This is a genomic window from Simplicispira psychrophila DSM 11588 (assembly GCF_000688255.1).
In the GTDB taxonomy this organism is placed as follows: Bacteria; Pseudomonadota; Gammaproteobacteria; order Burkholderiales; family Burkholderiaceae_C; genus Simplicispira; species Simplicispira psychrophila.
On record NZ_JHYS01000016.1, the window covers coordinates 1 to 56,494 of the forward strand.

Sequence of the window (56,494 nt, forward strand, 5' to 3'; positions counted from 1 at the left end):
CAAGGTGGCGGTATCGAACCTGGTGAACAGCCTCAAGGGCGTGTCTAGCCGCCTGCTGCGAAAAGAGCGCCCGGACATTGCCAACAGGTATTGGAAGAACATGCTGTGGTCGCCTTCCTACTTTGCCTCGTCCTGTGGTGGTGCTCCCCTTGATGTGATCCGCAGGTATATCGAGCAGCAGCAAACGCCCCACTGAATACCTATGCCCGCTTGCGCGGGCAGCGCTATCCTTGCCCGCCCAAATCAGGCGTCTCTGCCTCTAGGCTGCTGCGCAGCCGACTGACTTGGACGGGGCTTGCCGCGCATTTGGTCAGATCATTGCTCATCAGGTTCTCCCGGTGGGGGTTGACGCGAGATTGCGTCTTCCGGAGGAGCACCTTATGGCCCCGGCGTGGGGGCGGGGCGTCTATTTGTAAAACACCTCGACCCGCCCCTTGAGCGTCAGCAGCAACGGCTGGCCCTTGCGGTCGCGCGTTTTGCCGGCGGGCACTTTGATCCAACCTTCGCTGACGCAGTACTCCTCGACATCAAAACGCTCCTTGTCATTGAACAGGATGCCGATGTCGTGCTCGAACACGGCGGCAACGTGGTGCGGGCTGCGGGGGTCTACCGACAGGTGGTCTGGCAGGGCGGGACGGGTGGAGGTGTCGGTCATGGATCGCTTGTCGCTGAAGATGGAGAAGCCCCGATTTTCCCGGATTTGGCGCGGGCCTTGGCAAGAACCCAGGTGGCGCCGCTTCTGCGCTGAATATTTTGGGTATTTTTGGCTTCTAGCGCTTATGCAGCAAGCGCTACTAGCTATCAAAATAAAAGTATTCACGTCAACAGCGCCACCGCCGCCGAAAAGCTCAGGAACGCCAGCGCCGTAGACACCAGGATGATGTGGGCGATGCGGCCGTTGTGCGCGCCAAAACGCTCGGCCAGCAGCGACACATTGCTGGCGCTGGGCAAGGCCGCCAGCAGCACCAGCACGGTCAGTGCAAACGACGACAGCGGTACGCCCAGGGCGATGGCCCCCTGCCCCGCCAGCCACACCAGCAGCGGGTGCAGCAGCAACTTGGCCAGCGCAATCGGCACATAGTCGCGCATTAAAACTTGCTCATGCTGGTTCATTTGCGAACGTGCCAGCACTGCGCCAATGGTGAACAGCGCCACCGGCGAGGCGGCATCGGCCAGCATCGCCACGGTTTTATCGACCGGCCCGGGCAGCGTCCATTGCAGCGCCGAGGCCAGCGCCCCCAGCGCAATCGACCACGGCATCGGGTTGCTGACCATGCCGCGCAGCGCACGGCGCAGCGCCACCGCCACGCCGTGCGTGCCTGCGCTATCGAGCTGCGACAGCGCCACGCACAGCGAGGTGGTGATGACCATGTCCACCGCAATCGTCACGATCACCGGCCCCGCCGCCTGCGCGCCCAGCAGGGCCACCAGCAGCGGCACGCCCATAAAGCCGGTATTGGGAAACGCCGCCACCAGCGCACCAAACGCGGCATCGTTCCAGTGGATGCGCGGCCCGCGTGTCAGCCACACCGTGCCGGCCACCATCAGCAGCGCGCACAGCAGATACACACCAGCGACGGCCGGGTCCAGCAACTGCCCAATCGGCGTCTGCGCGCCAAAGCGGTACAGCAGGCAAGGCAAGGCAAAAAACAGCACGAACGCGTTCAGCCCCGGAATGGCGGGCAGCGGCAACAGCCGCGCGCGCGTGGCCAGATAGCCGCACAGCACCAGCGCGAAGAAGGGGAAAGTGATGAGGAGGACGGAGGGCACGGGGGGAGGTGGGTGGTGTACGCAGCAAAAGGCGCTAGCAAAACGCCAGCAAAAACAGCAAAAACAGCAAAAAAAAGCAAAAAGGACAGCCACCTTAGTGGCAGTTGCCCAAGCGTGGGGTTGACTACAATGCAGTCATTGCTATCAATTCTAAAAGGACGAATATGGCGACGCTCACGATTCGCAATTTTGATGATGACCTGAAAGCCACCCTGCGGATGCAAGCGGCGCGCCACGGGCAATCGATGGAAGAAGAGGTGCGCAGCATCTTGCGCCAAGCCTTGACGCAAGCGCCGGTTACGACGGGATTGGGGACACGTTTAGCGGATCGCTTTGCGGCGGTGAAGGCTGATTTTGCTGTCCCACCCCGGTCGTTGCCGCGCGCGCCGTTGGATTGGGCTGGTCAAGATGAGGCGAGTGAATCCGCATGATGCTGCTCGATACCAATGTCTTGTCCGAATTTATGCGGCCAGCGCCGTCGCCCACCGTCGGCGCGTGGCTGGATGCGCAAGATGCCCGCCGGGTCTGGGTCTGCGCCATCACCCGCGCCGAGATCGAGTTGGGTGTCGCTCTGATGCCCGATGGCCAGCGTAAAACTGGCTTGCAACAAGCGGCCCAAGCGATGTTTGCGCAAGAATTTGTCGGGCGTTGCCTGCCTTTTGACGGCGCAGCGGCCACTTGTTACGCCCGCATCGTGTCGCTGCGCACTAGGATCGGGCGTCCTATCAGCGTCGAGGATGCGCAAATTGCAGCGACTGCCGTAGCGCACGGCTTGGTGCTGGCCACCCGCAATGAGCGTGATTTTGAGCAAATAGACGGCTTGGTGGTGGTCAACCCTTGGCAGGGCCACTGACAACTACGTTTTTTAGGTCAAATCAGCCTCTAGCCCTTTATATACCTACGCTAATAGCTATCATTTTTGATAGATCTTGTTGGATGGAGTACCACCCAACCTACGGGTGCTTGGCGCTGCTTTCTTCTCTTTTTCTCTTCAGCTTTTTAGACTGCTTCCCCTATGTCCGCTGGCCTCAACCTCGCACAGCTCCAAGCTGTCCATTACACCGACGGCGCCTGTCTGGTGCTGGCCGGCGCCGGCTCGGGCAAGACGCGGGTGATTACGCACAAAATCGCCCACCTGATCGCGCAGGGCATGGAGCCCAAGGCCATTGCGGCCATCACCTTCACCAACAAGGCGGCGGCTGAAATGCGCGAGCGCGCCAAGCAGCTGATCGGGCGCCAGGCCAAAAATGTGCTGATCTGCACCTTTCACTCGCTCGGCGTGCGGCTGGTGCGCGAAGACGGCAAGCTGCTGGGGCTCAAACCGCAGTTCAGCATTTTGGACAGCGACGATGTCACCGGCATCATCAAAGACGCCGCCGGTGGCACCACCGACGCGGCGACGGCGCGCCAGTGGCAGTGGACCATCAGCCTGTGGAAAAACATGGGTCTGAATGCTGAGCAAGCGCTGGCGCAGGCGAAGGACGACCACGAGCGCAGCATCGCCGTGATCATGGCGCGCTACGAGGAGCGTTTGTCGGCTTACCAAAGCGTCGATTTTGACGACCTGATCAGTCTGCCGCTCAAACTCTTGCGCGACTTTCCCGAGGTGCGCGCCAAGTGGCAGGCGCTGCTGGGCCATGTGCTGGTCGATGAGTACCAAGACACCAACGCCACGCAATACGATTTGCTGAAACTGCTGGTCGGCGAGCGCGGCCATTTCACGGCGGTGGGCGACGATGACCAGTCGATTTACGGCTGGCGCGGCGCCACGCTGGACAATTTGAAGAAGCTGCCGGTGGATTTTCCGCAGCTCAAAGTCGTCAAGCTGGAGCAAAACTACCGCTCCACCAGCGCCATCTTGCGCGCTGCCAACAACGTGATTGGGCCGAATCCGAAACTGTTTCCGAAGACGCTGTTCAGCGAGCTGGGCGAGGGCGAGCCGGTGCGGGTGGTCGATGCCGACAGCGAGGAGCACGAGGCCGACCGCGCCGTGGCGCGTATCCAAAGCCTGCGCGCTGCTGCCAATCCGCCGCCCGAGTGGCGCAGTTTTGCCGTGCTGTACCGCGCCAACCACCAGGCTAAACCGTTCGAGAAGGCGCTGCGCCGCGCCAATATTCCGTACAAGGTGTCGGGCGGACAAAGCTTTTTTGACCGGGCAGAAATCAAGGATTTGTGCGCCTGGTTTCGGCTGTGGATCAACTCGGACGACGATCCGGCGTTTTTGCGCGCCGTCGGCACGCCCAAGCGCGGCATTGGCCACCAAAGCTTGGCGCAGCTGGGCACGTTTGCGACGCAGCACCACCTGAGTCTGTTTGCTGCGCTGTTCTCGCCGATGCTGCCGGCCGCTTTGCCCCGCCGCGCGCTGGACAGCCTGCACGAGTTTGGCCGTTATGTGAACGACTTGGAACACCGCGCCCGCCACACGCACGGTGCGGACGGTGCACGGCTGTTTTTGCTCGACTGGCTGAAAGAAATCGACTACGAAAAGTATTTGTACGACGGCGAGGACAGCGAAAAAGTCGCCGCTGCGCGCTGGACCAACGTGCTGGAGTTTTGCGACTGGATGAGCCAGCGCGCCGGCGGGCAGATCGACGACAGCGCGGGCAGTGTGGTCACCAAAGAGTCGAAAAGCCTGCTCGAAGTGGCGCAGACCATTGCGCTGCTCTCGACCATTTCTGAGCGCGAAAAAGACCAGGACATGGTGACACTCTCGACCCTGCACGCCTCCAAAGGGCTGGAGTGGCCGCATGTGATCCTGGCGGGGGTGACCGAGGGCATGTTGCCGTTCAAGATGGACGACGACGGCGGGCGCGCCAAGGACATCAGCGAAAGCACCCTGCAACGCTTGCAGGAAGAGCGCCGCCTGATGTATGTCGGTATCACCCGCGCCCAGCGCACGCTGGCCGTGAGTTGGACCAAAAAACGCAAAAAAGGCCGTGAAATGGTGGCCGCGCAACCCAGCCGTTTCATTGCCGAAATGGCCCTCGACAAAGCCACCGTGCGCGAAGATCCGCGCGAAAAACTCAAGGCTTTGCGCGCTGAATTTGCTGCCAAGGCGAACAGTTCAAAATAGCGCGCTTTTCCCTGAACGCCATGAAAACTTTACTTACTCTTTTTTTGATAGCTGGTAGCGCATGTCTGATAAGCGCTAGAGCCCAAAACAACCCCAATTCTGCCGCTATGACCCCCACGCCGACCACCGACAGTAACGCCTGCCCGCAAGCCGCCGACATGAACCACCGCCATCTGCAAGGCGTCTGGCATACCGACTTGCCCAGCCACGGCGGCGCCACGGTGCTGCGCCTGGGACAACATCCGGAACTGGCGGGCAGTGTGCGCGGCACGCTGGAGCGCGCCGGACGCACGGTGCAGGTCACCGGCGATGTGCACGAGGGCGTGCTGACACTGGAGGAGTCGATGGACGGTGAACATATCTCTGCCGCTTGGCTGGGTGATGTCGTTGAGGACCGTTGCGGCAAGGAAATAAGCGGTTTCTGGAGTACCGCCGACGCTGCCCCCGACGCCAGCATCCCCTTCGTCCTGCGCAAACAGGCGGTGTGGCAATGACGCGCGCTGCGCTGGCCTGCGCTACGGCCGTGCTGTGGAGTGCTTTTCCCGCGCTGGTGTCCGCACAGGAGCTCGCCCCGGCGGCTGCCAGTGCTACCCCAGCGGCGACCAGTACAGCGCTGTCCGACGGCGCTTGGCAATTCTGCACCGCGCTGGGCGCGGACAAAGAGGCCCGACTGGCGTGTTTTGACCAGTGGGCACACCAGCAGGCGGCGGGGCTGGCGCCGCAGCCGTCTGGCGCCCTTGTGACCACCCCACCCGCCTCGGCCAGTGCCTGGGCGCAGGCGGGTCAGCCTGTGCGCATGCCCATGCCGCCGCCGATGGACAACGCCCAGGCACCGCCGGTAATTGCAATCATCAGTCCCGAGGGCTGCCGCAACCCGCAGTACAGCGACCTGTCACGCTTTTGGGAGCTGGAGAACGGCACCGACTGCGGCACCTTCAGCTTTCGCGGCTACCGGCCAATTTCGGTGTCGGTGGTCAAGAGCAGCAGCGTCAACCGCCAGCCCGATTCGAGCATCGAAGGCCACACCGCTGCCACACCGATCGACTACCGCAGGATAGAAAACCGTATCCAGCTGTCGGTGCGCACCAAAATCGCCCAGGGTCTGCTGACCCAGGGCAGCAGCACGCGCAAGGACTCGCTGTGGTTTGGCTACAGCCAGCAGTCTTCGTGGCAATTGTTCAGCGGCGGCATCTCACGGCCGTTTCGCACCACCGACCACGAGCCCGAGGTGATCTACGTCTACCCAACGGATGCGGAGCTGCCCGGCGGCTGGCGCCTGCGCTACAGCGGCGTGGGGCTGGTGCACCAGTCCAACGGCCAGAGCCTGCCGCTGTCGCGCAGCTGGAACCGCGTCTACCTGATGGCCGGCATGGAACTGGACAAGCGCTGGCGCGTACAGGCACGCGTGTGGCAGCGCATTACTGAAAGCAGCGGCAGCGACGACAACCCGGATATCGGCTCCTATATCGGCCGGGGCGAACTGTCGGCGTTCTGGAACGCCGACCCGGACAACACTGTCGGCATGACCGTGCGCCACACACTCAAGAGCGGTGGACGGGGCTCGGCCAAGCTGGAGTGGCTGCAAACGCTGGGCAAAGGCTTTGCCGGCGGCAAGAGCAACCTGCGCCTGCACACCCAACTGTTCAGCGGTTATGGCGACAGCCTGATCGACTACAACCGCCAGCGCACCGTGCTGAGCGTGGGACTGAGCCTGGTTGATTTTTAAGGTTTATCGGGCCAACTGGCCACGGACGCACCTTTGGCCAAGGGCGCGTCCGTGCCAGTTTTGACACACATCACAGCCCGTTACCCCGGCGCCGACGCGCTGGGCCAAGATGGCGTAGCAGCCTTGCGTCGGCAGCATCGGCAATAAACGCCCGCTTCATGCCGCACTTTGCGGCCTTGGCGACGGCCTCTTGGCTGACAATGCTGTTACAGAGGAATAACCATGGACCTGCAATACCAGCTCAAGGCTGGCAGCTATTACTTGTACGACATGCGCGATACCCCCAGCGCAGTGACAGGCGAGCGCCGCTTCAAGCTTAAGACAGACATGGTGGCTATCGCCTTTGATGCGCACACTGGCAAAGTGCACCAGCATGGCAACCCTACCCGCATCCAGTCCTGGGCCACCATGACGCGCCGGCGCCTGCGCGCCGCCGGGGCACAAGAAGAGGCCAACGACATCGTGGTCGTCTCCGGCCCGCTGCCGGTCGAAGAACTGAACAAATGCCTGTGGATCAGCGGCTATGTGCGCCGCATGTTCCAGCGTCTGGCCACGCTGCCGCACGGCAAACTGCAGCAGCCGCGCACCAGCCCGGCCTATCGGCGCGCGGCCTGAACAGCGCTGCCAAACAGCGCGGTCTGCTCCCGTCAGGCGCCGCGAAAATTCTCCAACATATCCGCCCCACTGTCGCTTGCCAACGCCTCTTGCGCCTCCTGCTCCTGCGTTTGCTCCAAGGCATGGCGCACGATGGTCACCGGCACCGGGCTGTCATGGGCCACGGCTTGCGACACCGAACCCAGCAAGGCACTGCTGATAGCGCCCTGGCCGCGCTCACCCAAAATCGCCAAGTGGCAGCCCAGGCTTTCAATCATGTCCACCAGCGTATGCGCTGGATCGCCTACGCCCACTGCCACTTCGTACGCCACGCCGGCGGCATCCAGCAGCGCGCGTGCTGGTGCCATCAGAAATTCGCCTGCCGCATCGCTGGCCTGCGCAATCAACTGCGGGTCGCGTGACACCACCAACTCGTACAGCGAAGCCGGCTCTTGCACGTTGGCCAGCACCACGCTGGCGTTCAAACCGTTGCGCGCCAGCTCCACGGCATGGTGGACGGCATCCAGAGACAGGGCAGAACCATCGATGGCAATGAGAATTTTGAGCATGGCAGATCCTTTTTGGAGAGGTAACGGGCAGTGTAGCGGTGCCGCGCCGATGTGCCCATCTGTGACAATCACGGCCTATGTTGCAGTTTGACCTCCTCACCACCGACCCCACCAGCCACGCCCGCCGTGGCCAGCTCACCCTTAACCACGGCGCGGTGCAAACCCCCGTTTTCATGCCTGTCGGCACCTATGGCACCGTCAAAGGCGTGATGCCGCAAAGCCTGCACGATATGGGTGCGCAAATCATTTTGGGCAACACCTTCCACCTGTGGATGCGCCCCGGCCAGGGCGTGATGCAAAGCTTTGGCGGTCTGCACGCCTTTGAGCAGTGGCACCAACCCATCCTGACCGACTCCGGCGGCTTTCAGGTCTGGAGCTTGGGCGCGATGCGCAAAATCACCGAAGAAGGCGTGACCTTTGCCAGCCCGGTCAACGGCGACAAGCTGTTCATGTCGCCCGAAGTGAGTATGCAAATCCAGACCACGCTTAACAGCGACATCGCCATGCAGCTGGACGAATGCACGCCGTATGAGACCAAAGGCCACCTGACCACCGAAGCCGAAGCGCGCAAATCGATGGAGATGAGCCGGCGCTGGGCGCAGCGCAGCAAAGACGAATTTGCGCGGCTGGAAAACCCGAACGCGCTGTTTGGCATCGTGCAAGGCGGCATGTTTAAACACCTGCGTCAAGAGTCACTTGAAGCGCTGGTGGAGATGGACTTCCCCGGCTATGCCGTCGGCGGCGTCAGCGTCGGCGAGCCGAAAGACGAAATGCTGGACATCATGGCGCACACGCCGCACCAGCTGCCAGCCCACAAACCGCGCTATTTGATGGGCGTCGGTACGCCCGAAGACTTGGTGCAAGGCGTGGCCGATGGCGTCGATATGTTCGATTGCGTCATGCCAACCCGCAACGCCCGCAACGGCACGCTGTTCACGCGCTACGGCGACCTGAAAATTCGCAACGCCCGCCACAAAACCGACCACCAGCCGCTCGATACCACCTGTACCTGCCACGCCTGCGCCGGCAAAGACGGCGTGTCGTGGGACGACGGCGGACGCGGTGGTTTCAGCCGTGCGTACCTGCACCACCTCGACCGCTGCGGCGAAATGCTCGGCCCGATGCTGACCACCATCCACAACCTGCACTACTACCTCAACCTGATGCGCGAAGTGCGTGCATCGCTGGACGCCGGGCAATTCGCCCAGTTCCGGGCGCAGTTCAAGGCGAACCGGGCGCGCGGGGTGTAACCACAAGCGGGCGCGCCAACCACCATGCAAGCCCCCGTCCCGCGCCACATCCTGCCGGTGTTGGTGCTGGCGCAGTTTGCCGGCACCTCGCTGTGGTTTGCCATCAACGCTGTCATGCCCGACTTGCAGCGCGAGCTGGGCTGGAGTGCGGCGGCGGCGGGCACGCTGACTTCGGCGCTGCAACTGGGCTTCATCGTCGGCGCACTGGTGTTTGCTTTTCTCTCGATTGCCGACCGCTTTTCCACGCGCCGGGTGTTCTTGCTGTGTTCGCTGGCTGGCGCGCTGTGCACGGTCGGCGCCTGGGCCATGGTGCGTGATTACTCGGCGCTGCTGGCGTGGCGTTTTGCCACCGGATTTTTTCTGGCCGGCATCTACCCGGTCGGCATGAAGATGGCCGCGCAGTGGTACACGCGCGGGCTGGGCAGTGCGCTGGGGCTGCTGATTGGCGCGCTGGTGCTGGGCTCGGCCAGTGCCCATGCGCTGCGCGCCCTCGGTGACGCCCTGCCGTGGCCGACGCTGATGCTCGGCGTGGCGGCGTTGGCCGCAGCCGGTGGTTTACTGCTGTTTTTTGGCACCACCGACGCGCTAGGTACTGAGGCGCGGGTCACCACCTTGCAATGGCGCGCACTGGCCACGGTGGCGACGGATGCGCGCGTGCGCAGCTCCGTGCTGGGCTACTTTGGCCACATGTGGGAGCTGTACACCCTGTGGGTCTTGGTGCCGGTGATTTTGGCGACGCGGCTGCACGGGGCGGCGCTGTCATGGACGGCGTTTGCCGTCATCGGCTCCGGCGCCATCGGCTGCGCTGTGGGTGGCTGGGTGGCGCAGCGCTGGGGCAGCGCGCATGTGGCGGCGGTGCAACTGGCTGCCAGCGGCCTGTGCGGCTTGGCTGCACCGTGGCTGCTGGGCGCCAGCGCGCCGGTGTTTTTTGGCTGGCTGCTGTTGTGGGGCATTACTGTGGCAGGCGACTCGCCGCAGCTGTCCACCCTGACCGCACGCAACGCCCCGGCGCGGGCGGTGGGCAGCGTGTTGACATTGACCAACAGCCTGGGTTTTGCCCTGTCCATCGGCAGCATCCTGCTGTTTTTGCAGCTGGCGGAAACCCTGCCACTGGCCACCCTGCTGCCCTGGCTGGCGCTAGGCCCGGCGCTGGGGGTGTGGGCTTTGTGGCCGCTGTTGCGCGAGGAGCAGCCCGCAGCCCTCCCCCGAACACACCGCCGCCTGCCCTGGCCCTTGCGCGCGCTGGCTGCACTGGGGACCTGGTTGCTGGCACTGGTGCTGGTATTTGAGGAATGGGGCTGGGGGCCGCTACAGGCGCTGCTGGCACGTGTGGGCCGCTGGCCGGGGCTGCGCTGGGTGGAAGGACGGGTGTGCCAGTTGCCTCCCTGGGCGGCGCTGCTGCTATTTGCTGTACCCACCGCCCTGCTGCTGCCCATCAAGCTAATGGCGTTGTGGGCCGTAGGCCGTGGTCAAGTGGCGCTGGGCGTGGCAGTGATTGTGCTGGCCAAGGTCGTGGGCACCGCCGTGGTGGCGCGGCTGTTTACGCTGACACAGCCGGCCTTGCTGCAACTGCGCTGGTTTGCCTGGGGCCATGCGCACTGGCTGCGGCTAAAGACGCGCCTGCTGCTGCGCGTGCATACGTCGTGGCTGTGGCGCGTGGCGCGGGTTTGGCGGCGCGGGGTGCGGCGGCGTTGGCAGGCTTGGCGCACGCACTGAAAGCGCGTGCTGGCGGTGGTGCGGCAACCACGCTGAGCGCAGGCCGTAGCCCTGTTGCAGCTAAGGCAGGTACGAGGGAACGAGGGAAGCAGGTCAGGAGTCTGCTGGACGGTCTTCACTGGCAGAAGGCGCTGAAGGCGGCAACGGCGGTGTCGGGTCTTGGTCCTTGATCATGCCTGCGGCCTCACCCCCCAGCGCTCCGGCAATAGTGCCCACCGTTCCGCCCACCAGTACGCCAATCGGCCCCCCCACCACCGCGCCCGCGGCAGCGCCTGCCACCATGCCAGCTACGGCGCCACCGCCGACGAAAGCCGACTTCGCTTCACGCTCGGCCTCAGCCGGCAGCAGACCGACCTGGGCGCCGCCACTGGGGTCCTGGGAAGGGACGCCGTGGCCGGGGACTGCCTGCTCTACAAGATCGGCATCTACAGGGTCCACGCGCTCAACAAATTCCATCGGTTGAACGCCTGTCAGATCATCTTTCAACGTGCTCATGATTTTTTCCTTTACCGAGATACAAGATGCGAGGTGCAATGTCCGATAGACAAAGTGTCCCTCCCTAGGGGGTTGTAAGCGGTAGGCCAGGGCCCGCTCGCGGTCCTGTAGACCCTCAGCGCGTAGGACAAAGACCAGCAAAGCTGGCTCGGCAGTCGCGCGTTACACCCCCCGCTCTGCCTTGGCGCTACTGCCGCAGGCATGGCAGAACTTGGCAAACGCGCTTTTGCGTGTGCTGCATGCACCGCAGTGATCAAACAGACCAATGCCGCAATGCGGACAAAAGTCGGTCTTGCCATCCTTCAGGTCCACCGGGCGCTCGCAGCCGGGGCAGACGTTTTTAGCCAGACGCGCCAGGGCGACGTCGTAGCTCAACTCCTTGCGCCGCTCCTGGTCGGGCAGCGCCTCGGCCATTTTTTGCCGCTCCAAGTAACGGTTCAGCGCCAGGATGGCGTAGCGCCCGACCAGCGCGGTGACGCCAATGCCGACGACGTAGCGCACATAGCCGCCGTAGCTGGGCAGGTAGGGCACCAGCTCGACAAAGAAGCCAAACAGCGCAAAGAAAATGAAGCCCCAGACAAACGGCCAGTAGGTACTTTGGCGCTTTTTGACGAACAGCCAGCCAGCCACGAGCAACAGCGGCAACGTCAGTGCCAGCCGATACAAAAACACGCGCAGTTCGACGCGGCGCAATTCGGCGTACATCAGGGTGCGGGCGGCGTCTTCCATCTGGGCGATCTGCTTTTCCGTCTGCACGGCCGACTGGCGCGCGTCCAGCGCGGCCTGCTGCTGCGCCTGCACCGCGCGCCGCTGCACCAGTTCAGCGGCTTGCAGCGCATCCAGGGCGCGCGTGCGGGCCAGCACCTCGGGGTCGTGTTCAGCGCGTTGCGTGACGCTGCGCGCCGCCAGCCAGTTGGTAAAACTTTCGCGCTGCGACTGCACCTCGCTGCGCGCCTTGTCGCGCTGCAGCTGGGCTTGCTCCAGCGCAGCTTGGGCGGCGTCGGCGGCGGCCTGCTCAGCCAGTAATTGCGCGCGCAACTGCTGGGCCTGCGGGCGCTCAAGAAAGGCATCCAGCTCCAGCCGCGACTCGACTTTGGGCAGGTCACCGACGATGGTGCCGCCCAGACCAATCAGAAAACTGGCAAACACCAGCGCCACCAGCCACAGGCCCCGGCGAAACCATTTTTCCGACAAACGCAATGATTTGCTCATGGTAGAAATTCCTTTTTTACTATTGTTTTAATAGCTTACACCTCATACACCATAAGCGCTACAGGCCGTTTTATGCTTGAAATGTGTAATCTTTCAAGCCCCTGCATGGTGGCAGAACCCAGCGCATTGCAGCACGCGGTTGTGACACCGTAGCGTGGTGCGCCAGGGCAGGTATCATTTTTTAATACGCACGCTTTGCCCACTTCTACAATCGCGCCCATGCACCCGCTGCGCGGCTCGGGCAGCCACCCGCCCGCCTCTGAAGCAACAAAAAACCCGGTCTCTGCCCCTTTTTTAACTGGAGAAATCCCATGACCTTGCAACGCCTCATTTCCCCCGTATTCCTCGCCGTCGCCCTGCTGGCCGGCACTGCCCAGGCACAAACGCCGGCACCGGCACCGGCCCCGGCCTCTGCCACAGCGGCAGTCGCAGTCGAGGGCGCCTGGGTGCGTGCCAGCGTGCCGGGCCAGAAGGCCACCGGCGCCTTCATGCGGCTGACCGCTCCCGAAACCATGCGCTTGGTGCGAACACAGTCACCCGCCGCCGCCGTGACCGAAGTCCATGAAATGAAAATGGACGGCGATGTGATGAAAATGCGTGCCGTGCCCGTGCTGGAGCTGCCCGCGGGCAAGGCGGTCGATCTCAAGCCCGGCGGCTACCACGTGATGCTGATGGACCTGAAGGCGCCGCTGGCCAAAGGCAGCAGCGTGCCGGTAACGCTGTTCTTCCAGGACGCCAAAGGCGTCGAGAGCCAGCAGCAACTGCACCTGCCCGTAGCCACCCAGGCGCCGGGCAGCACGGGTGCGCCAGCAATGCCGATGCAGCACAACCAGCACTGAGTGGATGCGAACAGCGCTACCCCGGGTACAAATGCTTGGGGTAAGCTGTCAACATCTTTTTTCACCTCCCCACTGGAGCTGCCATGAGCGATACAACCCCCTTCGGTTTCGGTAAATTCGTACCCGGTTTTGATTTTCTGCAAAACCTGACCAAGAACGCCTCAGGCAGCCTTCCCCAGATGCCCAACCTGTCGAGCTGGATTGCGCCAACCATCAGCGTAGAAGAGTTGGACAAGCGCGTGCAAGAGCTCAAGGCGGTGCAGTTCTGGCTGGAGCAAAACTCGCGCGCGCTCAGCGCCACTATCCAGGCGCTGGAAGTGCAAAAAATGACGCTGGCCACGCTGGAAGGCATGAACGTCAGCATGGGCGATGTCGCCAATGCGTTCAAGCTCAACACCGCTGATTCGATGATGGGCAGCATGAAGAAAATGGGCGAGTCGCTGGCTGGCGCTGCGCAGTCCATCACCGCCGCGCGGGTGCCCGAGGCATCCACGCCGCCCCCTGCGGTGCCGCCGCAGGCCACACCCGGCAGCGACGCCAAAGCCCCGACCAGCGCCGTCGATCCGATGCAATGGTGGGGTGCGCTGACCCAGCAGTTCCAGCAAATTGCCGGCACGGTGCTGGCCGATGTGGCCAAGCAAACCGCCTTTGATGCTGCCCAAGGCACCGCCACCGGCTTGGCCAAGGACGCGTTCAAGACCGCTACCGACCTGGCCAGCCAAATGGCCACCAAGGGCGTGCAAAGCGTGCAAGAAGCCACGCGCGCGGCCACCAGTCTGGCCACGGCCGCCGTCCCGGTGCCAGTGCCAGTGCGTACCCCAGTCGTCGCGAAAAAAACCACGGCCGCCAAGAACACCACGGTCGCCAAAGACACTCCCCCCGCCAAAAAATCTGCCGCGCCCAAGACCGCTGCAGTAGCCGCCACAAAAACCGCAGCGCGGCACCCGGCCTCCAAAGCGGCGCGCTGAGTCACCCGCGCGGCTGACCTCGGCGGATAGATCGCAAATACGTTCTAAGGCACGCCATGAAACTCTTTCCTTCGGGCCACGCCAGCCATGCGCAGTGGCGCACTGCCACCGATCTGGTGCTGGCGCAGTTGCAGCAGCAAATGCGCCAGCCTGATTACGCCAGCGCCCCCACACTGGGCCTGCTCTACATCACCGACCACTACGCTGCCGAGGCGCAAGCGCTGCTGGAATACCTGAGCGCAGCACTGCCCGGCGTGACCGACTGGAGCGGCACGGTGGGCATTGGCGTGTGCGGCGGCCATACCGAGTACTTTGACGCACCGGCGCTGTCTGTGCTGCTGCTGGATGTACCCAGCGACCAATACCGCGTGTTTTCGGGCGTCGCGCCACTGCCGCGTGCTGGCGGGCCGGGCTTTGTGGCACACACCGCCCTGCTGCACGCCGACGGCCAGATGCCCGACGTGGCCGGATTGATCGCTGAAATGGCCGAGCGCACCACCAGTGGTTATGTGTTCGGTGGCTTGTCCGCCAGCCGCCATGCCAGCGTGCAGTTTGCCCTCGGCGGCGATGGCAATATGGCCGGGCAGGGCCACGCTGGCGGCGTGTTTCACAGCGGCTTATCGGGCGTGGCCTTTGCTGCGCGCGTGGCGCTGTTTTCACGCGTGACGCAGGGCTGCCAACCGGTCGGCCCGGTGCAATCGATCACGGCGGCGCAGGACAACGTGGTGCTGCAACTCGATGGCCAGCCAGCGCTGGACGTGCTGCTGCACACCTTGCAAATATCGCTCGAAGGCGACCCGCAACACGCCGTCCAGAGCGTGCGCGTCACGCTGGCCGGCCTGATGGATGCGCCGCGCAGCACAGACGCCCCAGCGCCCGGGCAGACCGGACACTTTGGCACCGACACGCGCGTGCGCCACATCATTGGCCTGGATGGCGCACGCCACGGGGTCGCGTTGGCCGACATGGTCGAGCCCGGGATGCGCCTGTCGTTTTGCCAACGCAATGTCGCCGCGGCACGCGCCGACCTGACGCGCATCTGCGCTGAAATCCGCGAAGAACTGGAGCCGGAAGAACTGACTGTGGCGGCGCACACTGCCGCGTCCACAGACGCAGCCGCCAGTGCGCCAAAAATGGCGGCACCGCAGGCGCGGCGTATGGTCGGCGCCATCTATATCAGTTGCTCAGGCCGTGGCGGGCCACATTTTGGCGGCCCCAGCGCCGAACTGCAGATCGTGCGCCGAGCACTGGGTGAGGTGCCCTTGGTGGGATTTTTTGCCGGCGGCGAGATCGCCCACCACCACCTGTACGGCTACACCGGTGTGCTGACGGTGTTTACCTGCGGCGAGGATGTTGCACCTGCGCCCGGGCCTTGAGACACTCGCGCCCGGGGAAATACACCCCGAGCGTCGCTCAAAACCAAATCAAGCCATAAAATAGCCTCAAACGCTGGCTGCACATGCGCTATCAGCTATTTATTTAATAGCTAAACAAGCCTTGGCGCCAGAGTGGCACTCCTGGGGCCAAAGCCCGCTCTACGGGTATGGCAGCAGCAGCGCCGTATCAATGGCGGTACGGGTTGTCAGGACGGCGGTCACGGCGGTTGGCTACGCCGTCACCGTCGCGATCCCAGCCTCCACCGTGCATTTTCCAGCGACCATTGTGCTGCTCCCATTTCGGCTGGCGGTAGTGTTGGCCGGGACGGGCTGTGACCCAGTGACCCGGCGCCCAGACATGGCGCTTGCCGCGCCACTCCCAGTGGCCCGCCACCCAGACATGGCCACGGCGTGCGCGCGGCACGGCTTCGCGGCGCGGCGGCGGCGGTGCAGGCAAGTACACCGGCCGGCTTTGCGTATAGACCGGTACCGCCTGACCCGTCTCGAACAAGATGGTGGCGTGCGGGGCGGCCTGCGCGGGTGTCAGGGCCAGCAGCGACAGCAGGGTGAAGGATGTGGCAGCAAGAGTGTTGCGGACCAGGTTCATGGTGTTCTCCTGAGAAAGTGTTCCTTGCACAAGCAAGCGCCTTGATGGTAGTGGGCGCAGCGTCAATGCCCGACGCCTACCGTGCAAAGTCTTGTGAAGCGCTGAGGCTGCAGTTGCAGTTGCACTTTAGCGCCGCAGTGCGGCAAAGGCCTCGAACTCCCAGCTGCGCATGGCCAGCAGCAGGGTGTAGCCGTCGCGCTCACGCTCGGCCAGTTTCTGGTCGGCCAGGTGCTGCTGGGCAAAGTCCTGCGCCAATCGCTGCAAGCGTTCGACAAAGGCTGGCGCCAGCGTGCGGCTGATACTGCCGTGCACAAGCAGCAATGCTTCGTCGGGCGCGTCAAAGCCGCCCTGGAAGTAGTCGAGCAGCGCGTTTTCTCGAAAGAAGTTCATCACCGCGCCGTGCGGGCGCCAGCGAAAGGTTTTGGCCAACTTGAGGCGGTAGCGGTTCAGCGGGCGCAGTTCGATGATGCCGATGCGATCCAGCTGCACCAAGGCCCGCACTGCCTCAGCCTCGCTCAGCCGATAGCTGCTGGTGATCTGCTCCAGCGTCCACTGGCTGAGCACGCAGATGGCGCACAGCAACAATTTTTTGTCCGCCACCACCGTACTTTCTTGCTCGGGCGTGAGCTGGGACAGCAGCGGCTGCGCGTCAACGACACGGCGTGCCAGATCTGCAAAATCGATCTTCAGCGCATGGCAGATGGCGTCCACCCGCGACAGTGGCATGTCGCCCTTGGCCAGCATGCGCTTGACGCTGGACTCGGCCAGACCCAGGCACTGCGCCAAGTCGGCATAGGTCATGTGGGCGCTTTTGAGTTCTTTCTTCAACGCAATGACGAGGTCGGCAGTAGTGCTCATGGGCAGGGTGGTAAAGCAAGGAAGCAATCAGAGCGTGCGCCAGTGATCAGGCCGGACTGGCGGCACTGGCGTCACTGGCGGCTTCATCGAGCGCGGATGAAGCCGTGCGCGATGCGGCCGTGGGTGCGAAATACAGCAGCGTCCAGCCGGTATCAGGCCGGAAATTTTGTTCGCTGGTTGCCAGCCAGAAGCTGCCGCGCGGTGACACGCCGCCGATCAGTTGCCAATCTTCACCCACCGTGCCCAGGCTGGACAACAATTGCGCGTAGTCGAAGGCTTCAGTCAGTTTGCGCGTCTGAAAGGTCCAGCCGCTGTGCAGCCACTGGTGCAGCTGCTCGAACGTGGCTGTCGGCCCCAAGGCGCTGTAGCCGCGCTGCTGCAGCGGCAACTGCTTGTTGCCGCCGCCCGCTTCCAGGTGCGAGGGCAACTGGAAGGTGCGGTGGTGGCCAAACTCGTGGCCTTCGGCCTGGCAGACCAGGGCGTTGTAGTAGTCGTTGTCGGTGGCACACAGCAGGTGGCTCAGGTGCTCGATGTCCAGCGTGTGGTGCGCGTGCTCAGACAAAATTTCGCCATAGAACACCGAGATACCGTCCATGCGGATCGGCTTGAGGCGCTGGTAGGCGCCGTCGGCCACCACCACGTCAATATCGAGCTTGCGCAGCGCCTGTGCCAGTGCCAGCGACCAGCTCGACGCCCCGACGATCAGCAGGCCATTTTCAGTTTTGGCCGCCAGGCGCAGGCGCTGCGCCAAGCGCCCTAGCGTCAAGCCGTGCGCCAGCACCGTGACCAAAATCACCAGAAACACGATGGGCGCCAGCCGCTCGGCGTCCGGGTAGCCGGCCGCGACCAGGGCCGGGCCAAAAATGCCTGCTGACGCCGCCGCGACGATACCGCGCGGCGCAATCCAGGCCAGCAGCAGGCGCTCTTGTGGGCGCACGGGCGCGGCGATGGTGGCCAACCCGACCGACATCGGGCGCACCACCAGCAGCAGTACCAGCACAAACAGGCCGACGCGCCAGTCGATTTGCGCCAGCTGGGCCACGTCCAGCTGTGATGGGATGACGATGAACAGCACCGACAGCAACACCACCGTCAGGTTCTCTTGGAAGCGGCGCAGGGTCTCGCGCTCCACCAGCTGCATGTTGCCGATGACCAACCCCATCAGGGTGACGCTGAGCAACCCGGCCTCGTGCTGGATGCGGTTGCTGGCCCAGTAGCAGACCAGCACCAGCACCATCAGCATGGGCGCCTTCAGGTGCGTGGGCATGGAGCCGCGCCGGTACAGCCAGCCGGTAGCCCAGCCGCCCAGGCCACCAAACACGGCAGCCGCCGCAATCGCGCTGCCCATGCCCAGGGCCACCTGTGCCCAGCCGCCATCGGCCAGCGTGAAATATTGGAACGTCAGCACCGCCAGCAACACACCGACCGGGTCGTTGACGATGCCTTCCCACTTCAGCAGCGCCGCCGTGTCCTTGTTCAGCCGCGCTTGGCGCAGCAGCGGCAAGATCACCGTCGGCCCGGTCACCACCAGAATGGCGCCCAGCACCCACGACACCGGCCAGCTCAGTCCCGCCACATAGTGCGCCGCCAGCCCGCCCAGCAGCCAAGCCACCGGCGGCGCCAGCAGCGTCAGACGCCGAATGCCGGGGCCGGTGCGCCGGAATTCGCCGGTTTTCAGATCCATGCCGCCTTCAAACAGAATGATGGCCACGCCCAGGCCGATCAACTCCGTCAGTTCGACCGCGGGCAGGCGCAGGTTGATGGTGCCGGTCACCGGGCCGAGCAACAAGCCGACGGCAATCAGTACCACGATGGCGGGCAGGCGAATCTGCGCCGCCAGCCACTGGCTGGCCAGACCGGCAGACAAAATCAGCAAGAGAACCGTGGCCATGTGCATGTTCATGTACGGGCTTTCATAGAGGCAGGGAGGAGCATTTTGCCCGTGGATGCTGCCCGCCAACGTAGGCGGGTAGCGCCAGAAGATACCGGCAGGCCGGCATGGCGCGCCTGCCCTGCAAAGCCGCTGCACACATCCTCCGCCGGCCTGATAGTCACGTTCCGACACACCTACCGCGCTGCACAATGGCAGACGGCCATTTCCAGCCCGACAGCTGCCCCGAACCCGACAGGAAAAATGCATGCACGCAGACGCCCCCACCCAACACCCGAACCAGTTTGCCCTGCTGCGCCAGCGCCGTTTTGCGCCGTTTTTCTGGACGCAGTTCTCCGGCGCGGCGAATGACAACCTGTTCAAATTCGCCTTCACGGTGATGGTGACCTACCAGCTGAGCGTGGCCTGGCTGCAGCCGGCGATGGCCGGACTGGTGATTGGCGCACTGTTCATCCTGCCGTTTCTGCTGTTCTCGGCCACGGCCGGGCAGCTGACCGACAAATACGACAAGACGCGCATGATCCGCTTCGTCAAGAACCTGGAGGTCGCCATCATGCTGGTGGCGGCGGCAGGGTTTGTCGCTGGCAACGTGCCGGTGCTGCTGCTGTGCACCTTTCTGATGGGCGTGCACTCCACGCTGTTTGGCCCGGTGAAATTTGCCTATCTGCCGCAGGTGCTCAGCGAGCGTGAACTGACGGGCGGCAACGGCATGGTCGAGATGGGCACCTTTGTGGCCATCCTGCTGGGCAACGTCGCCGGCGGTTTGCTGGTGGCCCTGCCGGGGATTGGCCACAGCACGGTGGCGCTGGCCTGCGTGCTGCTGGCGCTGGTCGGGCGGGGGGTGGCGCAGTGGATCCCCAGCGCACCAGCCACCGATCCGGGTCTGCGCATCAACTGGAATCCAGTCACCGAAACTTGGCGCAATCTGCAGTTGGCGCGCCGTCATCCGGTGGTGTTCCGTTCGCTGCTCGGCATCAGCTGGATGTGGTTTTTTGGCGCAGTGTTCTTGAGCCAGTTCCCGAGCTTTGCCAAGGAGATTTTGCACGGCAACGAGCAGGTGGCGTCGCTGTTGCTGGTGGTGTTTTCCATCGGTATTGGCACCGGCTCGCTGCTGTGCGAGGTGCTCAGTCGCCGCCATGTCGAGATCGGGCTGGTACCGCTGGGGGCGATTGGCATGAGCGTATTTGCCATCGACCTGTACTTTGCTGCACGCGGTCTGCCGGCGTCGGACATCATGGGGTTGGCTGCGTTTGTGTCGCAGGGCGCGCACTGGCGCGTCATGGCGGATCTGGCGCTGCTGAGCCTGTTTGCGGGCCTGTACAGCGTGCCGATGTACGCGCTGATCCAACTGCGCAGCGCGCCCACGCACCGCGCGCGCATCATCGCCGCCAACAACATCTTGAACGCCCTGTTCATGATCGCCAGCGCGCTGATGACTGGGGCCTTGCTGTCGGCCGGCTTCACCGTGCCACAGGTGTTTTTGTTCACCGGCCTGGCCAACGCCGTGGTGGCCGGCTACATCTTCTTGTTGGTACCCGAATATTTGCTGCGCTTTGTCGCCTGGGTGGCGTCGCGCTTCATCTACCGTTTTCGCGTGCGCGGTGATGCGCACTTGCCCACCAGCGGCGCGGCGGTGCTGGCCTGCAACCATGTGAGCTTTATCGATGCGGTGTTGCTGATGGCCGCCAGCCCACGGCCGATTTATTTCATGATGGATCACCGCATTTTTCAGGTGCCGGTGCTGGGCTGGCTGTTCCGCTTGGCCAAGGCGATTCCGATCGCGCCGCAAAAGGAAGACCCGCAGGTGTATGCCGCCGCCTTCGAGCGCGCCGCACAGGTGCTGCAAGGCGGCGACCTGCTGGCCCTCTTCCCCGAGGGCGGCATCACGCGCGACGGTCAGTTGCAGCCTTTCAAGGGCGGTATCGTGAAGATACTGGAACGGGCACAGGCCGACGGACTCGACGTGCCGGTGATCCCGATGGCGCTGACCAACCTGTGGGGCTCGTATTTCAGCCGCATCGAGCAAGGCGGCGCGATGGTGCGGCCATTTCGGCGTGGCTGGTTGAACCGCGTCGGGTTGAACGTCGGCGCACCGCTGTCCGGCCAGGGCTTGGAGCCCGAGCAGCTGCGCACGCGCGTGGCGCAGTTACTGGCAACCTAAAGCAAGTCCTCGCCGTTAAAAAGCATCAAAATTTCTGTGCCCCCTGGGCCTGCTTTGATCTTGCCGCGTGATGCGCAAAAAATGCCAAAGCGCTGTAGTTCAGCCGCCGATGCGCTCCATAGAATGCCAAGAAGTTCCCGCCAAGGGAGGAAATCACCATGACAAACACCCATGCCATCGCGCCACCCGTGCCGGCCCCTGCTCCTGCCGGGTTTCAGCTGACACCGCCCGAGGTGGTGCAGCCCGTCAGCAATGACTTCGCCAAAACGGCGATTCCTTTGCCGCAAGAGCTGGCGCAGGCGGTAGAAGAGCAGGTGGACAAATTCGTTGCAGGCTTGTTGACGGAAGACGTCCAAAGCGAAGGCTTTCGCGCCAAGCTGGACAGCGCGTTTGCCTTGGGGCGCGCAGAGGTGTCGATTGCCGCCAGCCTGATGCAAGGCCGACTGATGGAGCGCAACTTTGTCGGCACCGAGGACAGCTCGGCCTTCAAGGCGATACAGGAGATGCGCCGCCAGCTGGACGACCTCAACCCCGGCAAGCAAGGTGATTTGTTTCAGCCGCAAAAGCTGCTGGGCTTTATCCCGTTTGGCAATCGCCTGCAAAACTACTTTCGCAAGTTTCAAGGCGCGAGCGAGCAGTTGAATAACAGCATAGAGCAGCTGTATGGCGCGCGCGACGACATTCAGCGCGATGTGGTGGACATTGAAGCCACGCGCGGCAAGCTGTGGGAGGCGATGCAAAAACTGGCCGGGGCGATGCGCTTTGCCGAATTGCTCGATACCAAACTGTTGGCCCAAGTCGAGGCGCTGCGCGCCACCGATGCTTTGCGGGCAAAAGCATTGGAGCAAGAGGTGCTGTTTTATGCCCGACAAAACCTGCAAGACATGCTGACCCAGCAGGCGGTCTGCACCAACGGCTACTTGGCGCTGGATGTGCTGAAGAAAACCGGGCGCGAAATGATGAATGGCTGCTCGCGCGTCGCCACCACCGGCATGAGCGCGCTGGCCGTGGCGCAAACCGTGGCGCGCGCCACCGGCAACCAAATCAAGGTGATGGAGATGCTGTCAGGCGTCAACGCCACCATCGAAGGCTTGCTTGCCGAGAGCGGTCGCCAGCTCAATACCCATGTCGAAAAGACAACGCAGTTTGCGCAAAACCCGATGGTCGGCATCGAAAAGCTCCAGGAGATGTTTGACCAGACCTTTCAGGCGATGGACGCGATGGACAATTTCCGCTCACAAGCCATCGTGGTGATGGGGCAGAACAACGCCATGATTTCTGCCGAGCTGCAACGCGCCGAGCAGTACATCGACAAGGTGCGCCAGCAGCAGGCCCGCCAAGCCACCAGCACGCAGTTGAGCGGGCCGGTGAAGCTCTGATTTCATTGTTTTTAAGGAGTAATTCTCATGGCCACTGGTCGTTACATCGTTCAGCGCGATACCGCTGCTTGGCGCCTGCAAGTTCGCCTGTCGTTTATTTTGGCCATCGTCTGTGCGGGGGTCGGCGTGCTGAATATGCCCGGACAAGATTTGGACCGGGCCTTTTTGGCCATCGGTATGTTTTTCTGTCTGTTTGCCAGCTTTAGCGTGGCCAAAACCCAGCGCGACAACCGCGATGGGCAGGTCGATACCTCGATGTGGGTGATTGCGGTGTGGATTGCCTTTGCCGCCGCTGTGTTGTTGACCGGCTGGGGCTTGTGGCGCATGAATATCGAGCAGTGGCAAAAATATTACATGCTGGTCAGCTGGCTGTTCATGGTCAGCAGCACCTTCACTTTGGCCAAGACGATTCGCGACGCGCAAGAGGCGGATTTGCTGGAGCAGCGCTCGGCGCGCGCGCGCAGTGCTGCAGAAGGCGATGCGGCCTGAGCCGACGCTGATTTAGTGCGGTAAGCGCGATTTCTTGGAGTCCAAAAATCGCTGCTGACTTGCCAATGGCTCGGCCGCACTGCGGCTGAGTTTGATTTCCCGCAGCCGTATTTCTTCCAGCAACAAATCAAGCTGCTGGCGCAAGGCGACTTGCGCGCAGGGCTGGTCGCTGAGTAACTGCTGGCCGCGCTGCGCCACCGGCACGCGCAGGTAAGCCGCGACGCTGTCGGGCACGTAGCGGCGCAAGCATTCGCGCAGGTACAGCCGGTCGTCCAGGGTGAAATGCTCGTCCTGCACCACCGTCTGCTGGCCGATGCGCTGTAACGCCTCTTTGATGGCCAGCAGGCGCACAGCATTTGCTTCATCCAACTCCGCAGCGGCTTTTTCTAGTGCAGTGTCAAAGGCGGCCAGCGAGGCGGGGTCAAACAACCGCGCCGGCATGGCGCCTGCCCCTAATCTGCTGGCGGCGCTGGCCTTGTCGTGGAGGATTTTCCAGCCGACTGCGCTGCCCGCGGCAATGGCGATGCCGACCACCACCAGCAGCATCAGCGATTGAATCGCCCCCAGCAAGGCCACAATGCCGCCGCAAGCCGCCAGCACGCCCAAAGCGATCTGTGCGCCCGACGCCGGTTTTTGTGCTGACACCCGCGACGACGAGAGGTGATCCACCAGCGAAACGCCAAACCGGTTACGGGTGTGTATGCGCTCGATGCGCTCTTGCAACGCTGCGTGCGGCTCTCGCTGATCTCGCTCCTGCCGTGCGCTGTGCTGTTGCTTCAGCGCAGTGCGGCGGTTGACAGGGCCGTCGCCCGAGATCAGGCGACTGTCTTCTTCTGGCGGGTGCATTGTGATGATTTTTAGGTCAAATCAGCCTCTAGCCCTTTATATATCTGCGCTATCAGCTATTTATTTAGGAGTAAATAGAGCTTTTTTAGCCCAACAAATCCTGCAAGCCACTGGCACGCTGCGTACGCTGCTGCACGGCCGTGGCCAACAAACCCGGTTGCGCTGCCACCAAAGTAAACGCTTTGCGCGCGCGGGTGATGCCGGTGTAGACCAGTTCGCGGCTGAGTACCGGGCCGGCGTGGGCGGGCAGCACCAGCACGGTGTGTTCAAACTCGGAGCCTTGGCTTTTGTGCACCGTCATGGCAAACGCAGTTTCGACATGCGCCAGCCGCCCGACGCCGACCGAGCGCAGTTGCGGGCCGTCGGCAAAGTAAACGCGCAGGCGCTGGGTGGCGTCCGCTCCGGTCGCATCGGGAGCCACGGCAGCTGGCAGGGTGATACCAATGTCGCCGTTAAACACCCCCAGCGCCGGATCGTTGCGCGTGACCATCACCGGGCGGCCGACGTACCACTCACCGCGCACGCTCAAACGTTTGTCGCGCTGCAACGCGGCTTGCACCGCTTGGTTCAGGCCGGCAGCGCCCCAATCGCCTTCGCGCACGGCGCACAGCAGGCGAAAGCGGTCAAAGGCAGTCAGCACGCGGTGTACCCATTGCGTATGTGCGACTGCATCACCTGCCGCCGGGCGGTCACTCATGCAGTCAAGGTAAGCGCTGTAGCCACCGGGAGCACCGGCGCGGCCTTGCAGCGCCAGCCGCACTACCGCCACCGGATGGACACCTTCATAACAAGCCAGCGCGCCGCTGCTGTCGTCGGCCAAGCGTTGCTGGGCGGCTTGTGCGTTGCCGTCGTTGACCACCAGCGCCAGCTCGCCAATCGGACCACTAAAACGCCGACTTTCGCGCAGCATCACCGTGTGTTGTGCCAACGGCGGCGTGGTGCCGGTGCTTTGCAGATAGTTCTTGGGAATAGTCTCGCCGGTGGCGGCCAGCGCGTAAGCGGCGGTGCTGGCGCTGTAGCGGCCAGCTTGCGCGTCGCGGCACAAATCACCGAGCACTGCGCCAGCTTCGACCGAGGCCAGCTGGTCTTTGTCGCCCAGCAGCACCACCCGCGCCGTCGCGGGCAGCGCAGCCAGCAGCGCGGCCATCATTTCTAAATGCACCATCGAGGCTTCATCGACGATGAGCACGTCAATGTCCAGCGGCTGACCCGCGTGGTAGCGAAACTGGCGCGTGTCCGGGCGTGCGCCCAGCAGCGAGTGCAGCGTGCGCGCCGCGCCCATGCGCTGGGTCAGCGCGTCCAAATCGAGACTGCTGCCGACGCGGGTGCGCAGCTCACCCAGCGCGGTGTCGATGGATTGCTTGAGCCGTGCTGCCGCTTTGCCGGTGGGCGCGGCGAGGGCAATGCGCAGGCGCTCGGGTTGGACATCGACGGCGAACAGCAGCGCCAGCAGACGCGCGGCGGTGTAGGTTTTGCCAGTGCCGGGGCCGCCGGTGATGACAGAAAAGCGTCCGCGCAGGGCCAGCGCACAGGCCAGCTTTTGCCAGTCAGGCGCGGCAGATGTAACGGATGCCGTAGACGCATCGGAGGTAAACAAGCGATCCAGCCACGGGCGCACCTTGCTGGCATCGACCGGTACGGGTGTGGCAGTGCGCGCCACAATCTGCTGCGCTACGGCGCATTCGTAGCCCCAGTAGCGGCGCAGGTACAGCCGGGGCGCCTCGGCACTACCGCGCAGCACCAAGGGCTGGTCAGCTGGTTCGTTGCCTTCGTCGCCATCGACCACGCCGCTGGCCAGCAGCGCGGCGTGCCAGTGCGCCAGCTTGCGCGGCAAGCGTGACAACAGCGCGTCGAGTTCCTCCAGCGCCTTGGCCGGCCAACCCAGCACGGCGCTGGGTTGCGCCAGCAGCGGCGCCAGCAGCAGGCAACTGTGACCGCGCCCTTCCATATGGGCCAGCAGGGCAGTGGCGACCATTACGACGGGCGCAGCGTGTGGGTCCAGCTCGGCCATGAAGGCGGCCAGTGCGCTGTCGAGCCGGCGCAACCAGCCGGCCTCGCTCCACGCGCGCAGGATGTCCAAGGTGTCCTCGGGGCTGATGGGGCCGGTAGTGGGCATGGCGAAATCTTTCAGGGCGGTATTCATGCGCTCTGCTCCTCACGCGCCAGCAACTGGTCTAGCGCGTCCAACAATTCCAGCGGGGGTGCGACGGTGAACACGCCGCTTTCGGGGCCGTCAATGCCGCGCAAGAACAGGTAAATCGCGCCGCCCACATGCTGCGCCGGGTCGTAGGCATCACCCAAGCGCTGGCGCAGCAAGCGATGCAAAGCCAGCAGGTACAGGGCAGCCTGCACGTCATAGCGGTGCGCCGCCATGGCCTGCGCCAGTGCTTCTAGGTGGTAGGCCGAGCCCTCAGTGCCGAGCTGGTTGGATTTGTAATCCAGCACCCAGTAACGCCCTTCGTGCTCAAACACCAAGTCGGCAAAACCCATCAACATCCCGTGCAAAGTGCGCTCGGGCAGCGCGGCGCGCTCGTGGCCGATCAGCAGGTGCTGACAGCACAGGGCATCGACGTCGCTGGCCGGTAACTGGCCGGTGGGCAGCCAAAACTCCATCTCGGGCAAGACGTTTTTGAGCGCATTCAGCGGCGTACCCAACGCTGTACCCAAGCTGGGCAGCGGTGTTGCTACCACGGCACTGAGCCACTCGATAACGCTGTCGGCCTCGGCGCTGTAGCCGCCGCGCTCGCAGCGGCGGCGCAGACGCTCGGCCAAGGGAGTGTCGGCCGCCAACGCAAAGCCTTCACCCGCCAGCCACTCCATTTGATCGTGCAAAAAGTTGCCAATCACCGGGCCGCGCTTGAATTGGTGCCAGACCGCAGCGCTGATGGCGGCGGCTATGCGCGTCGGCAAGACAGCCACGGGGTTGTCCAACGCCCGCTCATCGTCGCCCGAGCGCTGCAAGGCGACGGCGCTGTGGCTGGCCACGCTCTGGCCGACACCGCGCACCAATTGCGAGAAGCTGCCAATGCCCCAGCGGCGCTCAAACTCGGCGCTATAGACCGGCTGCTCGTGCAGCGGCGCGGACGCGGCGCGCTGTGCCAGTTTGGTGAGCGGTACGTCACGGGGCAGACCGTGTTCCACCGCGTGCAGAGCGATGTCATTTCGGCCCTCAGCCAGCGCTTGCAGCGGCCCCAGCCAGCCGCCTGCGCTATACGGCTGCGCTCCGCCCAGCCAGTAACCGGCGGCGCTGTGGTGCGTAGTGCAGTCCTTGCCGTTACCGACCTTGAGCGCACCAAACCCCAGCCACAGCGCATGGCGCGCGCGCGTCAGGGCGACGTACAACAGGCGCAGGTCTTCGCGCTGGCGCTCCAAGTCGGCCTGCTCCAACGCCTCGTCAGTCAATGTCAGGTGCAAATGGCGCTGGCCGCTGTCGTCCGCCAAATTCAAAAACGAGGTGTAGCGGCGCGTCACGGCGCGGTAGCTGCAGGCGAACGGCAGGCACACCACCGGGTATTCCAGCCCTTTGCTTTTGTGGATGGTGACGACTTTGACCAAATCAGCATCGCTTTCGAGGCGAACAATTTGCTCATCGCTACCGCCGCGCTCGCCCTGCAATTGCTGGCCCAGCCAGCGGATCAAGGCTTGCTCACCTTCCAGTTGCGCGCTGGCCACTTGCAGCAGTTCGGCTAAGTGCAAAAAATTGGTTAAGCGGCGTTCGCCGTCCGGCTCCTTTAACCAACGCACTGGTAAATCCAACTGGTGCAAGGTCTGGCGCAGCATGGTCAACACGCCTTGCGTTTGCCAGACATGGTGCAAGGCGCGCAATTGCTCGCTGCGCACATCCAGCGCATCATCGTCGGTGGCCAAGCACCGCAGCTCGTCCAGCGACAAACCCACGGTGCACGTCGCCAAGCCAGCGCGCACGCGGCGCACATCCAGCGGCTCGGCCACAGCGTGCAGCCAGTGCAGCAGGTCTTGCGCCTCGCGGCTGTCAAATACCGAATCTTTGTCCGACAGATACACCGAGGCCACGCCGCGCCGGCGCAATTCGCGGCGCACGGCTTGGGCTTCTTTGCCAGTGCGTACCAGCACCGCAATGTCGGCGGGGCGCAGACGTTGCAATGGCTGGCCCGATTCGGCAAAACCGGCTTGGTCGTCGTTCAGCCAGGTGCTGATGCGCTCGGCGCACAGCGCGGCAAACAAGCGCCGGTGCTCTTCGCCGCTGCGCAGCTCCAAATCGTGCGTCACAGCCAGCGCGGCGACCGGGCCGTCAGTGGTCTGAAAGTGCTCGGGGCGGCCACTGGCACCCACGGCCACGAACGGCAATGGGTTGTCAGCGGGGGCGGCGTCGCTGCGGAAGCGGAAAGCGCCGGCGCCGGTGCGCGCTTCGGCCTGCACAAAGCTGTGGTTAACCGCATTCACCAGCGCCTGGGTCGAGCGGTAGTTGGTGCCCAGCACATAGTGGCGTCCGGCAGTGGCGCGGCGCGCAGACAAATAGCTGTAAATGTCGGCACCACGGAAACCGTAGATGGATTGCTTGGGGTCGCCAATCAGCAGCAGCGCGGTGCTCGGGTCGTTGTCTGCGGTGCGGTAAAGCTGTTCAAACAGCCGGTATTGCAGCGGCGAGGTGTCTTGAAACTCGTCAATCAGGGCCACCGGGTGCTGCGCAATCATGCGGGCGCGCAAGCGTTCGCCGTTCGGCCCGGCCAGCGCTTGGTCGAGGCGCTCCAGCATGTCTTGAAAGCCAAAGGTGCCAGCGTGCTGCTTCAGTTCAACCCGGCGCGCTTGGACGTGGGCGGCGGCGTGCAAGCGCAGTGCGGTGGCGGGGTCGGGCAGCGCTTTTTGCGCAGCAAGCAGGTCGGCAAAGGCTTGGAAATCGCTGGGTAGGGTGATCGGGGCGGCACCGTCTTTGCGTGCCTCCAGCAGACCGTCCGGGGCCAGCCGCCATTGCGCTGGGCCGGTTAAATCAAGGGGCAGGCTGTCAGCGCTGCGGGCCCACGCAGACAGGTCATTGAGCCATCCGGTGTAGTGGCGTGATGCCAGTTTGCGCCGGTCCCAGTCGCACACTTTGGGCGCAGTTTGGGCATCCAGCCAGTCTTGCATGGCTTGCGCGCGCGCCGCCCAACCGACTTTCAGCGCGGCGATAGCATCGCGGTAGGCCTGCATATGCTGCTGCACACATTCAGCCAGCGTGCCTGCGCCACTGCCGGGCAGTAGGGTTTGCTCGGCCAGCTTGTGCATATCATCCACCAAGGCAGCGACATTGCCCCACACCTTCAACACATCGTCGAGTGCTTCGCCGCGCAGGGGGTAGCACTGCTGGCGCCAGTAGTCTTGTGCGGCTTCGGTGTGGACGGCGTGCTCGTCAGCACTGAGTTCTTCGTCAAACAAGCAACCGCTGTCAAAAGCGTGTTCGCGCAACATCCGCTGGCACCACGCGTCGATGGTGTGCACTGCCGCGTCGTCCATGCCTTCCGCCGCCATCGCCAAACGCCAAGCGGCGCTGCGGCGCTCAATGCCTTCGGGGTAGGCGGCCAGCAAGTCGGCCAGAAATTCATCCTGCGCCGGCACCGCCCTCTCACCGCGAAAGCACTGCGCGGCTTCTATCAGCCGCGCACGAATGCGGTCAGACAACTCGCGCGTGGCGGCGCGGGTAAAGGTCATCACCAAGATGTCCGCCGGGCGCAGCGGCTGAGGAAAGGCGTTGGCACCGCCGTGACCGAGCACCAAGCGCAGGTACAGCGCGGCAATCGTCCACGTCTTGCCAGTGCCGGCGCTGGCTTCAATCAGGCGACTGCCCCACAGCGGAAAATCAATGGCCTGCAACGCGGTGCTAGGAGAATGTGTCGTCATACGGTGGTTCCTTCAACACTGGCCCTGTCTAAACTGCTCAGGCCGTGCGGCGTGGCGTGTACGTGGGTATTAGCCCATTCGGCCAGCGGCCCACAAAGGGTATGCGCCAGCCGTTCAAAACGGCCATCGTCGGTGAGCGCATCAAAGTCGGGGTACATCCGTCCCAAGCAAGGCTCGGCCACGTCGCCATCACGCTGGTAACCGCCGTCATAGGCAGCGGCAGCGACCACCGCCGCCGCTTCTTTGCCCGTCACCAATGCCAGTCCGGTGCGCAGTGCCAACGGCAACGGCCCGGCCATACCTTCGCGCCACGCGCGCAGCACCTCATCCAACGTAGCTTGGGCGCTGTCAGCATCCAACGGCGTAATGCGCAGCGTGGCATCGCGCCCCACCAAAATGCCATGCACCACTACGTCACTGGCGGCAGCCGCCAAACTGCGCACCCAAGCGGTGAGCAGCTTATCGGTGCGCAGCGTGCCTTTTTTAGCGTCTTGCAACAGCTTGGACGGGGTTAACTCCAGCCACACTGGGGCGTCGTCCGGGCCTTGTGTGCCTTCGCGCAGGTGATCCAGCCAGTCTTGCAGCAGCGGGTTTAGATTCTCTGGAGTGGCCGCGCCCTCTTTGTAGTGCAGCGGCACCCGCGCCATGGCGGTGGGGTGCTGCGCTTGCACGCGCTGCCAAGCCTGTAGCAGCGGCAACAAAATGGCTTCTAGCTGCGCTTGGGTGCGCTCGGCAAAGCCGCCCAGCGGCAGCCGACCGGCGCGGCGCAGGTTGTGCAGGCGCGTGCTCAACAAGGCCGCCAGTTCAGCGCTGAGGGTGTCGGCATCGACGCTGTGCAGCTGTGCCATATCGGTCAACACCTCGTCCACCAAGGTCTGCACTACGCCGTATTCCTCCAGCCCGCCCAAGCCAAAGGATTCGTCATCTGCCGGGTCTTCTTCCCGCGCATCGAACGCCACGCCCAGCCGCTCGCGGAAAAAAGTTTTGACTGGATTACGCAAAAACCGCGCCAGTTGGTCCACCGTCAGCGGCACGCTGACATCGGGCGTCCACGCGGTCAAGGGCGCAGCGGCGGTGGTTGTTGCTACGACTGCCACATCCACAGATGCCGACACAGCGTGCGCCGAGCGCCATTCGCGTGCATAGGTTTGCAGGCCGGGGGTGCCTTCAAAATAGCGCCGGCTAAACGGTTGCAACGGGTGTTCAGTGGTGCGCGGTGCCAGCACCTCGCCACTCCAGCCCGCAGCCAAATAGTCGCGCAGTTGCGACACCAGCACCGACGGCGGCTGTGCACTGTTGTCGCGCACGCTGTGCCCCGTCCAACTGACATACAGCACGCGCCGCGCCGACAGCAGCGCTTCGAGCATCAGCTGGCGATCGTCGCTCTGGCGCGAACGGTCGCCGGGGCGGTGCTGGCCCGGCAAGCCCATCAGGTCAAAGTCGCTGCGCGGCGCGCGGCGCGGGTAATCGCCATCGTTCATGCCCAGCAGACACACCACCTCAAACGGAATCGCGCGCATTGGCATCAGCGTGCAAAACGTCACGCCACCAGCCCGAAAACGCTGGCTCAACGCTGGCTCTTCCAGCGTGTCTAGCCACGCCTTGCGCGCTACCGCCAGAGGTACCGCTTCATCAAACTGTGCTTGTGCGCAGGCTTCTTGCCAACGGGTCAAAGCGTCATCCAACGCGGCCAACGTGTCGCGATCAGCATCGTCAGTCGGCGCGACCAAATCAGCCAACAGCGCGCGGCCGCGCTCGGCCCATTGCGCAGGTGTGGCCGGCACGCTGGCTTGCACGCGCCACAACTCAAGGCGGTGCAGCAAGCTGGCCAAGGCACCAGCCAATTCAGCCTCCAGCCCGCCGACTTCGCCATACGGCTGCAAGTCAGCAAACGGCGTAGTGCCGCTGGCGTAGCCGAGCAACATCCGGCGCAGACCAAAGGCGCTGGTGTTTTGCGCACCGCAAGCCGACAGCCCCAGACCGGAGCGCTGGGTTTCATTCAAGCCCCAGCGGATACCGGCACCAGCCATCCACTGTGTCAGCCGCCCCAGTGCATCGGGTGCCACACCAAAGCGCGCGGCCACGGCGGGCACATCGAGCAAATCACGCAATTCACTGAGCCGGCAGCGCTGCTGCGGCAGGCGCAACAACCATTCCAGCGCACTGACCAGCGGACTGCTGGCGCGCGCACTCAAGTCTGCGATATCAAACGGAATGAAGCGCTTATCGTGGCGGCCATACTGGCCAAACACGGCGCGAATCGCTGGTGCCATGGTGTCGATGTTCGGCACCATCACCACCACATCGCGCGGCTGCAACCGGTTGTCCGCCGATCGGTTGGCCAGCAAGGCCAGCAACTGGTCGTGCAGCACCTCAACTTCGCGAAGCGCGCTGTGCGCTTGGTGAAACACGATGGAGCGATCCAGCGCATCGGCTGTGAGCTTGGGGTGTTCGGCCAAGGGCCGCAGGTCGCGAATATGTTGCTGCACTTGCAGCAGCAGCGGTGCGCCCGGCGTGTCCTCCTCATCAAACAAATCTACGCGCGGCAGGGCAAAGCGCTGCTGTGCCTGCTCCGCGTCATCAAACTCATCCAGTTGGCGGACAAAATCGCGCCCTTGGCGACCCCACGCCGCCAGCAACGGATGGGCGTGGGCGTGCATATCTTCCAGCGGCAAGTCGACCAAATCACGCCCGGCGCGCAGCGGCTGGCGGCGGCGCTCTAGGCGCAGCAGGTCGCGCCCTTCCATGATGTCGGCCCAATGAAAGCGGCACGGGTTAGGAATCGCCAGCAGCACCTGGGTATGGCCGGCGAGCGCGGCCAGCATTTGCAGCACCGGCAGTGGCACATGTGAAGCGCCAAACAGCACCACGCGCCGCGCCACTGGTTGGTTCGGCTTGGCACCACGGCGCAGTTCCTCCAGCGCCCGCTGGTGAATCAGCGGGCGAATGGTACGGCGCTCGCGCTCGTCCAGCGATTCCATCACCGCGCGCCACAACAGCGGCTGCCATTGCTGATCGGGCGACACAACCAAATCGGGCCGACCGGGTGCGGCCAGCACATCGCGATCTGCAAACCAATCCACCAGCCAGTCGGGCCGATAGACTTGGTATTGGTCAAACAAATCGGCCAAGCGGCTGGCCAGTTGCAGCAAGCGGTCGGCACCACCAGGGCGCAAAAAGCGGGCTACTGGGGCAAATTCTGGCACTTCCAGCAGCCCCGGCAACAGCTGCATCAAGCGCCAGGTCAGCGGGGTTTTATCAACGGGAGACTGCGCCGGCACCTCGCTACGCCCCAGCACTTGGCGGTAGGTGCGCCACAAAAAGCGTCCAGGCAACTCGACACGGGCTGCCGCGCACACGCCGCCATGGCTCGCCAGCGCCATCTTGAACCACTCGGCCACGCCGTTGCTTTGCACCAAGACGATGTCTTCTTCCAAGGGCGACAGTGGGTGCTTTCGCAGCCAAGCAAAAACGGTGTCCGCAAGCGCTTCGGTACGATTGCTGTGCAGGGCAATCAGGCCCGGTTGAAGAGAAAGAGTGTTCACGGGAGCGGGCTTTCTGGGGATGCGGCGAGAAGGCAAGTAACTCGCCACAATAGCGCACGTATCGCTGTCTTACCCAGAAAACTGCGCAGATGTTGGATGTAGACCGAACAAATCAAACAGCCAAAAAAAATCCCACTTAAAAAGTGGGATTTTTAAATTGGTTGCGCGAGGAGGATTTGAACCTCCGACCTTTGGGTTATGAGCCCAACGAGCTACCAGACTGCTCCATCGCGCGGCAAGTGTTTAGTATAACCTATTTTTAGGCTTGTGTAGAAGTATTTTCTTCTGCAGCGGCGGTACCGCGATCCACCAACTCGACCAGAGCCATGGGAGCGTTGTCACCAACGCGGAAACCCATCTTCAAGATGCGGGTGTAACCACCGGGACGCGTATTGAAACGGGGACCCAGGTCGTTGAACAGCTTGGTGACCATGTCGCGATCGCGCAGGCGGTTGAATGCCAGGCGACGGTTGGCGACGGTGTCCACCTTGGCCAAGGTAATCATCGGCTCAACTACGCGGCGCAGTTCTTTAGCCTTAGGCAGGGTGGTCTTGATGGCTTCGTGCTGCAGCAGCGAATTCATCATATTCTGCAGCATTGCAAGGCGGTGCGAGCTGGTGCGGTTAAGTTTGCGGAGGCCGTGTCCGTGGCGCATGGTGCTTTTCCTTATATATCGTTAAATCGTGCAGCCGTATCAGGTACTGCCCGAGGCACTCCCCTGTATGGGGACCAAAATTATAGCTTAACGCTTATCCAAACCAGCTGGCGGCCAGTTTTCAAGCTTCATACCAAGGGTCAGGCCGCGCGAAGCCAGTACTTCCTTGATTTCATTGAGCGACTTACGGCCTAGGTTAGGCGTTTTGAGCAACTCGTTCTCGGTGCGCTGAATCAGATCACCGATGTAGTAGATGTTCTCAGCCTTGAGGCAGTTCGCCGAACGCACGGTCAATTCCAACTCATCGACAGGACGCAGCAAGATCGGGTCAAAGGTAGAAGCACCACGGGCCGGCGTACGCTCGCCAAAGTCTGGCAAGTCACCATCGCCCAGCTGTGCAAACACGGCCAGTTGTTCGACCAAAATCTTGGCCGATGCGCGCACGGCATCTTCTGCCGTGATGGCGCCATTGGTTTCGATCTCGACGACCAGCTTATCCAGGTCGGTACGCTGCTCAACGCGGGCGCTCTCGACCGTATAGCTGACGCGGCGCACAGGCGAAAAAGAGGCATCCAGCACAATCCGGCCAATCGACTTGGTCGACTCGTCGGCGTGGCGGCGCATACTGCCGGGCACATAGCCACGGCCTTTTTCTACCTTGATCTGCATGTCCAGCTTGCCACCTACCGACAGATGTGCAATCACATAATCAGGGTTAACAATCTCGACATCGTGTGGCGTCTGGATATCACGGGCTGTGACGACACCTTCACCATCCTTGCGCAGGCTGAGCGTGACTTCGTCGCGATTGTGCAGTTTGAACACAACGCCCTTGAGGTTCAACAAGATGTTGACTACATCTTCCTGAACGCCATCAATAGAAGAGTACTCATGCAGAACGCCTGCAATCGTCACTTCAGTCGCTGCATAACCCACCATGGACGAGAGCAAGATGCGCCGAATGGCATTGCCTAGGGTGTGGCCGTAACCGCGCTCGAACGGCTCCAAAGAGACCTTGGCACGGTTGTGTCCAAGCTGCTCTACATTGATAGCCTTGGGTTTCAGCAAATTTGTTTGCATTCAGACTTCCTCTCAATACCCCCAGCTCGTTACACCGGTAAGGCTGGTGAAGCGCCTAAACCGCGATGCCTCGCGGTTTAGGAACGTTTGTCGAAAATTTAGGCTGTGAACCTGCTGCGATTAACGCGAGTACAGCTCAACGATCAGGGATTCGTTGATGTCGGCACCGAATTCATCACGGTCTGGCACCTTCTTGAATACGCCTTGCGTCTTGCTCGCATCCACTTCGACCCAAGCAGGCATGCCCACTTGCTGTGCCAGTTGCAGTGCTTCCGCAATACGAGTTTGCGTCTTTGATTTTTCGCGCACAGCAATCACATCGCCGGCCTTGACCAAGTACGAAGGAATGTTGACCGATTGACCGTTCACGGTCATGGCCTTGTGCGAAACCATCTGACGTGCTTCAGCGCGGGTCGAGCCAAAGCCCATGCGATAGACAACGTTGTCCAGGCGACATTCCAGCAACCCCAACAGGTTGGCACCGGTGTTGCCCTTCTTGCGCTCTGCAGCCTCGAAGTAGCGGCGGAACTGCTTCTCCAGGATGCCGTACATGCGCTTGACCTTCTGCTTTTCACGCAGTTGCAGACCGTAGTCGGAGGTGCGCTGACCCGAAGTGCGGCCATGTTGACCGGGCTTGGAATCGAACTTCGACTTATCGGCAATCGAGCGGCGAGCGCTCTTGAGGAACAGGTCGGTGCCTTCACGGCGGGAGAGTTTGGCCTTGGGGCCTAGGTAACGTGCCACTTGAATATCCTTCTATGTCATCTTCCGCAAATTAATTGCGGGAGCCGTCTGCGGCGTTTTCACGGGCGCAGACGGCGGTGGGCTTCACTGATTAAATACGGCGGCGCTTTTGTGGGCGGCAGCCATTGTGCGGAACTGGCGTCACGTCGGAGATCGACGTAATGCGGATGCCCAGAGCACCGAGGGCACGCACTGAAGATTCGCGACCAGGACCGGGGCCCTTGATTTCGACATCAATGTTCTTGATCCCTTGTTCCATGGCAGCGCGGCCAGCCACTTCGGATGCCACTTGGGCAGCGAATGGAGTCGACTTGCGAGAGCCTTTGAAACCCTGACCACCGGAAGAGGCCCATGCCAAAGCATTGCCTTGACGGTCAGTGATGGTGATGATCGTGTTGTTGAACGATGCGTGCACGTGTGCAATACCGTCAGAAACGTTCTTGCGAACTTTCTTGCGGACGCGCTGGGAAGCGCTATTGGAAGGAGACTTAGCCATATGGTTCTTTCAATCTCTTTATTTTTTCAGCTGCGCTGCACCTTTGCGTGGACCCTTGCGAGTACGCGCATTAGTGCGGGTGCGCTGACCACGCATCGGCAGACCGCGACGATGGCGGAACCCCCGATAGCAACCGATGTCCATCAAACGCTTGATGTTCATCGTCGTCTCACGGCGCAGGTCACCTTCGATGGTGAACTGGGCAATGTGATCGCGAATTTTTTCGAGGTCACCATCCGTCAGATCTTTGATCTTTTTGGAATAGTCGATGCCGCAAGCTTCACAGATCTTGCGTGCGCGAGTGCGACCGATACCGAAAATGGCGGTTAAGCCAATTTCAGCATGCTTGTGCGGCGGAATATTGATACCAGCGATACGTGCCATGTGCGTCCTCTAATACTTTTCTAATCAACCCTGGCGCTGCTTGTGGCGCTGGTCGGTGCAGATCACACGGACCACACCCTTGCGGCGGATGATCTTGCAGTTACGGCAGATTTTCTTGACCGAAGCCGAGACTCTCATTTCATTCTCCTAAAACTTATCGTGTATTTTGGTCAGCTTGACCAAAATACCTCGATGCCCGCGAAATTTCGGGGGACGTTAATTGACTACCCTGCATTGTCCCATGAACCATGCAGATGGGTTTTCACCTGCAGATCGTCGGCCAACACCCCAAACTCAACCCGCAGCACCCGCCTTGAAGTTGGCTTTTTTCAGCAACGATTCATACTGCTGTGACATCAGGTAGTTTTGCACTTGGGCCATGAAGTCCATAGTGACCACCACGATGATCAGCAGCGAAGTGCCACCGAAATAGAAAGGAACGTTGTACTTCAGGATCATGAATTCAGGCAACAGACACACGAATGTGATGTAGACCGCCCCTGCCAGCGTCAAACGAACCAAGATCTTGTCGATATACCGAGCAGTTTGTTCACCCGGGCGAATGCCTGGAATGAAAGCACCACTCTTCTTCAGGTTGTCTGCCGTCTCTCTGCTATTGAACACCAAGGCGGTATAGAAGAAGCAGAAAAAGATGATGGCAGCAGCATAGAACATCACGTAAACAGGCTGACCTGGGGTCAAAGCACCCGAGATGTCCTTCAACCAGCGCATGGACTCACCGGCACTGAACCAATTCACGATCGTCGCTGGCAACAGAATGATCGAAGAAGCAAAGATGGGAGGAATCACACCTGCCATATTCAGCTTCAAGGGCAAATGCGAAGACTGCCCACCATACACCTTGTTGCCCACCTGACGGCGTGCGTAGTTCACCAGAATCTTGCGCTGACCACGCTCGACAAACACCACGAAGTAAGTGACCAACGCCACGACCAGGACAATGAAGATGGCAGCAACGATGCTCATAGCACCCGTACGAACCAACTCCAGCAAGCCACCAATCGAGCCTGGCAAACCAGCAGCAATGCCGGCAAAAATCAGGATCGAGATGCCATTGCCCAAACCGCGCTCAGTGATCTGCTCGCCCAGCCACATCAGGAAGATGGTGCCTGCCGTCAGACTGACCACAGCCGTCATGCGAAAGCCAAAACCTGGTGTCAACACCAACCCGGCAGAGCTTTCCAGCGCCACGGCAATGCCGAGGGACTGGAACAGTGCCAAGGCCAAAGTTCCATAACGCGTGTACTGCGTGATCTTGCGGCGACCGGACTCACCTTCCTTCTTCATCTGCTCGAAGGTTGGCACAGCATAGGTCATGAGCTGCATGATGATCGACGCCGAGATATACGGCATGATCCCCAATGCAAACACCGTGAAACGCGACAGCGCTCCACCCGAGAACATGTTGAACAAGTTCAGAATGCCGCCCTGCTGGCCACTGAACAGCTGCTTAAGCTGCGCTGGATCGATACCGGGCACGGGGATATGCGCCCCGACACGATAAATCACCAGCGCCATCAAGAGAAAAACCAGCCGGCGACGCAAGTCGCCGAACTTGCCGGTTTTTGCTATTTGAGCTGCGCTAGTTGCCACTGGTGCTTTCCTTCAAACAGATTCAGGCGATGCTGCCGCCAGCGGCTTCAATTGCTGCCTTGGCGCCGGCGGTAGCGCCGATGCCATTGAGCTTGACTGCCGTGCTGATTTCACCGCTCTTGATGACCTTGACCACGCGGATCAATTGACCCACGAGACCGGCTTGCTTGAGCACCAGCATGTCCACTTCGGCCAGACCGAGCTGGCCCAGGGCCGTCAAGGTGACTTCAGCGTTGAACTTGAGCGTCGTCGATTTGAAACCACGCTTGGGCAGACGGCGCTGCAAAGGCATTTGACCGCCTTCGAAGCCCACCTTGTGGTAGCCACCCGAACGCGATTTTTGACCTTTGTGACCACGACCAGCGGTCTTGCCCAGACCGGAGCCAATGCCCCGACCGACGCGACGCCGAGCGTGCTTAGATCCGGCTGCGGGTTTGATGGTATTGAGTTGCATCATCAACCTCTCAGAGGACTTTGACCAGATAACTGATCTTGTTAATCATGCCGCGCACTTCAGGGCTGTCCTGGAGTTCGCTGACACTGTTGAGCTTGCGCAGGCCCAGGCCACGCACGGTGGCGCGGTGGGATTCTTTCGTGCCAATCGGGCTGCGAACCAGCTGGACTTTCACGGTTGCTTGTGTAGTCATCGTCATGGCTCCTGTCAGACGAAGAGGTCTTCGACCGATTTGCCGCGCTTAGCTGCCACTGCACCAGGGGTGGTGGAGTTGGTAAGCGCGTCAAACGTGGCACGGACCATGTTGTAAGGGTTCGAGGAACCATGGCTCTTGGCCACAATATCCGTCATGCCCATCACTTCGAACACGGCACGCATGGGGCCGCCAGCAATGATGCCGGTGCCCTTGGGGGCTGGCATCATGACTACGGAAGCGGCGCCATGGTGGCCCGCGACTTGGTGGTGGATCGTGCCGTTCTTCAACGACACCTTCACCATGTTGCGACGGGCCTCTTCCATGGCCTTTTGCACGGCAGCAGGCACTTCCTTGGATTTGCCCTTGCCCATGCCGACGCGGCCTTCGCCATCACCAACGACCGTCAAGGCAGCAAAACCGAGAATACGGCCGCCCTTGACGACTTTGGTGACGCGGTTGACCGCAATCATCTTCTCGCGCATTCCGTCGTCGCGACCTTCGTCTTGGACTCGGGGTTGAAATTTAGCCATTTTTTATTCCGTTCCGCTTAGAACTGCAGGCCAGCTTCACGGGCAGCATCGGCCAAAGCCTTGACGCGGCCGTGATAGGCAAAGCCCGCACGATCAAATGCAACCTTCTCAACGCCGGCGGCCTTAGCCTTTTCGGCGATGCGCTTACCGATGATTTGCGCAGCAGCGGCGTTGCCGCCCTTGCCTGCACCACCCAGCGATTGGCGAATTTCTGCTTCGGCGGTGGACGCAGTAGCGATCACCTTGGTGCCGCAGCCGGAAATCACCGTAGCGTAAATATGGAGGTTCGTACGATTCACCGTCAAACGCGCCACGCCTTGCTGTGCAATGCGGATGCGGGTCTGACGGGCCCGGCGAAGACGCTGCTCTTTCTTGGTCAACATGTTGCAGCTCCTTATTTCTTCTTGGTCTCTTTGATCGTGACTTTTTCGCCCGTATAACGGATGCCCTTGCCCTTGTAGGGCTCGGGTGGACGAATAGCACGGATCTCAGCAGCGATCTGGCCGACCACTTGGCGGTTAGCACCCTTGATCACCACTTCTGTGGGGATGGGAGTAGCCACGGTGATGCCGGCAGGCATCGTCTTATTGACCGGGTGCGAATAGCCCACGGACAAATTCAAGACAGCGCCGTTGGCTTGGGCCTTGAAACCCACGCCGATGAGCGTCAGCTTCTTTTCGAAGCCTGCGCTGACACCTTGCACCATGTTGTTAACCAACTGGCGAATGGTGCCGCTCATGGCATTGGCATCACGGGAGTCGTTGGCAGGCTCAAAAGAGAGCTTGCCTTCGTTGTTGGTCACTTTGACCAAGGCGTTTTGTGCCATGGTCAACAAACCACCAGCGCCTTTGACGCTGATTTGAGCAGCTTCAATCGACACATCCACGCCTGCGGGGATGGTGACTGGCATTTTTGCGATACGGGACATTTCAGTTACTCCTCAATGTCTCGATTTAAGCCACGTAGCAAAGCACTTCGCCACCGACACCGGTTGCGCGCGCTTTACGATCGGTCATCACACCCTTGGGCGTGGTAACGATGGCCACACCCAAGCCATTCATGACGTGGGGGATGGAATCTCGGCCTTTGTACACGCGCAGGCCGGGACGGCTCACACGCTCGATACGCTCGATCACCGGGCGACCGGCGTAGTACTTCAGGGCGATTTCAATTTGGGACTTGCCAGCTTCGGTTTTGACTTCGAATCCGTCAACATAACCCTCGTCCTTGAGCACCTGGACGATAGCGATCTTCACTTTGGAAGATGGCACCGCCACGGTGGCCTTGGAAACCATTTGGGCATTGCGGATGCGGGTCAGCAAGTCAGCGATGGGATCACTCATGCTCATGTTTAATCTCTCCTGCCTGCTTACCAGCTGGCTTTGGTGACACCGGGGATGTCGCCTGCAAAAGCCAGTTCGCGGATCTTGGCGCGAGCCAAGCCGAATTGACGGAAAGTACCGCGGGGACGACCGGTGATTGCACAACGGTTGCGCTGGCGCGTCGGGTTAGCGTTGCGCGGGAGCTTCTGCAGACCCAAACGGGCTGCTTCACGCTCTTCGTCGCTGCGCTTGGCATCGTTAGCAATGGCCTTGAGTTCGGTATGCTTTGCGGCGTACTTTTCTACCAGGTTCTTGCGCTTGAGTTCACGTTGGATCAGAGCTGCTTTAGCCATACGTTGCCTCAGTTCTTGAACGGAAAACGGAAGCCGGTGAGCAGTGCTTTGCACTCTTCATCGGACGTGGCCGTTGTGGTGATGCTGATATTGAGACCGCGCAGGGCGTCAACCTTGTCGTACTCAATTTCAGGGAAGATGATCTGCTCTTTCACGCCGACGTTGTAGTTGCCACGGCCGTCGAAAGCGCGACCGGAGATACCACGGAAGTCACGGACACGGGGCAGCGCCACGGTAACGAAACGGTCGAGGAATTCGTACATCTGCACGCCGCGCAGAGTCACCATGCAACCAATAGCCTGGCCTTCGCGGATCTTGAAACCAGCGATAGCTTTCTTGGCCAAGGTGACCACGGGCTTTTGGCCGGCAATCTTGGTCAGATCAGCTACGGCGTTGTCCATGACTTTCTTGTCAGCAACAGCTTCGCTCACACCCATATTGAGTGTGATCTTGCTCAGACGCGGAACCTGCATTGGCGAGGTGTAGCCGAACTGCTCCATCAGAGCCGGGGCGATTTTTTCGCGGTAGTGTTTTTGGAGTCGTGCCATTTATTGCTCCTTAGGCCGTCTTGACTTCAGCGCCGCTGGACTTAAACACGCGCACGTGCTTGCCGTCTGCCTGCAACTTGATACCAACGCGGTCACCCTTGCCCGTAGCAGCGTTAAAAACGGCCACATTGGACTGGTGAATAGGCATAGCCTTTTCCACGATACCGCCAGTCGTACCCTTCATGGGGTTTGGCTTGACGTGCTTTTTGACCAGGTTGATGCCTTCCACGACTAAGTGGGTCTCATCTTTGCGCAGCGCAACTACGCCACGCTTGCCTTTGTCGCGCCCGGTGAGGACGATAATTTCGTCGCCCTTGCGAATCTTGTTCATCGCGCTGTCCTTAGAGAACTTCAGGAGCCAAGGACACGATCTTCATGAACTTTTCGGTGCGCAGCTCGCGCGTCACCGGTCCAAAGATACGGGTGCCAATGGGCTCCAGCTTTGCATTGAGCAACACCGCAGCGTTGCCATCGAATTTGATGAGCGAACCATCGCCACGGCGGATGCCCTTGGCAGTACGCACCACCACAGCGCTGTAAACCTCGCCTTTTTTGACGCGGCCACGCGGTGCGGCTTCTTTGATGCTCACCTTGATGATGTCACCCACGCTGGCGTAACGACGACGCGAGCCACCCAGCACCTTGATGCACAGGACGGACTTCGCGCCGGTGTTGTCGGCAACGTCTAACCGAGTTTCTGTCTGGATCATGTATTTATTCCCAACTTGCACCAGATGACAAACGGCCCCGGAGAACTTCTCAAGGGCTGCCAATCAGCCAGTCAGTCTTGGGCCCGTCGTCCACGTTGCAAACCATTTGCATCGCTTCTTGCTGGGCAGAGACTTCGCCTTTTTATGAGCGAAGCCCGCTATTTTGCCAAAACAGTCCTGCTGCGTCAAGCATTTTTCATCCCTCACCGCGAGGGAAGCTGCAAATACTGTGCGGCCAAAGCGACAAAAGCCGCCAACTGCGGATCGGCGCCGGTTTCTTGTTGGAGCAGCACGGCCACGGCAGGCGCCAGCGTGGCCGCCAGTCGCGCATCCAGGAACAACGTGCGCCAGCGCCGTGCTAGCACGTCTTCCACCGTGCGCGCGTACTCGTAGCGCGCGGCAAAGCGCACCATGGCCTCGTTCAAACCGCTGCCCAAGTCGTTGGCCGCTCCCGCCAAGCTGCGCACGGCGTCGGCCTCGCCACCATACGAGTGCCAGCCCTGCGCATCGCAGAGTCGGTGCTGCACCGGCCCGGCGGGAGCACCCACCAACGGCAAATGCACCGTGACGCCGCCGACCCGGGGCTGCAGCACGCCGCAAGTGAAGCATTTTTGCAACACATCCTCCGCCATCAGGCGATACGTCGTCCATTTGCCGCCGGTCACCGTGACCAGACCACTGGGGCTGGCCAGCACCGTGTGCTCGCGGCTCAGGTTTTGCGTGTGCTGGCCGTCGTCGCCCAGCGGCTTGACCAGCGGGCGCAGACCGACCCAGAGGCTGCGGATGTCCTGCGCTGTCGGCGCGCGGCGCAAGTAACGCGCCGACTCGCCCAGGATGAAAGCCACTTCCGCATGGAACGGCCGCGGCTCGTATTCAACATTAGGGCGCGGACTGTCGGTGGTGCCCAGAATGAGCTTGCCCAGCCACGGCACGGCAAACAGCACGCGGCCATCCGCCGTCTTGGGCACCATCAGTGCGTGGTTGGTCGGTAAAAACTCGCGATCGACGACGATGTGCATGCCCTGGCTCGGCGCCACCAGCGATGGGGCCGGGCGCTGCATCGCCGCACCGTCTTGCTGGCGCAAGGCATCAACCCAAACACCGGTGGCATTGACCACACAGCGCGTGCGCAGCGTGTAGGGCTGGCCGGTTTCGGCATCTTGGCAGACCACGCCGGCGACGCGTCCGTCCGTGTGCAACAGCTCTTTGGCCGCGCAATAGTTGACCAGCAAGGCGCCGCGCTGCGCGGCCGTGCGCGCCAGCGCCAGCGCAAAACGGGCATCGTCAAACTGGCCGTCCCAGTATTTGACGCCGCCCTTCAGCCCTTGGGGCCGCGCCGTTGGCAGGCAGTGCAACGTTTGCTCACGGCTCAAAAATTCGGTGTGGCCCAAGCCGGCCTCGCCGGCCAGCGCGTCGTACATCTTCAGTCCCGCGCCATACAACGGCGCCTCCCAGTAGTGGTACGACGGCAGCACAAACGCCAGCGGCTGCGCCAAATGCGGTGCGTTGCGCAATAGCGTGCTGCGCTCGTGCAGCGCTTCGTGCACCAGCGTCAGGTTGCCCTGCGCCAAATAGCGCACGCCGCCGTGCACCAGCTTGGTCGAGCGCGACGAGGTGCCCTTGGCAAAGTCGTGCGACTCAATCAGCGCTACGCTAAAACCCCGCGCCGCCGCATCCAGCGCCACGCCCAGCCCGGTCGCACCACCGCCGACCACCACCATGTCGTACACCACCGGCTGCGCCAGCCGGACCAGCAGCTCGGCGCGGTCCGTGGACAAAGGCAAAGGCGCAGAAGAAGAAATGGTCATAGCGTCACCCAAAAAAGCACAGCCAGCCGATTGTGCCCGCGCAGCTGACACGCCCACGACAAATCAAAAATAATAGCTACTAGCGCACGCACCCATTGGGCCAGAGGCACTTTTCACTCTTATTCATGCGTTACGCTGGCGCAGCGCCAGTCGAGCCACTATCCTTGCCCACCATGACCTACCTGCTCGCCCTCGACCAGGGCACCACCAGTTCACGCAGCCTCATTTTTGATGCCCACGGCGCCATCGTCGCTCAGGCACAGCAAGAACTGGCACAAATCTACCCGCGCCCCGGCTGGGTTGAGCACGACCCGTGGGAGATTTGGCGCACGCAGCTCGCCACCGCGCGCAGCGCCCTGCAACAAGCCGGCGTCCAAGCCAGCGCGGTGCGCGCCGTCGGCATCACCAACCAGCGCGAAACCACCGTGCTCTGGCACCGCGCCACCGGCCAGCCGATCCACCACGCCATCGTCTGGCAAGACCGGCGCGCCGAGCCCGCTTGCGCGGCACTGCGGGCACGCGGCTGGGCCGACCGCCTCCAGCAAAAAACCGGGCTGTTGATCGACGCTTACTTTTCCGCCACCAAGCTGCAATGGCTACTGGAGCATGTCCCCGGCGCCCGCACCCAAGCCGAGCGCGGCGAGCTGGCGTTTGGCACCGTGGACAGCTGGCTGATCTGGAACCTAACGCACGGCGCGCGCCATGTCACCGACGTCAGCAACGCCAGCCGCACGATGCTGTTCAACGTCCACCGCAATCAGTGGGACGACGAACTGCTGGAGCTGCTGCAGATTCCGCGCGCGCTGCTGCCCGAAGTGCTGCCGTCGGTCGCCGACTTTGGTGCCACGCACGCCGACGTGCTAGGCAGTGCCATCGCCATTGGCGGCGTGGCCGGCGACCAGCAAAGCGCGCTGTTTGGCCAAGCCTGCTTTTCTGCCGGCATGGCCAAAAACACCTACGGCACCGGCTGCTTTTTGCTGATGCACACCGGCACGCAGTTCCAAACCTCACACAACGGCCTGCTGACCACCAGCGCAGCGCAAACCAGCGCGCAGCCCGCCTTTGCGCTGGAGGGCAGCGTGTTTGTCGGCGGCGCGGTGGTGCAGTGGCTGCGTGACGGCCTGCACGCCATCGAGCACAGCAGCCAAGTACAAGCGCTGGCCGAAAGCGTGCCCGACGCCGGCGGTGTGGTGATGGTGCCGGCCTTTACCGGCCTGGGCGCGCCCTACTGGCAGCCGGAAGCGCGCGGCGCCCTCACTGGCCTGACGCGCGGCAGCACGCTGGCGCACATCGCCCGCGCCGCGCTCGACAGCATCGCCTACCAAAGCACCGCCCTGCTGCAAGCCATGGCCCGCGACACCGTGGCCGCCGGCGGCCAACCGCTGCGCGAATTGCGCGTCGATGGCGGTGCTTGCGTCAACGATTTACTGATGCAATTTCAGGCCGACCTGCTCGGCATTCCGGTGGTGCGCCCGGTCATCACTGAAACCACCGCGCTGGGCGCGGCCTACTTGGCCGGACTGGCCTGTGGCGTCTATGGCGGCACCGACGAACTGACCACTTTATGGCGTGCCGAGCGCCGCTTTGAACCGCGCATGGCTGCTGCACAAGCGCAAGAACATATGGCGCGCTGGGAGCACGCGGTGCGCCAAGCCACGGCGCCCTGACCAGCGCTCGCTACCATCGACACCTTCTCTGCTTTTGCCCACCCCTGCCATGTCCACACCCTCTGCCGCCGCCAGCACTTCAGCCACTGCCACCGCCCCGACCATCGCCTTCATTGGCGGCGGCAACATGGCCAGCGCCATCATGGGCGGACTGATTCGCCAAGGCATGGCGCAAAGTCAAATCGAGGTGGTCGAGCCGTGGGAAGACGCCCGCGCCGCACTGCAATTGCAATACGACATCACCGCCCAAGCCCTGCCCGGCCCCCAGTTAGCCCGCGCCAGTTTGGTGGTCTGGGCGGTGAAACCGCAAACCTTCAAAGACGCCGCCGCGCAAGTACGCTCCTACACGCCCGACGCCGTGCACCTGAGCGTCGCCGCTGGCATCCGCAGCAGCAGCTTGGTGCAGTGGTTGGGTAGCGAGCGCATCGTGCGCGCCATGCCTAACACCCCGGCCCTCATCGGCCAAGGCATGACGGCGCTGTACGCGCGCCCCGGCATCAGCGCGGCTGAGCGCCAGCAGGTCGAGCAGGTGTTGGCCCCCACCGGCCAACTGCTGTGGGTGGAGCACGAAGTACAGCTGGACGCCGTCACCGCGCTGTCGGGCTCCGGCCCGGCGTATGTGTTTTATTTCCTGGAAGCAATGACACAGGCCGGTGTTGATATGGGCCTGTCCGCTGCCCAAGCACACCAGTTGGCGGTGGGCACTTTTGCCGGCGCGTCGGAGTTGGCACGGCGCTCGGACGAATCACCTGCTGTGCTGCGCCAGCGCGTCACTTCCAAGGGCGGCACCACCTACGCCGCGCTGCAGTCGATGGAGAGCGACCACATCGGCCCGTTGATCCAAAACGCCCTGCGCGCCGCCCAGCAGCGCGCGCGTGAGTTGGGGGATGAGTTCGGCGCTTGAAGCAAAACCATAGCTGGTAGCGCTGGTGTTTAAAGGATTTCAGACATAAAACTATCTGAATCGCTTTAAATACTTGCCCTAGCAGCTATCAATTTAAATAATCAGCGCAGCGCGTAGCTCAGTGCAATGCCGGCAAACAGCGTGAAACCAATCCAGTGGTTCTCCCGAAACGCCTTAAAACAGCCCTCGCGCGTGCGCAAACGGATCAGCCACCAGTGCCACACCACCTGCGCCAATACCAACACCATTGCTATATAAAACAGAGCGCCTAACGCAAGCGGCACCAGGGCTAGCGCCCAAAATACCATAAACAGCAGATAAAACAGCACCACGCCGGCCACATCCCACCGGCCCAGCGTGATGGCCGAGGTGCGCATCCCCAGCTTCAAATCGTCATCACGATCGACCATGGCGTATTCGGTGTCGTAGGCCAGCACCCAGAACAGGTTGCCCAGCCACAGCCACCAGGCCACGGGCGGCACAGCGCTCTGCACCGCAGCAAAGGCGATCAGGATGCCGAAGTTGAAGGCAATGCCCAACACGGCCTGCGGCATGGCAAAAAAGCGCTTGGTGAACGGGTACAAGACCGTCACCAACAAGGCCGGCACCGACCACGCCACCGCAGCCCATGTGGTGGTCAACACCAGCGCCAGCGCCAGCAGCGCCAGCACCGCGCCGACCACCAGCGCCTCTTTCACCGAGATTTGCCCCGAGGTAATCGGCCGCTGCACCGTGCGTTTGACGTGGCGGTCAAAGTTGCGGTCGGCCACGTCGTTGATGCAGCAACCGGCGCTGCGCATCAGGATGGTGCCGAGTGCAAACACGGCCAGCAGGTGCCAACCCGGAAAGCCCTCCGCCGCCAGCCACAGCGCGCTCAGCGTCGGCCAGATCAGCACCAGCCAGCCGGCGGGGCGGTTCCAGCGGATCAAATCAAGGTACAGAGACAAACGGCTGCGCGCGGGAGGGGTCATGCCAACAAAAGGATGGTGAAAAACAAAAACCGGCCACGAAGGCCGGTCAGAGTCAATACTTTACCGCAGGCTCAATCAAACGGCTGTGGGCGCTTGGTCTTGTCGCTGGACGGCGGCAGGATGGGCAGCATCATTTTGGGCTGATCGCCGGTCAGGGTCTTCAAGAAGGCGACGATTTTGCCGTTCTCATCGTCCGAGAATTTGCGGCCCAGTTGCAGGCGGCCCATCACGTCCACGGCTTGGGCCAGCGTGTCAGCCGAACCGTCGTGGAAGTAGGGGTAGGTCAGCTCGACGTTGCGCAGCGTCGGCACCTTGAAGTTGAAGCGATCGGCATCGTTGCCGGTGACCGCCGAGCGACCTTCCGCCACGCTGGTGGTCTTGAAGGGCTCGACGACACCCATCTTCTGGAACGAGTTGCCACCCACGTTGGGGCCGTTGTGGCAGGCGACGCAGCCGCTGTCTTTGAACAATTTGTAGCCGGCCAGCTCATCGTTCTTCAAGGCTTTTTTGTCGCCCTTGAGCCACTTGTCAAAACGCGCATTCGGCGTGACCAGGGTTTCTTCAAATGCGGCGATGGCGGTGGTTACTTCGGCAATGCTCAGCTTGTCGTGGCCAAAGACGGTCTTGAACTCGCTCACATACGACGGAATGGAGCGCAGCATGTCGATGGCCAACTCGTGCGTGAAGGCCATTTCGCCCGGGTTGGCAATCGGGCCGCCGGCCTGCTCTTTCAGGTCTTTGGCGCGGCCATCCCAAAACTGCGCCAGGTTCAGGCTGGAATTGAGCACCGTGGGCGAGTTGATCGGGCCTTGCTGCCAGCGGTCGCCAATCGAGGTCTTGATATTGTCCGAGCCGCCCATGCTCAGGTTATGGCAGGAATTGCAGGAAATAAAACCCGATTTGGACAGGCGCGGATCAAACCACAGCTTTTTGCCCAGCTCCACCTGCGCCGGCTGCGTCACCTTAGCGGCAGCGATGGGCTGGATGGGCTCTTGCGCCATGGCAGGAGCGGCGCACAGCAGCGCGGCGGCACACGATACGGCGCCTAGCGCCCAACGAAAAGAATAAACAGTCATTATTAATTCCTCTTTTATTTGAGTGAAAAATATTCGGAATGGTATTTATTGAAAATTCAATTAACACCTTATCTGGATAAATTCTTACACATTTTTAAATCAGTTATTTAATAATTAACTGATTTACTCATGGCAATATGAATTGCATATCGCAAATCCAATTTACACCATTGATATGCATCAAATTCCATAGCATTCAACGCCAAGCCTTGGACGGCAAAAGCAAAACGCCGGTGGCGCCCGTGTAGGGCACCAGCGGCGTTGGCCTGTATCCGTCAGGCGCCCTGCGGCGCACCGACGGTGCGGCGACTTACTCTTCCAGCAGCGAGCGCAGCATCCAGGCGGTTTGCTCGTGCACCGTCATGCGCTGGGTCAGCAGGTCGCAGGTCGGCTCATCGCCGACCTTGTCGGCGGCGGGGAACAGCTGGCGCGCGGTGCGGGCCACGGCCTCATGGCCTTGCACCAGCAGGCGCACCATTTCCAGCGCCTTGGGCGGCTGCGAGGGTGCGTCAGGGATGCTGGCCAGCTTGCCAAAGTCGGCGTACGAGCCCGGCGCCACATGACCGAGCGAGCGGATGCGCTCGGCGATCGGATCGACCGCATTCCACAGCTCGGTGTACTGGCCCATGAACATCAGGTGCAGGGTATTGAACATCGGCCCGGTGACGTTCCAGTGGAAGTTGTGCGTCGTCAGGTACAGCGTGTAGGTATCGGCCAGCAGGTGCGATAGGCCTTGGGCAATCGCGGCGCGGTCTTTGTCGCTGATGCCGATGTTGATGTTGATGTGGGTGGCAGAAGCGGTATTGGCTGGCGCTTTGGGCGCTGCTTTGGACACTGCTTTGGATGCTTTGGCCATGGTTTTCTCCGTTGGGTGGGAATAAAAATTATGACAGCCGCGCCACGCCCGGCAATTCGCAGGCGTAGATGGCGTTGCGCAGCGCGGCAATGGCTTCGTAGCGCGTGAAGCTGCGCCGCCAGGCCAGTACCACGCGGCGCAGCGGTGGCGCGCCGCCGTCGCTCTCGCGCACGGGCAGATAGCGGATATAGGTTTCATCGCTTTGGCGGCGGCGGGTATCGGCCAGCAGCGCCTCGCGCGGCACGGCCAGGCGCGGCACCAGCGTCACACCCATGCCAGCGGCCACCATGTGCTTGATGGTCTCCAGCGACGAGCCTTCAAACGCCTTGCGAATGCCTTCGGTCTGGTTGTTGCCATAGCGGGCAAATTCGGGGCACACCTCCAGCACGTGGTCACGAAAGCAGTGGCCGGCGCCCAGCAGCAGCATGGTTTCGTTTTTCAGCTGCTCGGCACTGACGCTGTCTTGTGCGGCCAGCGCGTGCGTGCTGGGGACTGCCGCCAAAAAAGGCTCGTCATACAGCGGTGCCATGGCCAGACCGGCATCAGGAAACGGCTCGGCCAGGATGGCGCAGTCGATCTCGCCGGTGCGCAGCATCTCCAGCAGTTTGATGGTGAAGTTCTCTTGCAGGATCAGCGGCATCTGCGGGGTGCGCTCAATGGAACGGCGCACCAGTTCGGGCAGCAGGTAGGGGCCGATGGTGTAGATCACGCCCAGCGTCAGCGCGCCGGCCACCGGGTCTTGACCGCAGCGCGCCATCTCCTTGATGGCGGCGGCCTGCTCCAGCACGCTTTGCGCCTGGCGCACAATTTTTTCGCCCAGCGGTGTCACCGTCACTTCACTGGCGCTGCGCTCAAACAGCTTGACCTCCAGTTCTTCCTCCAGCTTCTTGATGGCGACGGACAACGTCGGCTGGGAGACATGGCAGGTCTCGGCGGCGCGGCCAAAATGCTTTTCACGGGCCACGGCAACGATGTATTTGAGTTCGGTGAGGGTCATGGGGGTCTAGCGTGTGTCCGGTTCAGGCCTTGAGGTAATCTGATTTCCCCCCCAGCCAGCGCGCCACATGCTGCGCGGCGAGTGGGGGGAAGCGGTCAAGCATAAGCGGCGCCACGGCGCGCGCCCACTCCAGCAATGCAATATCGGTGGCAAGGTCGGCAAAGCGCAACAGTGCATCCCCCGACTGGCGGGCACCCAGAAATTCGCCAGGCCCGCGAATTTCCAGGTCGCGCCGGGCGATTTCAAAACCGTCGTTGGTTTCTGCCATCGCGCGCAGGCGTTCTTTAGCGGTTTCACCGACGCGGCCGCTGTCGTTGGTGGCGTAGAGCAGTACACAGGCCGAGGCCGCCGCGCCGCGCCCGACGCGCCCACGCAACTGGTGCAACTGCGACAGGCCAAAGCGCTCGGCGTGTTCGATGACCATCAGCGAGGCATTGGGCACGTCCACGCCGACCTCGATCACCGTGGTGCTGACCAGCACACCGATGCGCCCGGCGCTGAACTCGGCCATCACGGCCTTTTTCTCGCTGCCCGCCATGCGCGAGTGCAGCAAGCCCACGGACACCCCTGGCAAGGCTTCGCTCAGGTCGGCGTGCGTGGCGGTGGCGTTGGAGAGGTCGAGCGCTTCGCTTTCTTCGATCAGCGGACACACCCAATACACCTGCCGTCCGGCGTTCACCTGGGCACCGATGCGCGCAATCACCTCGTCCTTGCGGCTATCGGCAATCAGCTTGGTGACGATGGGCGTGCGCCCCGGTGGCAGCTCGTCGATCACCGACACGTCCAAATCGGCGTAGTAGCTCATGGCCAGCGTGCGCGGAATCGGTGTGGCGCTCATCATCAGCAGGTGCGGCTCCATGCCGTGGGCAGCCAGTTTTTGCCGCAGCGCCAAGCGCTGGGCGACACCAAAGCGGTGCTGCTCGTCGATGATGGCCAGCGCCAGGTTCTTAAAGCGCACCTGCTCCTGGATAACGGCGTGCGTGCCGATCACCAGCGCGGCCTCGCCGCTTTCCACCAGCGCCAGCATGGCGGCGCGCTCCTTCTTTTTCTGGCCGCCGACCAGCCAGGCGACGCAGCGGCCATGCACCGCCAGCAGGGGTTCCAGCCAGCCAATCAACTTGGCAAAGTGCTGCTCGGCCAGGATTTCCGTCGGCGCCATCAGCGCGCACTGCCAGCCAGCATCCATGGCGATGCAGGCGGCCAGCGCTGCCACCACGGTTTTGCCCGAGCCGACGTCACCTTGCAGCAGGCGGTGCATGGGCACGGCGCGCGCCAAATCAGCGGCGATTTCTGCGCCGACGCGGCGCTGCGCCGCCGTCAGGTCAAACGGCAGCACCGCCAGCAATTGCTCGTGCAACGGCAACGCGTCTGCCGTGGCCGGCGCCGGCTGCAACACCGGCGCACGCAGGCGGTCGCGCTCGCGGCGCGATTGCTGTTGTGACAGCTGCTGCGCCAGCAGTTCTTCGGCCTTGAGCCGCTGCCACGCCGGGTGGCTGTGGTCTTCCAGCGTCGCCAGCGCGACGTCGGGCGCGGGGTGGTGCAGAAAGGTGAGCGCATCGCGCAGGCTGGGCAAGGGCTGCAAGCCGTTTTGACCATAAAACGCCATCGGCGGCGCGGGCAACTGCGGCGCCAGGGTTTCGGCCCATTCAACACGCTGCAACGCCGTCACCACAGCGCGGCGCAAATAGGCCTGCGGCAGGGCTGCCACCGTGGGGTACACCGGCGTCAGCGCGCGGGGCAGTTCACCGCCGGCAGCGCGAAATGCCGGGTGCAGCATCTGCCGCCCCCAGAAGCCACCCTTGACTTCGCCGCGAATGCGCAGCTGTGCACCCACCGCCAGCGCCTTCAGGTGCGAGGGATAGAAGCTAAAAAACCGCAGCTCGCAGGTGGCGCTGCCATCGTCCACCGCCACCACCAGCTGGCGGCGCGGGTGCAGTTGCACATCGCACGCCGTCACCGTGGCCTCGATCTGCACCACGCTGCCCTCACGCGCGTTTTTCAGCGGCGTAATGCGGGTTTCATCCTCGTAGCGCAGCGGCAAGTGCAGCGCCAGGTCGATCGGACGCACCAGGCCCATCTTCTGCAGGGCTTTTTGGGCCGGGCTGGGGCTGGATTTGGCCGATGGCTTCGGGCCGGAAGAAGGCGGGGTGGCGGCAAACATGTTGGAAAAAGATTAACATGGTTACCTTTAATTACAAGCTGACGCTACAAAGCCCCTGCAGGGTATAGCCGCTAGCATTTTTGATTCTCATGCTCAAGCGAATACGCACCCAAGACCTGACCCTGGGGATGTTTCTCCACGAATTTTGCGGCTCTTGGATGGATCACCCTTTCTGGCGCAGCAAATTTTTGCTCCAGGACAGCCAAGACCTGGTCCGCATCCGCAAAACCAGCATCCAGGAAGTCTGGATCGACACCGCCAAAGGCCGTGACGTGGCCCCCAGCACCGTCGCCATCACGCGCGAGCAGGCCGATGCCGCCATCGACAACGCCTTCAGCCAGCTGGCCGACATGCCCACCTTTCAAGCGCCGCCCGAGGCACTGCAACCGCAGCCCGATCAGCCGCCCACCAGCATGCAAGAAGAATTGGTGCGGGCCGCCGAGATCTGCCGGCGCGCCAAAAGCGCGGTGGTGTCGATGTTCCACGAAGCCCGGCTGGGCCGGGCGCTGGAGGTACCGGATCTGTATGCCATGGTGGAAGAAATCTCCGCCTCCGTCGCGCGCCACCCCAATGCCTTGATCAGTCTGGCGCGGCTCAAGAGCGCTGACGACTACACCTACATGCATTCGGTCGACGTGTGCGCGCTGATGATGGCGCTGGGCCGACAGATCAAGCTGAACGACACCCAGCTGCGCACCGCCGGCATGGCGGGTCTATTGCACGACCTGGGCAAGGCCCGCATTCCGCTGGTCGTGCTGAACAAGCCGGGCAAACTGACCGACGAAGAATTCACCGTGGTGCGCAACCACCCGGTCGAGGGCTACCGCCTGCTGCTGCAAGGCGGCATGCAGGATGCAGCGGTGCTGGACGCCTGCCTGCACCACCACGAAAAAATCGACGGCAAGGGCTACCCAGAAAAGCTCAATGGCAGCACCATCAGCCTGATCGCCAAGATGACCGCCATTTGCGACGTCTACGACGCCATCACCTCCGACCGGCCGTACAAGCGCGGCTGGGACCCGTCCGAATCGCTGCGGCGCATGGCCGAATGGAGCCACACGCACTTTGATCTGCAGTTGCTGCAGGCGTTTGTCAAAAGTTTGGGAATCTACCCGGTGGGCTCGCTGGTGCGTCTGAACTCGGGCCGCCTGGGCGTGGTGATCGAGCAGACCCCCGACTCGCTGCTGCTGCCGCGCATCAACACCTTTTTCTGCACTATCAGCGACCAGCGCATCCCGCCTGAAGTGGTCGATCTGTCCCGCCCCGGCTGCACCGACAAGATCGCCGCGCGCGAAGAGCGCGAGCACTGGCGCTTTGCCGACATCAACACCTTGTGCATGGGCATGGAGCCGCTGCCCTGGTGAGCGCACCTGCCCATCACACACCAGCCAGTTTTAATGACCGCTTTTTTAACCCTGACGCTGAACCCAGCATTGGATTTGTCCACGACCACCGCCCACTTGGAGCACACGCACAAGCTGCGCTGCGGGCCGATGCTGCGCCACCCCGGCGGCGGCGGCGTGAACGTGGCGCGCGTGCTGCACCGCCTGGACGCCGAGGTGCAGGCTTGGCACCTGTCGGGCGGCGTCACCGGCGCGTACATGGGCCAGTTGTTGGCCGCCGAGGGGGTGCCCCTGCACGCGCTGCCGATTGCCGGCACCACGCGCGAAAACATGTCGGTGGTCGAAACCCGCAGCGGCCACGAGTACCGCTTTGTACTGCCCGGACCGACCGTGCTGGCGCATGAATGGCTACGCTGTCTGGAGCAACTCCGCACGCAGGCGCCGCGCTGGCTGGTGGCCAGCGGCAGTCTGCCGCCCGGCGTGCCCGATGACTTTTACGCACGCTTGATCGAACAATCGCGCGCCCACGGTGGCCAGAGCCGCGTGGTGCTCGACACCCAAGGGCCGGCACTGGTGGCGGCGCTACAGGCCGGCGTGTACTTGGTCAAACCCAGCCTGCGCGAACTGCGCGAGTTGACCGGCGCAGCGCTGAGCGATGCGGCGCAGTGGCGCGCCGCCGCGCACGCGCTGGTGCGCAGCGGCCAGGCCGAAATGGTGGCGTTGTCGGCGGGCGAACACGGCGCTGTGCTGGCCACGCAGGGCGGCGTATGGCAGGCGAACGCCCTGCCGATCGCCGCCAGCAACGGCACCACCGGCGCCGGCGACTGCTTTCTGGCCGCCCTGCTGTGGGCCCTGGAGCGCGGCGAAGCACCGGGCGAAGCGCTGCGCTGGGGCGTCGCCGCCGGCAGCGCTTCGCTGCTGGCCCCCGGCTCGGCGCTGGCACAGCAGGCCGACATCACCCGGCTGCTGGCGCAAGTAGTCCCCGTCCAAGCACTGTCCACTGACCCGGCAGCGCCGTAACCGCCCGCACCAAGAACTATCACATCAATAGCTTATAACGCATGGCCCACGCGGCTCTGAGGCCAATTTGTCTTAATTTTCGTAACTGCGCAGACCCTCTTTCCAAGAGACCTCGTCCATCAAAGACTGACAACCCAGTATGTTGAGAACTCTTAAAAAAACCTCTCACGCCATGTCACGCACGCACCCCTCCCTCTCGTTATGGGCGCTTGGTTTGGTCATGGCCAGCCTGGGCACCACCGCTGCGGCCAACGCCCCTACCCCTGCCGCCAACCATTTGGCCCAGATTCAAACCACCGGGCAGGTGCGGGTCTGTATCTGGCCGGATTACTACAGCATCTCCCTGCGCGACCCGCGCACACAGCAGCTCTCGGGCATTGACATCGACCTGGCGCACGAGCTGGGTCGCGACCTGGGCGCCAGCGTGCAATTTATCGACAGCTCCTTTGCCCGCCTGGTACCGGATGTGCTGCAAGAGCGCTGCGACGTGGCCATGTTTGCCATTGGCATCATCCCGCAGCGCCAGCAAGTGCTGCGCTTTACGCGGCCCTATCTGGCCAGCGACGTGATGGCCATCACCACGCGCAGCAACCGCAAAATCCGCACCTGGGCCGACATCGACCAGCCGGGCATCGTCGTGGCCGTGGCCAAGGGCACGCTGCACGAGCCCCTGATGCGCGAGCGCCTGAAAAACGCCGAGCTCATCGCCCCCGCCACCCCGCACGCGCGCGAACAAGAGGTGCAGTCGGGCCGGGCCGATGTGTTCATCACCGACTTTCCGTACTCGCGCCGTATGCTGGAAACCACCGACTGGGCGCGGCTGGTGACGCCCTCCAGCACCTACCACATCACCTCCTATGCCTGGGCCGTCAAGCCCGGCGACGATGCCTGGCACGCCCGTCTGGAGCAGTTCATGCAAACCATCAAGCGCGATGGCCGCCTGCTGGCGGCCGCGCGCAAGCACAAACTCGACCCCATCGTGGTGACGGACTGAACGCCTCTCGTATGCCCCAATCCCTATGGCCCTTAACAGAGCGGGCCGCTGCGCGCGTGTCCGCACCCCGGCGGCTGGCGCGCAGCCCGCTGTTCTTGCTAATTGGTTTGCAACTCCTGCTGGCGCTAGCCGTGGCCATGGGGGTGTGGGCCGCCAGCGCATACTTGCGCCGCCTGGCGCTGAGCGACATGCTCAGCCATGCCCAGGAACAGACCCGCAGCTTCGAAGACAACCTGTCGCAAAGCTTCAACCTGCTGCACACGCATCTGCGCGCCCTGACGACAGAGCGCCCCGACCTGTTCCGTGAGCCGCAGCAGTTGAGAAGCGCCTTGGTTGCGTTACAACAAAAGCTGCCCTATATCCGCTCCCTGTCCGTCGTGGATGCACAGGGCAC

Annotated in this window: 56 protein-coding genes and 1 tRNA gene (1 of these 57 cut by a window edge); 21 read left to right on the forward strand and 36 right to left on the reverse strand. The window is 62.5% G+C overall.

All coding sequences use genetic code 11. The features are described from left to right. On the forward strand, window positions 1-196 hold a 196-nt coding region (gene tnpA / locus Q390_RS0114080; RefSeq protein WP_027996639.1), incomplete at its 5' end, for an IS200/IS605 family transposase. Between the two features lie 210 nt (window positions 197-406). Here the strand turns inward: tnpA and Q390_RS0114085 are convergent. Next, complete coding sequence (locus tag Q390_RS0114085) at window positions 407-655, reverse strand: DUF3297 family protein (RefSeq protein WP_027996640.1); 249 nt, start codon at window positions 653-655, stop codon at window positions 407-409. Between the two features lie 161 nt (window positions 656-816). Continuing rightward, window positions 817-1,770: an AEC family transporter gene (locus Q390_RS0114090; RefSeq protein ID WP_027996641.1), complete on the reverse strand. Its 954-nt coding sequence runs from the start codon at window positions 1,768-1,770 to the stop codon at window positions 817-819. A 164-nt stretch (window positions 1,771-1,934) separates the two neighbouring features. On the opposite strand from Q390_RS0114090, the gene Q390_RS0114095 reads away from it, so the two are divergent. The 6 genes from Q390_RS0114095 to Q390_RS0114120 all read left to right on the forward strand — a co-directional run bounded on the left by Q390_RS0114095 (window position 1,935) and on the right by Q390_RS0114120 (window position 7,184). Then, window positions 1,935-2,201 carry a FitA-like ribbon-helix-helix domain-containing protein gene (locus Q390_RS0114095; RefSeq protein WP_027996642.1) on the forward strand — a complete coding sequence of 89 codons (267 nt, stop codon included), beginning with the start codon at window positions 1,935-1,937 and terminating at the stop codon, window positions 2,199-2,201. Beyond that, window positions 2,198-2,623: a type II toxin-antitoxin system VapC family toxin gene (locus Q390_RS0114100; protein ID WP_027996643.1), complete on the forward strand. Its 426-nt coding sequence runs from the start codon at window positions 2,198-2,200 to the stop codon at window positions 2,621-2,623. The genes Q390_RS0114095 and Q390_RS0114100 overlap by 4 nt, the downstream gene beginning before the upstream one ends. A 162-nt stretch (window positions 2,624-2,785) precedes the next feature. Next, window positions 2,786-4,843 carry an ATP-dependent helicase gene (locus Q390_RS0114105; RefSeq protein ID WP_027996644.1) on the forward strand — a complete coding sequence of 686 codons (2,058 nt, stop codon included), beginning with the start codon at window positions 2,786-2,788 and terminating at the stop codon, window positions 4,841-4,843. A 107-nt stretch (window positions 4,844-4,950) separates the two neighbouring features. Then, window positions 4,951-5,337 (forward strand): hypothetical protein, encoded by a 387-nt coding sequence (locus Q390_RS0114110; protein WP_245606931.1) that lies wholly within the window; start codon window positions 4,951-4,953, stop codon window positions 5,335-5,337. Beyond that, on the forward strand, window positions 5,334-6,569 hold the full coding sequence (locus tag Q390_RS0114115) for a phospholipase A (protein ID WP_084153929.1): 1,236 nt from the start codon (window positions 5,334-5,336) through the stop codon (window positions 6,567-6,569). Before Q390_RS0114110 ends, Q390_RS0114115 begins: the two co-directional genes overlap by 4 nt. A gap of 222 nt (window positions 6,570-6,791) precedes the next feature. Beyond that, window positions 6,792-7,184 (forward strand): hypothetical protein, encoded by a 393-nt coding sequence (locus tag Q390_RS0114120; protein WP_027996647.1) that lies wholly within the window; start codon window positions 6,792-6,794, stop codon window positions 7,182-7,184. Between the two features lie 32 nt (window positions 7,185-7,216). Here the strand turns inward: Q390_RS0114120 and Q390_RS0114125 are convergent, their stop codons facing one another. After that, window positions 7,217-7,732, reverse strand: coding sequence for a universal stress protein (locus Q390_RS0114125; RefSeq protein ID WP_027996648.1), 516 nt, complete (start codon window positions 7,730-7,732; stop codon window positions 7,217-7,219). A gap of 77 nt (window positions 7,733-7,809) precedes the next feature. On the opposite strand from Q390_RS0114125, the gene tgt reads away from it, so the two are divergent. After that, window positions 7,810-8,982 (forward strand): tRNA guanosine(34) transglycosylase Tgt, encoded by a 1,173-nt coding sequence (gene tgt, locus Q390_RS0114130; RefSeq protein ID WP_027996649.1) that lies wholly within the window; start codon window positions 7,810-7,812, stop codon window positions 8,980-8,982. Between the two features lie 24 nt (window positions 8,983-9,006). Further along, window positions 9,007-10,698, forward strand: coding sequence for an MFS transporter (locus tag Q390_RS18615; RefSeq protein ID WP_084153930.1), 1,692 nt, complete (start codon window positions 9,007-9,009; stop codon window positions 10,696-10,698). A 93-nt stretch (window positions 10,699-10,791) separates the two neighbouring features. Here Q390_RS18615 and Q390_RS0114140 read toward each other — a convergent pair whose 3' ends face one another. Both Q390_RS0114140 and Q390_RS0114145 read right to left on the reverse strand, forming a co-directional pair. Beyond that, on the reverse strand, window positions 10,792-11,193 hold the full coding sequence (locus tag Q390_RS0114140; RefSeq protein WP_425423952.1) for a hypothetical protein: 402 nt from the start codon (window positions 11,191-11,193) through the stop codon (window positions 10,792-10,794). A 162-nt stretch (window positions 11,194-11,355) separates the two neighbouring features. After that, window positions 11,356-12,405, reverse strand: a complete 1,050-nt coding sequence (locus Q390_RS0114145) for a zinc ribbon domain-containing protein (RefSeq protein WP_027996651.1) — start codon at window positions 12,403-12,405, stop codon at window positions 11,356-11,358. A gap of 311 nt (window positions 12,406-12,716) precedes the next feature. On the opposite strand from Q390_RS0114145, the gene Q390_RS0114150 reads away from it, so the two are divergent. From Q390_RS0114150 to Q390_RS0114160, 3 genes are all read left to right on the forward strand, one after another. After that, the gene (locus Q390_RS0114150; RefSeq protein WP_027996652.1) at window positions 12,717-13,244 is read left to right on the forward strand and encodes a copper chaperone PCu(A)C; all 528 of its coding nucleotides are present in this window, start codon (window positions 12,717-12,719) and stop codon (window positions 13,242-13,244) included. An 83-nt stretch (window positions 13,245-13,327) separates the two neighbouring features. Beyond that, window positions 13,328-14,212 (forward strand): PhaM family polyhydroxyalkanoate granule multifunctional regulatory protein, encoded by an 885-nt coding sequence (locus Q390_RS18620; protein ID WP_037473117.1) that lies wholly within the window; start codon window positions 13,328-13,330, stop codon window positions 14,210-14,212. 56 nt (window positions 14,213-14,268) lie between these two features. Next, window positions 14,269-15,588: an FIST signal transduction protein gene (locus tag Q390_RS0114160; protein ID WP_027996653.1), complete on the forward strand. Its 1,320-nt coding sequence runs from the start codon at window positions 14,269-14,271 to the stop codon at window positions 15,586-15,588. A gap of 187 nt (window positions 15,589-15,775) precedes the next feature. On the opposite strand, the gene Q390_RS0114165 is transcribed toward Q390_RS0114160, so the two are convergent. The 3 genes from Q390_RS0114165 to Q390_RS18625 all read right to left on the reverse strand — a co-directional run bounded on the left by Q390_RS0114165 (window position 15,776) and on the right by Q390_RS18625 (window position 18,944). Further along, the gene (locus tag Q390_RS0114165; protein ID WP_027996654.1) at window positions 15,776-16,189 is read right to left on the reverse strand and encodes a YXWGXW repeat-containing protein; all 414 of its coding nucleotides are present in this window, start codon (window positions 16,187-16,189) and stop codon (window positions 15,776-15,778) included. A gap of 132 nt (window positions 16,190-16,321) precedes the next feature. Further along, window positions 16,322-17,053, reverse strand: coding sequence for a helix-turn-helix domain-containing protein (locus Q390_RS0114170; RefSeq protein WP_027996655.1), 732 nt, complete (start codon window positions 17,051-17,053; stop codon window positions 16,322-16,324). Window positions 17,054-17,099: 46 nt separating this feature from the next. Continuing rightward, entirely contained in the window at window positions 17,100-18,944 is a 1,845-nt protein-coding gene (locus Q390_RS18625; protein WP_169737287.1) for a cation:proton antiporter, read from the reverse strand. A gap of 247 nt (window positions 18,945-19,191) precedes the next feature. Here Q390_RS18625 and Q390_RS0114180 point away from each other — a divergent pair, with 247 nt between their 5' ends. From Q390_RS0114180 to Q390_RS0114190, 3 genes are all read left to right on the forward strand, one after another. Next, window positions 19,192-21,105, forward strand: a complete 1,914-nt coding sequence (locus Q390_RS0114180) for an MFS transporter (RefSeq protein ID WP_027996656.1) — start codon at window positions 19,192-19,194, stop codon at window positions 21,103-21,105. Between the two features lie 158 nt (window positions 21,106-21,263). Then, a complete protein-coding gene (locus Q390_RS0114185) occupies window positions 21,264-22,484 on the forward strand; it encodes a toxic anion resistance protein (protein ID WP_156949912.1) in 1,221 nt (406 codons plus the stop codon). Between the two features lie 27 nt (window positions 22,485-22,511). Further along, window positions 22,512-22,973, forward strand: coding sequence for a YiaA/YiaB family inner membrane protein (locus Q390_RS0114190; protein ID WP_027996658.1), 462 nt, complete (start codon window positions 22,512-22,514; stop codon window positions 22,971-22,973). Window positions 22,974-22,985: 12 nt separating this feature from the next. Here the strand turns inward: Q390_RS0114190 and Q390_RS0114195 are convergent, their stop codons facing one another. From Q390_RS0114195 to Q390_RS0114305, 23 genes are all read right to left on the reverse strand, one after another. Further along, window positions 22,986-23,819, reverse strand: a complete 834-nt coding sequence (locus tag Q390_RS0114195) for a hypothetical protein (RefSeq protein WP_027996659.1) — start codon at window positions 23,817-23,819, stop codon at window positions 22,986-22,988. Window positions 23,820-23,904: 85 nt separating this feature from the next. Beyond that, window positions 23,905-25,962 carry an exodeoxyribonuclease V subunit alpha gene (gene recD, locus Q390_RS0114200; protein WP_051603268.1) on the reverse strand — a complete coding sequence of 686 codons (2,058 nt, stop codon included), beginning with the start codon at window positions 25,960-25,962 and terminating at the stop codon, window positions 23,905-23,907. Continuing rightward, entirely contained in the window at window positions 25,959-29,672 is a 3,714-nt protein-coding gene (gene recB, locus Q390_RS0114205) for an exodeoxyribonuclease V subunit beta (RefSeq protein ID WP_027996661.1), read from the reverse strand. Before recB ends, recD begins: the two co-directional genes overlap by 4 nt. After that, window positions 29,669-33,217, reverse strand: a complete 3,549-nt coding sequence (recC, locus tag Q390_RS18630) for an exodeoxyribonuclease V subunit gamma (RefSeq protein ID WP_051603269.1) — start codon at window positions 33,215-33,217, stop codon at window positions 29,669-29,671. The genes recB and recC overlap by 4 nt, the downstream gene beginning before the upstream one ends. Before the next feature lie 158 nt (window positions 33,218-33,375). Continuing rightward, window positions 33,376-33,452: transfer RNA gene (locus Q390_RS0114215), tRNA-Met, on the reverse strand. A gap of 24 nt (window positions 33,453-33,476) precedes the next feature. Then, complete coding sequence (rplQ, locus tag Q390_RS0114220; RefSeq protein WP_027996662.1) at window positions 33,477-33,872, reverse strand: 50S ribosomal protein L17; 396 nt, start codon at window positions 33,870-33,872, stop codon at window positions 33,477-33,479. An 87-nt stretch (window positions 33,873-33,959) separates the two neighbouring features. Further along, window positions 33,960-34,952: a DNA-directed RNA polymerase subunit alpha gene (locus Q390_RS0114225; protein ID WP_027996663.1), complete on the reverse strand. Its 993-nt coding sequence runs from the start codon at window positions 34,950-34,952 to the stop codon at window positions 33,960-33,962. A gap of 120 nt (window positions 34,953-35,072) precedes the next feature. Next, window positions 35,073-35,696: a 30S ribosomal protein S4 gene (rpsD, locus tag Q390_RS0114230; protein WP_027996664.1), complete on the reverse strand. Its 624-nt coding sequence runs from the start codon at window positions 35,694-35,696 to the stop codon at window positions 35,073-35,075. Window positions 35,697-35,787: 91 nt separating this feature from the next. Beyond that, window positions 35,788-36,192 (reverse strand): 30S ribosomal protein S11, encoded by a 405-nt coding sequence (gene rpsK, locus Q390_RS0114235; protein ID WP_027996665.1) that lies wholly within the window; start codon window positions 36,190-36,192, stop codon window positions 35,788-35,790. Window positions 36,193-36,210: 18 nt separating this feature from the next. Next, on the reverse strand, window positions 36,211-36,576 hold the full coding sequence (gene rpsM, locus Q390_RS0114240; protein ID WP_027996666.1) for a 30S ribosomal protein S13: 366 nt from the start codon (window positions 36,574-36,576) through the stop codon (window positions 36,211-36,213). A gap of 24 nt (window positions 36,577-36,600) precedes the next feature. After that, window positions 36,601-36,714 carry a 50S ribosomal protein L36 gene (gene rpmJ, locus Q390_RS0114245; RefSeq protein ID WP_003050535.1) on the reverse strand — a complete coding sequence of 38 codons (114 nt, stop codon included), beginning with the start codon at window positions 36,712-36,714 and terminating at the stop codon, window positions 36,601-36,603. Between the two features lie 156 nt (window positions 36,715-36,870). Then, complete coding sequence (gene secY / locus Q390_RS0114250; protein ID WP_027996667.1) at window positions 36,871-38,190, reverse strand: preprotein translocase subunit SecY; 1,320 nt, start codon at window positions 38,188-38,190, stop codon at window positions 36,871-36,873. A 22-nt stretch (window positions 38,191-38,212) separates the two neighbouring features. Then, window positions 38,213-38,644: a 50S ribosomal protein L15 gene (rplO, locus tag Q390_RS0114255; RefSeq protein WP_027996668.1), complete on the reverse strand. Its 432-nt coding sequence runs from the start codon at window positions 38,642-38,644 to the stop codon at window positions 38,213-38,215. A 10-nt stretch (window positions 38,645-38,654) separates the two neighbouring features. Continuing rightward, a complete protein-coding gene (gene rpmD / locus Q390_RS0114260) occupies window positions 38,655-38,837 on the reverse strand; it encodes a 50S ribosomal protein L30 (protein ID WP_027996669.1) in 183 nt (60 codons plus the stop codon). Between the two features lie 14 nt (window positions 38,838-38,851). After that, complete coding sequence (gene rpsE / locus Q390_RS0114265) at window positions 38,852-39,370, reverse strand: 30S ribosomal protein S5 (protein WP_027996670.1); 519 nt, start codon at window positions 39,368-39,370, stop codon at window positions 38,852-38,854. Window positions 39,371-39,387: 17 nt separating this feature from the next. Beyond that, window positions 39,388-39,753: a 50S ribosomal protein L18 gene (rplR, locus tag Q390_RS0114270; protein ID WP_037473122.1), complete on the reverse strand. Its 366-nt coding sequence runs from the start codon at window positions 39,751-39,753 to the stop codon at window positions 39,388-39,390. Between the two features lie 11 nt (window positions 39,754-39,764). After that, entirely contained in the window at window positions 39,765-40,298 is a 534-nt protein-coding gene (gene rplF / locus Q390_RS0114275; RefSeq protein ID WP_027996672.1) for a 50S ribosomal protein L6, read from the reverse strand. A gap of 25 nt (window positions 40,299-40,323) precedes the next feature. Continuing rightward, window positions 40,324-40,719 carry a 30S ribosomal protein S8 gene (gene rpsH / locus Q390_RS0114280; RefSeq protein ID WP_027996673.1) on the reverse strand — a complete coding sequence of 132 codons (396 nt, stop codon included), beginning with the start codon at window positions 40,717-40,719 and terminating at the stop codon, window positions 40,324-40,326. Between the two features lie 20 nt (window positions 40,720-40,739). Further along, entirely contained in the window at window positions 40,740-41,045 is a 306-nt protein-coding gene (rpsN, locus tag Q390_RS0114285) for a 30S ribosomal protein S14 (RefSeq protein WP_027996674.1), read from the reverse strand. A gap of 8 nt (window positions 41,046-41,053) precedes the next feature. Further along, window positions 41,054-41,593, reverse strand: coding sequence for a 50S ribosomal protein L5 (gene rplE, locus Q390_RS0114290; RefSeq protein WP_027996675.1), 540 nt, complete (start codon window positions 41,591-41,593; stop codon window positions 41,054-41,056). Between the two features lie 10 nt (window positions 41,594-41,603). Further along, window positions 41,604-41,924 (reverse strand): 50S ribosomal protein L24, encoded by a 321-nt coding sequence (rplX, locus tag Q390_RS0114295; RefSeq protein WP_027996676.1) that lies wholly within the window; start codon window positions 41,922-41,924, stop codon window positions 41,604-41,606. A gap of 10 nt (window positions 41,925-41,934) precedes the next feature. Continuing rightward, window positions 41,935-42,303 carry a 50S ribosomal protein L14 gene (gene rplN / locus Q390_RS0114300; RefSeq protein ID WP_027996677.1) on the reverse strand — a complete coding sequence of 123 codons (369 nt, stop codon included), beginning with the start codon at window positions 42,301-42,303 and terminating at the stop codon, window positions 41,935-41,937. Window positions 42,304-42,506: 203 nt separating this feature from the next. Beyond that, window positions 42,507-44,111: a glycerol-3-phosphate dehydrogenase/oxidase gene (locus Q390_RS0114305; protein WP_027996678.1), complete on the reverse strand. Its 1,605-nt coding sequence runs from the start codon at window positions 44,109-44,111 to the stop codon at window positions 42,507-42,509. Between the two features lie 173 nt (window positions 44,112-44,284). Between Q390_RS0114305 and glpK the strand changes: the two genes are divergently transcribed. Both glpK and proC read left to right on the forward strand, forming a co-directional pair. Continuing rightward, on the forward strand, window positions 44,285-45,778 hold the full coding sequence (gene glpK, locus Q390_RS0114310; protein WP_027996679.1) for a glycerol kinase GlpK: 1,494 nt from the start codon (window positions 44,285-44,287) through the stop codon (window positions 45,776-45,778). A 49-nt stretch (window positions 45,779-45,827) separates the two neighbouring features. Continuing rightward, window positions 45,828-46,682, forward strand: coding sequence for a pyrroline-5-carboxylate reductase (gene proC, locus Q390_RS0114315; RefSeq protein ID WP_027996680.1), 855 nt, complete (start codon window positions 45,828-45,830; stop codon window positions 46,680-46,682). A gap of 101 nt (window positions 46,683-46,783) precedes the next feature. Here proC and ubiA read toward each other — a convergent pair whose 3' ends face one another. From ubiA to recG, 5 genes are all read right to left on the reverse strand, one after another. Then, window positions 46,784-47,653: a 4-hydroxybenzoate octaprenyltransferase gene (gene ubiA / locus Q390_RS0114320; protein ID WP_027996681.1), complete on the reverse strand. Its 870-nt coding sequence runs from the start codon at window positions 47,651-47,653 to the stop codon at window positions 46,784-46,786. 71 nt (window positions 47,654-47,724) lie between these two features. Continuing rightward, window positions 47,725-48,729, reverse strand: a complete 1,005-nt coding sequence (locus Q390_RS0114325) for a cytochrome-c peroxidase (RefSeq protein ID WP_156949913.1) — start codon at window positions 48,727-48,729, stop codon at window positions 47,725-47,727. Between the two features lie 310 nt (window positions 48,730-49,039). Then, window positions 49,040-49,585: a Dps family protein gene (locus tag Q390_RS0114335; RefSeq protein WP_027996683.1), complete on the reverse strand. Its 546-nt coding sequence runs from the start codon at window positions 49,583-49,585 to the stop codon at window positions 49,040-49,042. Window positions 49,586-49,613: 28 nt separating this feature from the next. Further along, entirely contained in the window at window positions 49,614-50,582 is a 969-nt protein-coding gene (locus Q390_RS0114340; protein ID WP_027996684.1) for a LysR substrate-binding domain-containing protein, read from the reverse strand. 22 nt (window positions 50,583-50,604) lie between these two features. After that, a complete protein-coding gene (gene recG / locus Q390_RS0114345) occupies window positions 50,605-52,743 on the reverse strand; it encodes an ATP-dependent DNA helicase RecG (RefSeq protein WP_027996685.1) in 2,139 nt (712 codons plus the stop codon). Window positions 52,744-52,832: 89 nt separating this feature from the next. Between recG and Q390_RS0114350 the strand changes: the two genes are divergently transcribed. From Q390_RS0114350 to Q390_RS19215, 4 genes are all read left to right on the forward strand, one after another. Beyond that, window positions 52,833-54,107 carry a cyclic di-GMP phosphodiesterase gene (locus Q390_RS0114350; RefSeq protein ID WP_027996686.1) on the forward strand — a complete coding sequence of 425 codons (1,275 nt, stop codon included), beginning with the start codon at window positions 52,833-52,835 and terminating at the stop codon, window positions 54,105-54,107. 33 nt (window positions 54,108-54,140) lie between these two features. Continuing rightward, a complete protein-coding gene (locus tag Q390_RS0114355) occupies window positions 54,141-55,106 on the forward strand; it encodes a 1-phosphofructokinase family hexose kinase (protein WP_027996687.1) in 966 nt (321 codons plus the stop codon). Window positions 55,107-55,278: 172 nt separating this feature from the next. Then, on the forward strand, window positions 55,279-56,100 hold the full coding sequence (locus tag Q390_RS0114360) for an ABC transporter substrate-binding protein (RefSeq protein ID WP_027996688.1): 822 nt from the start codon (window positions 55,279-55,281) through the stop codon (window positions 56,098-56,100). Window positions 56,101-56,111: 11 nt separating this feature from the next. Continuing rightward, window positions 56,112-56,494: the beginning of a sensor domain-containing diguanylate cyclase gene (locus tag Q390_RS19215; protein WP_084153932.1), read on the forward strand. It continues 2,344 nt past the right edge of the window; 383 of the gene's 2,727 nt are visible here — the first part of the coding sequence; it begins with the start codon at window positions 56,112-56,114; its stop codon lies off the right edge, out of view.

Coding starts and splice junctions, on each gene's coding strand:
- Q390_RS0114190 (WP_027996658.1), top strand. CDS start 22,512: ATGGCCACTGGTCGTTACATCGTTCAGCGCGATACCGCTGCTTGGCGC.
- Q390_RS18620 (WP_037473117.1), top strand. CDS start 13,328: ATGAGCGATACAACCCCCTTCGGTTTCGGTAAATTCGTACCCGGTTTT.
- Q390_RS0114150 (WP_027996652.1), top strand. CDS start 12,717: ATGACCTTGCAACGCCTCATTTCCCCCGTATTCCTCGCCGTCGCCCTG.
- rplR (WP_037473122.1), bottom strand. CDS start 39,753: ATGTTGACCAAGAAAGAGCAGCGTCTTCGCCGGGCCCGTCAGACCCGC.
- Q390_RS0114360 (WP_027996688.1), top strand. CDS start 55,279: ATGTCACGCACGCACCCCTCCCTCTCGTTATGGGCGCTTGGTTTGGTC.
- Q390_RS0114140 (WP_425423952.1), bottom strand. CDS start 11,193: ATGAGCACGTTGAAAGATGATCTGACAGGCGTTCAACCGATGGAATTT.
- rplX (WP_027996676.1), bottom strand. CDS start 41,924: ATGAACAAGATTCGCAAGGGCGACGAAATTATCGTCCTCACCGGGCGC.
- Q390_RS0114095 (WP_027996642.1), top strand. CDS start 1,935: ATGGCGACGCTCACGATTCGCAATTTTGATGATGACCTGAAAGCCACC.
- Q390_RS0114350 (WP_027996686.1), top strand. CDS start 52,833: ATGCTCAAGCGAATACGCACCCAAGACCTGACCCTGGGGATGTTTCTC.
- glpK (WP_027996679.1), top strand. CDS start 44,285: ATGACCTACCTGCTCGCCCTCGACCAGGGCACCACCAGTTCACGCAGC.
- Q390_RS0114100 (WP_027996643.1), top strand. CDS start 2,198: ATGATGCTGCTCGATACCAATGTCTTGTCCGAATTTATGCGGCCAGCG.
- proC (WP_027996680.1), top strand. CDS start 45,828: ATGTCCACACCCTCTGCCGCCGCCAGCACTTCAGCCACTGCCACCGCC.
- Q390_RS0114225 (WP_027996663.1), bottom strand. CDS start 34,952: ATGCAAACAAATTTGCTGAAACCCAAGGCTATCAATGTAGAGCAGCTT.
- ubiA (WP_027996681.1), bottom strand. CDS start 47,653: ATGACCCCTCCCGCGCGCAGCCGTTTGTCTCTGTACCTTGATTTGATC.
- Q390_RS0114115 (WP_084153929.1), top strand. CDS start 5,334: ATGACGCGCGCTGCGCTGGCCTGCGCTACGGCCGTGCTGTGGAGTGCT.
- rpsE (WP_027996670.1), bottom strand. CDS start 39,370: ATGGCTAAATTTCAACCCCGAGTCCAAGACGAAGGTCGCGACGACGGA.
- Q390_RS0114185 (WP_156949912.1), top strand. CDS start 21,264: ATGACAAACACCCATGCCATCGCGCCACCCGTGCCGGCCCCTGCTCCT.
- Q390_RS18625 (WP_169737287.1), bottom strand. CDS start 18,944: ATGGCCACGGTTCTCTTGCTGATTTTGTCTGCCGGTCTGGCCAGCCAG.
- rpsK (WP_027996665.1), bottom strand. CDS start 36,192: ATGGCTAAGTCTCCTTCCAATAGCGCTTCCCAGCGCGTCCGCAAGAAA.
- Q390_RS0114110 (WP_245606931.1), top strand. CDS start 4,951: ATGACCCCCACGCCGACCACCGACAGTAACGCCTGCCCGCAAGCCGCC.
- rpmD (WP_027996669.1), bottom strand. CDS start 38,837: ATGACTACACAAGCAACCGTGAAAGTCCAGCTGGTTCGCAGCCCGATT.
- Q390_RS0114105 (WP_027996644.1), top strand. CDS start 2,786: ATGTCCGCTGGCCTCAACCTCGCACAGCTCCAAGCTGTCCATTACACC.
- rpmJ (WP_003050535.1), bottom strand. CDS start 36,714: ATGAGAGTCTCGGCTTCGGTCAAGAAAATCTGCCGTAACTGCAAGATC.
- rpsM (WP_027996666.1), bottom strand. CDS start 36,576: ATGGCACGTATCGCTGGTATCAATATTCCGCCGCACAAGCATGCTGAA.
- rpsN (WP_027996674.1), bottom strand. CDS start 41,045: ATGGCTAAAGCAGCTCTGATCCAACGTGAACTCAAGCGCAAGAACCTG.
- Q390_RS0114120 (WP_027996647.1), top strand. CDS start 6,792: ATGGACCTGCAATACCAGCTCAAGGCTGGCAGCTATTACTTGTACGAC.
- Q390_RS0114160 (WP_027996653.1), top strand. CDS start 14,269: ATGAAACTCTTTCCTTCGGGCCACGCCAGCCATGCGCAGTGGCGCACT.
- Q390_RS0114340 (WP_027996684.1), bottom strand. CDS start 50,582: ATGACCCTCACCGAACTCAAATACATCGTTGCCGTGGCCCGTGAAAAG.
- rplO (WP_027996668.1), bottom strand. CDS start 38,644: ATGCAACTCAATACCATCAAACCCGCAGCCGGATCTAAGCACGCTCGG.
- recB (WP_027996661.1), bottom strand. CDS start 29,672: ATGACGACACATTCTCCTAGCACCGCGTTGCAGGCCATTGATTTTCCG.
- Q390_RS0114085 (WP_027996640.1), bottom strand. CDS start 655: ATGACCGACACCTCCACCCGTCCCGCCCTGCCAGACCACCTGTCGGTA.
- Q390_RS0114125 (WP_027996648.1), bottom strand. CDS start 7,732: ATGCTCAAAATTCTCATTGCCATCGATGGTTCTGCCCTGTCTCTGGAT.
- rplN (WP_027996677.1), bottom strand. CDS start 42,303: ATGATCCAGACAGAAACTCGGTTAGACGTTGCCGACAACACCGGCGCG.
- rpsH (WP_027996673.1), bottom strand. CDS start 40,719: ATGAGCATGAGTGATCCCATCGCTGACTTGCTGACCCGCATCCGCAAT.
- Q390_RS0114145 (WP_027996651.1), bottom strand. CDS start 12,405: ATGAGCAAATCATTGCGTTTGTCGGAAAAATGGTTTCGCCGGGGCCTG.
- Q390_RS0114195 (WP_027996659.1), bottom strand. CDS start 23,819: ATGCACCCGCCAGAAGAAGACAGTCGCCTGATCTCGGGCGACGGCCCT.
- recG (WP_027996685.1), bottom strand. CDS start 52,743: ATGTTTGCCGCCACCCCGCCTTCTTCCGGCCCGAAGCCATCGGCCAAA.
- rplE (WP_027996675.1), bottom strand. CDS start 41,593: ATGGCACGACTCCAAAAACACTACCGCGAAAAAATCGCCCCGGCTCTG.
- recD (WP_051603268.1), bottom strand. CDS start 25,962: ATGAATACCGCCCTGAAAGATTTCGCCATGCCCACTACCGGCCCCATC.
- tgt (WP_027996649.1), top strand. CDS start 7,810: ATGTTGCAGTTTGACCTCCTCACCACCGACCCCACCAGCCACGCCCGC.
- Q390_RS0114180 (WP_027996656.1), top strand. CDS start 19,192: ATGCACGCAGACGCCCCCACCCAACACCCGAACCAGTTTGCCCTGCTG.
- Q390_RS0114170 (WP_027996655.1), bottom strand. CDS start 17,053: ATGAGCACTACTGCCGACCTCGTCATTGCGTTGAAGAAAGAACTCAAA.
- Q390_RS0114355 (WP_027996687.1), top strand. CDS start 54,141: ATGACCGCTTTTTTAACCCTGACGCTGAACCCAGCATTGGATTTGTCC.
- rplQ (WP_027996662.1), bottom strand. CDS start 33,872: ATGCGCCACGGACACGGCCTCCGCAAACTTAACCGCACCAGCTCGCAC.
- Q390_RS18615 (WP_084153930.1), top strand. CDS start 9,007: ATGCAAGCCCCCGTCCCGCGCCACATCCTGCCGGTGTTGGTGCTGGCG.
- Q390_RS0114335 (WP_027996683.1), bottom strand. CDS start 49,585: ATGGCCAAAGCATCCAAAGCAGTGTCCAAAGCAGCGCCCAAAGCGCCA.
- Q390_RS0114305 (WP_027996678.1), bottom strand. CDS start 44,111: ATGACCATTTCTTCTTCTGCGCCTTTGCCTTTGTCCACGGACCGCGCC.
- Q390_RS0114325 (WP_156949913.1), bottom strand. CDS start 48,729: ATGACTGTTTATTCTTTTCGTTGGGCGCTAGGCGCCGTATCGTGTGCC.
- rplF (WP_027996672.1), bottom strand. CDS start 40,298: ATGTCCCGTATCGCAAAAATGCCAGTCACCATCCCCGCAGGCGTGGAT.